Origin of the sequence: Gluconobacter vitians (genome assembly GCF_015244565.1) — a bacterium.
GTDB lineage: Bacteria > Pseudomonadota > Alphaproteobacteria > Acetobacterales > Acetobacteraceae > Gluconobacter > Gluconobacter vitians.
Genome location: NZ_JABCQG010000017.1, coordinates 1 through 56154 on the forward strand (window position 1 = coordinate 1; position 56154 = coordinate 56154).

Here is a 56154-nt window from a genome sequence, read left to right on the forward strand (position 1 = left end):
TCGGCGCCGGATGGCAGGGCAAAGCCCTCACCGACACCAGACTCCCCGTCGAAGTCAAACAGCAGAACGCTTTCGTCAGAGCCTTTACACGCTAAGGCGGAAGCGCTGGACACCTGAACAGGAGACGCAGAATGAAGCCGGCAGTGTTTCGTTTCCTCTTGTTCCTGTCGGGTCTCTACGGACTGCCGTCCCATGCGTTTGCGGCTCAAAGCTCGGCCATTGAAGCGCCCGGTCCTCTGGGGCCTCTGGCAGGGACCTTCGTGAATGCGGGAGCTGGTGCGCCCGTTGTCCTGATGATTCCGGGATCCGGGCCGACGGATCGGGACGGGAACTCGGCTCTGGGCCCGAAGCCTGCGACACTGCGGCAGATTGCGGACGGGCTGGCGAAACGCGGCATTTCTTCCGTCCGGATCGACAAGCGGGGCATGTTCGGCAGCAAACAGGCCGTAGCGGATGGTAATCACGTTACGATCGCAGACTATGCCACCGATGTGCGGAACTGGATTTCCGTTATTCGAGGCAAGGTCGGGGTGCGCTGTGTCTGGCTCGCAGGACATAGCGAGGGTGGACTTGTCGCCCTGGCGGCCGTGCAGGGACAGGCCGATATCTGCGGACTGATCCTTCTGTCCACTCCCGGTCGGCCTCTGGGCGAAGTTCTGCGGGGCCAGCTTCATGCCATGCCTTCCGCACAGACCGTGCTGCCGCAGATCGACAGTGCGATCGGTGCGCTCGAAGCCGGGCATCATGTGGATGTCCAGACGCTTCATCCCGGTCTGCGCCAGCTGTTTCATCCAGCCATTCAGGATTTCATGATCGATCTTTTTCATCATGATCCTGCGGCTCTGCTCAGGGCGTATCACGGTCCGGTCCTGATCATTCAGGGAGCGGCGGATCGTCAGGTCAGCGCAACTGAAGATCTGCCCCTGCTGAAGGCAGCTGATCCGAAGGCGCAGGTCGTTCTGCTGCCCAATGTGATCCATCCTCTTGCAGATCTGGGTGTGGCTCCGGCTGCGGATGGATCACTGCCGCTGGATGGTGCAGTAGTGTCTGATATTGCAGAGTTTGTCCTGAAACATTGACCCCAGCCCCGTGCGATCACACATCTGGGAATAACGGAGGATCAGAAATGGCAGACGACGGACATCCCGCAGAGGATTATCTTCGACCAAAACTGCAGGCTCTGATCTCAGACGGTGTGCGGGCCGGGTTCCCGCAGGATGAAGTCATTGCGGTCCTGATTTCCTTGCTGGATGAGGGGCCTGAAGAAGACGGGGAGATGAGATGAGCGACCCATATTCGGTACTGGGCGTTTCGAAAACGGCAACGGACAAGGAAATCCGCAGCGCGTATCGGAAACTGGCCAAGCAGTACCATCCGGACCACAATCCGGACGACAAGAAGGCCGAGGAACGGTTCAAGGCGGTCGGACAGGCCTATAACATCGTCGGCGACAAGGAAAAGCGCGCGCGTTTCGATCGTGGCGAGATCGATGCCGAAGGTCAGGAGCGTGGTCCGTTTGGCGGTGGCTTTGGCGGCGGCGGATATGGTCCGGGCGCGGGCGGTCCGCGTGGTGGCGCACAGGGCTTTCAGGGGGGCTTCAGTCAGGAAGACCTTGGGTCCTTCTTTTCAGACATGTTTGGTGGCGGCTTCAGCGGCGATTTCCAGCCCGGCGGTTCGGCCGGACGGCGTGCGTCCAAGGGATCTGATCGCCGTTATGCCGTGACAATCTCGTTCCAGCAGGCCGTTCTGGGAACGTCGCTTGATTTGGCGCTGGGTGAGGGTGGCCATACGGAGGTCCGTATTCCGCCTGGTGTGGAAGATGGCCAGACCCTGCGCGTGCGTGGCAAGGGCTCGCCCGGGCGTCCGGGAATGGATGGTCAGCCGGGTGTGCCCGGTGACGCGCTCCTGACAATCACGGTCACGCCTGACAGCCGGTATGTCCGTGAGGGACGGAACCTGCGGATGACGCAGGATGTGGATCTCAAGACGGCCATTCTGGGCGGCAAGATCGCGGTCCCGACGCCAAAAGGCGATGTCTCGGTCAAGATTCCGAAGCATTCTGACAGCGGCAAGGTCCTGCGTCTGTCCGGTCGTGGCATTGGTGCGGATAAAAAGCATCCGGCCGGTGATCTGCTGGTGACGTTGCAGGTTCATATCGGTACTGTCTCCCCCGAGCTGGAGGCCTTCTTCAGCCAGCAGGAGAGCTGAAGACATGGGGATGGTGCGTCGCGTCCGGTCGAGACTGCCGGAATGGCCGTGGAGTGACATCATCGGCGGCATCGTGGCGCTGATCTTCGTACTGGTTCTCTGCCTCATCAGTACGCACGCACTGATCCTCGCCGGGGAGTGGCATTTGCCGTAAGATGCGGCCCGTCTTCTGGTTTCTGACGGGTTCTGCATGACCGCTTCCTCCTTTTCTCCGGCCGGGGCTTCCGCTCCGGGGCTGCGCCGCAAGGCTTTTACGGTTGTTCTGGCCATCGAGCTGTGGGAGCGGTTCGGATATTACGGCATGCAGGCCGTCCTGACGCTGTTTATGGTCGAACAGCTCCGGATGACCGATGCCGCTGCCAATCTCATGATGGGCGCCTTCGGGGCGCTGACCTACATTACGCCCCTTATTGGTGGCTTTATCGGCGACCGTGTTCTGGGTGCGCGGCGGACGACGGTCATGGGGGCTCTGCTGCTGACCTGTGGCTATGCTTTTCTGGCCGCAGCCTTGCAGTCCCATACGCTGCTTCTGGTGGCGATGGCCCTGATTTCCACGGGAAACGGGCTGTTCAAACCCAATGCCGGCAATCTGGTCCGCCGGATCTACAAGGGCGATGATGCCGCGCTCGATGCGGCATTCACGCTTTACTACATGTCCGTTAATGTCGGTTCGGCTGTTTCCATGATGCTGACGCCCTGGCTTCAGATTCACTACGGCGCGCCGGTGGCTTTCGCGACCTGTGCGGTCGGTCTGGGGATCGGGCTGGTCTATTACATGCTGCGTTCCAGCTGGCTTGAATCGTCCACACCCGCGACCGAAAAACAGCCGGTGAAGCTGTCGCGCTTCGGATTGGTCGGGGCTGGTCTTGTCCTTCTGACAGTCTTCAATGCCTGGGTTCTGGGCAGTGATACACTGGCACGGCTCTGCGTGATTGCAGCCGGAGCGGGCTTGGCTGCACTCTGGGTCGCTCTTTATGTAAAGGCGCCACAGGCAGAGCGTCCCGGATTGCGGCTGACCTATCTGCTGGGCCTTCAGGGCACGATTTATCTCGTGTTCTACCAGCAGATGATGACGTCCCTGACGCTGTTTGCGCTCCGAGGCGTTTCCGGTGACTACCGGATCGGCGGCATCACGCTCTTTCACATGTCGGCGGGACAGTTCCAGGTTCTCAATTCTGTCTGGATCATGATTCTCAGCCCGGTTCTGGCCTTTCTGTACAAGCGCGCAGGGGGGCAGCAGAAACAGATGTCCCACGCCCGGAAGATGCTTGTTGGTTACGCCATGGTAGCGATCGCGTTTGGTGTGTGGTGGATGGCCGCTGCCCATTCGGATGGACTGGTGTCACCCTGGGTCATGGTCGTGGGATATGGCTGCCTGTCTCTGGGCGAGCTTCTGACAATCGGATTGGGACTGGCGGTTGTGGCCTGTTATTCGCCGGCGCGGCTAAGTGGTTTCATGATGGGTGCGCTGTACCTGATGTGGGGGATTGCCATGTATGGAGGCAGCCTCATTGCCAATCAGGCGGCGCTGCCACCGGAACTTGCGGCCGGAGGTGGAGGGGCCATTCTCTATGCCGGGCTTTTCCGGACGCTGTGTGAAGTCGCAGCCGGGGTCGTGGTCATTCTGGCATTTCTGGAGCCTCTGACTCGGCGCTGGGATCAGGAACACGTAAGTGTGATCGGAAAATAGGCCAGAAATACTGTAGCGTTAAACTTTTGTAATCCGGGAGAAATCTCCCGATTAAATCTGTCTCCGGTTTTCACAAACTGTGTTGCCGGAGACATATTATGAAAACAGACATCTTCGTCCCTCTATTCTGGACCGTTTTCGGTCTGTATGACATTGGCCCGCCGCCGGACTGAAGGTCGGCAGCTGCCATGGTGCCACGGGGAGACAGTTTCGAAGATGGGGAAGTTCGGACAGGATTGGACCAAAGGTTTACTGACCGCCTGTGCCATGACGGTGGCGCTTCCCAGCGTTGCATCTGTGGGCCATGCACAAACCACGCCCGCCGGTGTCGTGGACGGACACCAGAAAGCTGCGGCTGCCACCAGCACCGCAACCATGGGCACCCCACAGACCCAGACGAAATCCATCACGCCCGTGCCACTGCTCGTGAAGCCGGCCCCTACGAAAACAGGTGTGGAGACGGCTGCGAAGACGTCCGATTCAACGGAAAACCGCTTCTTTCCGGCATCATTTCATGACTGGCTGACCCAGAGCACCATGACGGGTGACTGGGGTGGCTGGCGCACCTGGCTGACCGACAAGGGCATCAATATCGGCGGGCACTATCTTGAGGACAGTGCGGGCAATCCGATGGGCGGCAGGACCAAGGCCGTGCGCTATGCGGATGAATTCGGCATCAATGTCGATTTCAACCTCAAGAAGCTGACCGGCCTGAATCTGGGTATGTTCCACACGCTGATCACGGCGCGTCAGGGTCTGGGCATCGGTGCCACGCTGCCGGCGATGGACAGCCCGCAGCAGATTTTCGGTTCGGGTGAGACGGTGCGTCTGACCCGTCTGTCCTGGGAAATGCCCTGGAACAAATACGTCACGACCGAGGTCGGTGAGATCAACACCGAAAACGATTTCGAGCAGTCCTCGGTTTACTGGGGCATGAGCCAGTACTGCCAGTTCGAATCGAATGCGATCTGCGGCATGCCGCAGTCCATTGCAATGAACTCGGGTTATGGCTGGTATCCGACGGCCCATCCGGGTGCCTGGGTGAAGTTCTATCCGGCCGGGAATGACCATTATCTGGTGCAGTTCGGTGCGTATTCGGTCGATCCGGTGATCTCGAATACGCATAACGGCTGGAAAATGAACCTCCACGATGCGACCGGCACCTATCTGCCGTTCCAGCTCGGCTGGCATCAGGGCGGCAAGGACGATTACAGCGGCCCGCTGCAGACCAACATCAAGATTGGTGGCTACTGGGATACGTCTGAAGTCAGCGACGTCTATTCCCATCTCGGAAGTTTTGGCGTGCCGGCGCAGTACCTGATTTCGGCTCCGAGCGAAAAGGTCCGCGGACGGTTCGGTGGCTGGTTCCAGTTCGACCGGATGCTCCAGCGCGACCAGGGCGATCCGAACCGCGGCACGACACTGTTCACGTCCTTTACTTGGGGTGATCCGCGCACGTCCGTTGCACCGTATTTCATCACCTGGGGTATCACCCGCAAGGGCACGTTCCGTGACCGTCCGAACGATACGATCAGCATCGGCATGAAGATGCTGTGGGTAAATCCGAAGCTGACGATCTGGGCCCGTCAGATGCAGGCGGCCGGCGCCGAAGGCATCAACAAGCCGTCCGGCGAGCATGCGCTTGAACTGAACTATGGCTGGCGCCCGACGCCGTGGCTCGTGATCCGTCCGGGTGCACAGTATATCTGGAGCACGGGCGGCACGAACCGCTACAAGAACCCGCTGCTTCTGGATTTCGAGACGGGTATTACCTTCTGATCTTTGCCGATCGGAAGAGAGGACATGAAAAACGCGCCGCTCCTGCAGGGGAGAGCGCGTTTTTCGTTTTCAGCAGTCTGAGGCGGATTACAGATCTGTCGTGAAGGAAAACTTGAAGGTGCGGGGCATGCCCTGCATCAGATAGCCGTTGAAAGCCGAGGACCAGTAGCGCGTGTTGGCAAGGTTATCGACGCCGAAGCGGAACGTGATGGGCTTGTGATGCGTCACGAAAGTATAGCGCCCTGCAAGATCAAATCGTGTCCAGACCGGGATGTGCAGCGTGTTGGCCGTGTTGACCCACTGCTTGCCCGTATTGACCACGCGGCCCACGACCGTGGCCCCCTTGAGGAACGGCAGATCGTATTCGAGATTTCCGTTGATCGTGTAGTTCGGCACGCCGATGGCTGTGTTGCCGTCCTGAAGGCCGCCTGCTGTATGGTGCAGATCCGCCTGAATGACCGTGCCGCCACCGTTGAAGCGCAGGCCGGGAAGGATCTCACCGTTCACGCTCAGTTCGATGCCGCGGTTGCGCTGTAATCCGTCTTCGCGGAAGGCATATTTCCCTGAATCGCCAACGGCTACTGAGTAGGCATTCGGCTGTGAAATTTCATAGACGGCGAGAGCGGCGCTGAAACGGCCCGTGTCGTATTTGGCACCGACTTCGTACTGGGTGGATTTGTAGGGCGGGAAAATCTCGCCAAGATTGACCACGTTGCCGGTTGCGGTTGGTCCCTGCGAGAGCCCTTCGATACGGTTGAAATACAGCGAAGTCCGGCGTGTCGGGTGGATGACCAGACCGACGACCGGCGTGATGGCGTCCTGATCGTAGTGACTGTACATCGCGCCCTGACCGGTCGTGCTGTAATTATAGCCGTTGATGCGCATGTTCTGGTAACGGAAGCCGCCCGTCAGGGCCACGCGGTCATGGAAGAAGGACATCGTGTCCGAAAAGAACAGGCTGTACAGGCGCGTGCGGTTGATCGTCTGCGGATCGTTGACGACACCGCCGGTGAAGGTCTCGGCCGGGGACGCGAATTGCGGCGTATTGTAGATGTTGGTCGCGCCGGGCGTAAGGGCCATCGCATAGGCGGCGGCGCTGTCTTCCCATAGGCCGGAGCCGCCGGCATTGATTTCGTGGCGGACGGGGCCGGTGCGGAAATGGGCGCGGACACCCGCGCGGGTGCTTTCGTTGGTCTGATCGTACGGCACATACATGGCACCGGCAGTTCCGGCGCCGGTTATGCCATTGGTCACGGTCGGGTTGGAGTAGTTACCCTTCTCGTTGCTGGTCAGGGCTCCGAAGGCGCCATAGAGCGTGATGTTTTTCGTCAGGTCATGCTCGACGTTCAGCATGCCGAAGACATAGTTCAGGTCATTATAGACCCAGCGCTGCCCGAAATTGTGCGAGGGCGCAGCAGGGCGCGGAACGGATGTGACGTCGCTGCCCAGAAAGATCGCGGGCCGGCCACCGTTCACGCCCTGGTTTTCATAATCGATATCCATGGTGACGCGGGTGCGGTTGTCGCGGTCATGCCAGTCGAAATCCGCGCCCAGCGTTGTGGAATGGCGGTATTCGTCCGTCACGGCATCTTCGCCGCTCTTGCCTGCGACGTTCAGGCGCACACCAAAGGCTTTGTCCTCGCCAAAACGACGGCCGACGTCGATGCTGCCACCGCCCATGGCGCTGCTAGTGTAGTCGCCCGTGATGCGGGTGAGGGGGGCGTTCGTCGCATGCTTGAACAGCAGGTTGATATTGCCGCCAATCGCCGAGCCACTCGGTGCTGCGCCGTTGAGGAATGCACTGGCGCCGTTGAGAACCTGCACCTGATCATACAGTTCGGGCGAGACAAGCTGGCGGGGCGTGATGCCGTACAGGCCGTTGATCGACACGTCGTCGCCGTCCACGGCGAATCCACGAATGACGAACATTTCCGAGAAATTGCCATAGCCGAAAGTCGTGCGGACGGATGGGTCGTTTTCCAGCACTTCACCCAGCGTCTGGGACTGCTGGTTGAGGATCAGGCTGGAATTATAGCTGCGGATGTTGAACGGAACGTCCAGACCTTTCTTGTTGCCCAGCGCCCCAAGTTGCCCACCGCTGCTGACTTCCATCTGATCCCGCCGCCGGGCCCGGACGATGATTTCCTCGTCCCTAGAGCTCTGCTGAGCCGTAGTGTCAGGCTTTTTGGCAGGCTCTGCCGCCTTGGCTTTTGATGGGGCAGGCGCCGAAGTTGCAGGCGCAGGGACAGGATCGGCGGCAAGGGCGGAAAAGGCTGTTCCTGCCAGAAGGAGGCAGGACAGGCGCGCAGCCCACAGGGGCTTTGAAACAGGTGCAGAAAACGATGCGCGCACGAAAACCTCGGAACAATGAACAGTCGGACCGGTTTTACGATAATGCGATTTATTCGCAATTAAATTGTGATGGCTGAGTGTAACCGGATACGAAAAAGCGGGACCCAGCCGGGCCCCGCTTCGAAAAAAGTCGGTCTGTTTCGCGTGCTTCAGAGGACGACGGTAAACTGAACGCCGAGCACGGCTGCGTCATGGAATGTCGTCGTTGCACTCGGGCGCTGGATGTACTGGAAGTCCGGCTGGAGTGCCATCGCGCGGGCGATATGGGCGGAATAGAACAGTTCGTACACGTTCTCATGGCTCTGCGGGCCATAGACCGCGCCCCACTGGTTATCCTGATAGGGCAGGCCGAGAGCCAGGGACGATTCCTGCTGCAGGGCCGCCGTATGGCTCATATCGAAATGCTGGTACATCGCACCGACCGTATCAAGCGGACGGCCCCATGCGGACCCGGTATCCACCACACCGGCCCATTCATGATCACGCATCGCAACGGTCTGGCCATCGCTGTACATCGCACCGGCCAGGGCAATCAGGCCATTCGTGTTGCCGGGGCCATTGCGCATCAGCATCTGGTCAATCATGAGCCAGGCGCTGTTACGGCCTGCTTCGTAGCGACGGGGCAGGCCCGTGGCCTGCCAGGAATTGCCATGGATGTCCTCATACAGATTCGCGTAACGCGAATTGTCGTAGGAATAGCCGATGACATAATGGCCCTGAAGCTGGTTGTGGCCAAAGCGCGGGGTCCAGCCGATTTCAACCGGGGTCGAGAACTTGCCAAGGCCCGACTGCGCCCAGGACCAGCCCGAGATACCGCCGTTATAGGAATGCGGGCTGACAGCGAAAAGACCCGCCATGATATAGGTGTCCATGGTCGGCATCACGCGGACTACCGCACCCAGATTGCCCGACGGCCAGTCACGGTTGCCTTCGGTGTATTTGTTCGGGGCGGGATTGCCGCACATGGCGACGTTCATGAAGTCGCAGAACAGCGGGGAGGCGGCAAAGAAGCTGCCGACCGGAATCCAGCCTGCGCTGACGTCGATACGGTTATGAACGAAGGACATCTCGCCATACATCGCGACCATATGGGCCACCACGTTGCCTCGGGCGCCGTAGATCTGCTGCACGCCTGCAATGGAATCGCCGAAATTGCGCGAAACGCTCTGACCGTGACCGTTCACGACCAGGGCATGGGTCCAGAAGTTCCGGATCCCTGCGAGCTTGTCCCAGTCAATATCCAGTTCAATGCCAGCCTGTCCGGCATCGGAATAGGCGAGCTGCTTGCCACCCGTGAAGTTGCCGGCAAATTCTTCGTTGATGGCGGCCATGAGATGGATGCCATGCTTGAGAAGCCAGGGCTGCACGCCGCCCCAGTCACCAAGGAAATGCTGCGAGCCCATGGGAGCAGAGAAGTAGGGGCCCGGATCACCCGCCGTCTGGTTGAAGCCGGAAACGGTGTTCTGCATGATTGGCGTGTTGCTGCCACCATTGGCAGGTGTCTCGCTGTTCTGGGGCGCGGGCGAGGACAGCGCAGCTTCGCGGGAAACGCGGTTGCGGGCGCTGTTGGGATCAGGCGCGGACTGGGCCTGAGCGCTCTCGACGGTGACGGCCAGAACGGAAACGGAAAAGAGCCCCATCAGGACAGACCGCAGGTGTTCGGAACGGATTCGGGAAGAAGTCCGGGCGAAAGAAGCGAGTACAGTCATGAAGCGGGCTTGGCCTTTCAGTGGAATTGAGGAAACGGAAAACTGGCGGTCGTCCAACTTTCCGGAACGCTGTGAGGCCCCGGAAAGACTGCTGGTATCGGTACGTGTCTCGTACGCGCAGACGAACCCGTGGCGCCAGGGTCGAACGAGGAGGCGCGCCAGAGTTTGGAAATACTGAACGCATGGAGCCGGAGATGTTTCTCCGACATGGCCTTGGCGTAATTTGCCAAAGCCGGGAAGTCCTGTAGCGTAAAAATCAGAGATTTTCTCTTTTTTTTCATTACAGGAGATTGCCAGATGTTCCTTCGCTCCCTGTTGGCCCCGGGTTTCCTTGGCGTTTCGCTCGCTGCGGCGACCCTTCCCGGAATGATTACCACCGAGCAGGCTTCTGCCGCCATCCCGGCTGCGACTGTTCCGCTAAAGTTGATGACTGTGGCTGTTCAGGGCAACCAGCAGGTCTCGACTGCGGATATTCTTCAGGCGTTCGGATATCATGCCGGTGATACTGTCACGCGCAATGATCTGGCCGCCGCGCAGAAGCGGGTGGGAACCCTGTATTCGTCGCGCAATGTCGGGGCGAGCCTGGGAGAGCAGATGAAGATTTCCGGCAAGGGTGTCTCCGTCAAGCTGATCCTTGAAGAACAGGCCGCCGGTGCTGCGGCACAGCCAACCGCTCTGGTGCTGGATAAGGTGGAGTTCCACGGAAACAAAAAGGTCTCGACCGCAGATCTGGAAGCGGCAACGAAGCTCCGCGTTGGTGGCTCTGTCTCGAATGAACAGCTTTTGTCCGACCAGCAGGCCATTCAGGCTCTGTACAAGAGCAAGAATGTCGGGGCGTCGTTCCAGCCGCAGGCGACCTATCCCAACCATGACCAGCATGTGGTGCTGATCTGGGAGATCCACGAGCAGGACGGCAAGTCCGCGAACTGACGGCACGGCCACCACTGCCCGCAGCTTCGCTCAGTCCAGCAAATTCGGATCGAGCGGCTGCGGTGTGAGGGCGGAGGGTAGATAGAGCGGATGCTCTGGGCGTCCGCTCTTGCTCAGGCGCAGCGCCGTGACCTTGATGCCGTGATGTGCCAGCATCCGGGCGACTTCGGTCCCGCGGGCGCGCAGACCCTTGGCCTGCGGGGACCCGTAAGCCAGGACAACCAGATCGGCCTGTCGGGCCATGTCCAGCAGATGGGCATCGTTTTCCGGACCGACGGGATCAGTGACCTCAAGCAGCCGTTTCTGGTCGGTGCACCGATAGGCAAAGCTGTTGCCGACGAATATGCCGCCATAGCCCCAGGCGCGTGCATAACGCTGGCATTTGGCAACCGTCCGGTCATCGCCGAACTCTGTCGCCACGGACGGATTCATCATCAGCCACATGATCATGGGGCGGCTGTCGTCCCAGACGCGGCGCAGGGTGTAACGGTAACAGTCCTGCGGACCGCCATAGATCGCGGTGCTGGTGACGTCGCCAGCCAGTTTCAGCGGATTTGAATCGCCGACATGATGCTGTCCGAACAGGTCCGGACTGGTGGACCGGGAACGTGTGCTCACGGAGTTTTCTTCAGGGCCTTCACTGCGGCCAGGGCGCGCGAGACGTGTTCGTCCGGAGACATCGAGGCATAGCTCATGGCGATATGGCCGTCCTGCGCAATGACATAGGACGTACGGCTGGCCATGTGCAGCAGGGGCATCTTGGCGGCATAGCTGCGGGTGATCTTGCCGGTGGGATCGGCTGCGACGGCAAAGGTGCTGCGGCATTCGCTGACTGAAAAGCGGTCCAGCTTGTCGATCGGATCCATGGACACGCCGATAACGGTGGCACCCTGCGCCTTGAACTCCGGGACTGCATCCGCAAATTCGTGGGCTTCAATCGTGCAGCCCTTCGTGAAGGCTGCCGGATAGAAATACAGCACGACCGGGCCGGTCTTGAGAGCATCGGCCAGATGATAGGTGAACTCGTGCCCTCCAAGGCTGGCAGGAGCCGAGAAATCCGGGGCATGTGTGCCGGTTTCAAGTGCAGCATGCGCCGGAGAGATCGTCAGGGCGCCGGAAAGGGCGACGGCGCAGAAAGCGGTCGTTGCAAGGAAGCGGCGCATCGGGGTTTGTATCCCTGTCTAAAAAAAGTGGGCCTGAAACAGGCCCGGAAATAAAGCAGTCAGTGTGCGCCGGGCGGAACCACGACACACGGAGAACCGTGCGACAGACGGCGGCATGCTGCAACTGCATTTTCATGCGTCAGCCCTGTCAGACGGGCACGATACAGATTCGAACGGCCATTCCGAACGCTTTCCACCTGTGATCGGGCAGAGGCGACCATAATGCCGCCCTTGCTGTGCGCTGCGGAGGTTGCGATGCCTGCCTGTCTTGCATTGGCGAAGGCGCCGACCTGAATGGCCCAGTTTCCCGTCGCTGCGGTGCTACGGGACGACGAGGACGTTGCCGGAAGGGACATGTGATATTGCGGCCGTGTTGCCGGCATGACCGCCATGATCGGCTGGGGCTGCAGGTGATGGCCGATCGGGATTTCCTGAGCTGTCACGCGGCTGTCCGCAACGTCATCCGCAGGCACGGAAGCCTCCTGAACCGCGGGGCGAGCGGGTGTCGGAGCATAGCCTCGTGCGGCCCAGGCTGCGCTGATGCTGGTTGGAGCTGCGGCGGCGCTTGCGGATGCGACCTGAACCGGCGCGGCCTGTGTTGAAGCCGTGCTCGTGCTTGCAGACGTATCAGGCTCGGCTGAGTCGTCGGAGGATGTTTCGGCAGCTTCCCGATGGCTCCAGGCTGCACTGACGGCCTGCCGCTCGGACGGTGCGGTGATCGGAGCTATGTCAGCAGACTGCGTGTTCTGGGCCAGCATGACCTGCGAATTGGGGTCGTGCTGCGCCACCAGAAGGTCAGCGGCAGAGCGGTTATGCGGTGTAATACCGGCAATATGCGGCCCGATGGCCGCAACATAGCGCCGCGTCTCACGGGGCAGGGCGCGCCCGCGACGGAGATAACGGTCCAGACTGCCCGGCCCATCGTTATAGGCTGCGAGGAACCCCGGAGAGCCGTAAATATCGTACATCTGGCGCAGATAGGCCGTGCCCGCGAGGATGTTGTCATGCGGATCGAAAGGATCTTCGCCCAGCCCGTATTGCTGGCGCATGTCATCATAAGTCGGCGGCATGAGCTGGAGCAGGCCCATGGCGCCGGGAACCGAAGTGATGAAATTGCCGTTATGATCGAAAAGATGGCCGCCGGATTCCTGCTGCATGACAGCCCGGATCCAGGCTTCAGGCACATCGAAGCGGCTGGACGCTTCTTGGATATACGGCCCCCAGGGATCCTCTGGCGGTCCGGGAGGGGCATAATAGGACTTCGCATGAGCGCGGTAATTGGCCGCTTCCTGCGAGACCGGAAGTTCCGAGGACGACCCCATATCGGCATTGGTGCTGGCGCAGGCCGCGAGCAGTCCGATCAGACCGAGGGCAGCACCCGCACGGATGAGAGACAGCGCGCGGGCGGTGGACTGGGTCGGAAAGACGGGTCTGGGCATCGGGTCTGGGCACCTGAGGAAAACTTGTCTCAATAGGTCAAGCATACACGGGGATTACGGCGAAACTAGGAAAAAGGGCTCTGGAGGGCAGATTTTCTGACGAAGAATTGTTCACGCCAAGCAGCGTAGCGAAGATTCATTTCCCGAATATGAACTTCACTGTCGCGCCTTCTTGCCGGAGCCGGGGGGATCGGGTAGGCGGACGATATGAGTGTACCTTCTCCAGCTTCAGATGTCGCACGGGATGACGCACCGCGCAGACATACCAGTCGTGACACTCCCCGCGGAAGTCCCGCTGCACGGGCCTGGGCTGACTGGAAGGAAACGCGGCGTCTGTGGCGGCTGGGCGTGCGGCTCGGATGGCTCGATATCCGCCTCCGCTACCGGGGATCTGCGCTCGGGCCATTCTGGCTGACGATCACATCGGCGCTGATGGTCGCCTCCATGGGCGTGCTCTACAGCCGGCTGTTCCATATGCAGCTTGTGACCTATCTGCCCTTCCTGTCACTGTCGCTCACCCTGTGGGCGGCGGGGCTTTCAAGCCTGATCCAGGAATCCTGCACCTGCTTTTTGGATGCCGAAGACATGGTGCGGTCCGTTCAGCTGCCGCTCCTGCTGTATGCGGTGCGGGTTGTGGTGCGGAACGCAATTGTCTTTGCACATAATATCGTCGTGCCGCTTGGCGTTTTCGTCATCTATCATCTCTGGCCGGGCGTGAATGCCCTGCTGGCCATCCCGGCGCTTTTGCTCTGGGCTCTGGACGGGTTTGCAGCCTGCATGCTGTTCGGATCCCTCTGCGCGCGTTTCAGGGATATTTCCCCGATCATCGGGGCACTTCTTCAGATCGTGTTCTATGTGACCCCGATCATCTGGATGCCGCAGCAGCTCGGAGCAAAAGCGTCCTATCTGCTGTACAACCCGTTCTATCCTCTTCTGGAAATCGTGCGTGCACCCCTGCTGGGGCATATTCCGGCCCTGTCTCTGTGGGGTATTGCGCTGGCAACGAGCGCCCTCTTCTGGGTCGTCGCCGTACGGTCCTTTATCCGGACGCGCGCACGCCTGGTTTTCTGGATCTGACGTCATGGCCCATATCCGTCTTGAAGATATTTCCCTGTCTTTCCCGGTCCTTCATGGCAGCTCACGCTCCCTGAAAAAGACGCTTCTGGCCCGCGCCAAAAGCACGGTGACGGCCAGGACAGGAGCTGTGGGCGGCCGGATGCGGGTGAGTGGCAATTCATCCGACGTCGTGGAAGTGCAGGCCCTGTCCAATGTGAGCTTCTCGATCTCGGAAGGAGAGAGGGTCGGTCTCGTCGGACATAACGGCGCAGGAAAATCGACGCTGCTGCGTGTTCTGGCCGGAATCTACGAAACGGGAGAGGGTACGCTGGACATTGAGGGCGACACTCATGCCCTCATTGATCCGAATGCAGGCATGAACGGCGAACTGACAGGGCGGGAGAACATCCAGCTTTTTGCCTGCCGCATGGGCATGGGGAAGGCTGCAACGCAGGAACTGGAAAAGGACGTGGAGACGTTCTCCGATCTGGGAGCGTTCTTTGATCTCCCGGTGCGGCTCTATTCCTCGGGCATGTCTGTCCGGCTGGGCTTCGCGCTGGCCACGGTGCCACGCCCCCGTATTCTGCTGATGGACGAATGGTTCATGGCGGGCGACCAGAAGTTCCAGGACAAGGCGAGGGCACGGCTGGAAGGCATGGTCGATGCCGCGGAAATCCTGATCGTCACCTCCCATGCACTGTCAGTCCTGCGGGAGTGGTGCACGCGCATCATCTGGATGGAGAGCGGAGAAGTGCGGATGGATGGGCCGACCGACGAGGTGCTGGATGCCTATGAGGCCGCGGTAGCCGTCATTCCGGCCTAGAGCAGAACCGGGTGCGGCGGAGTTGGTATCCCGGCAGGCGTAGGGTAGGCTTCCTCCCGGTTTTTACATTCAGGGAGACAGTTCATGTCTTATGCCGCCATTGACGCCGCGCGCGTTGCCAAAGCATCCGAGTCTGCTCTGCAGACGTTGTCGACCGTAAAGGAAACGTCCGAGGCGCATCAGCGCAAGACGATCATGATCGAACGCATTCATGCCCTCGCCAAGGCTGCTGCCGAGACGAAAGACTGCAACGCCATCACGCTGACTTCCGAAGAGTTCTGGCTGATTTCCAAGAACTGGTGACGGAACTGATGCGGCGGAGCCTCTGCCCCGCCGCTCTTCAGCCGTTATAGGATGCGAGTTCAATCAGGTTGCCGTCAGGATCCCGGCAATAGACCGATGTGATCGGCCCGAGCGCACCCAGACGGGCCACAGGCCCCTCGACAATGGCCACACCACATTTTTCCAGATGACGGACGATCTGTTCGCTGGCAATGGCTGTCGTGAAGCACAGATCGGACGTTCCGGGCGCTGCGTCGCCAGCCGTGTCCCAGCCTTCCGAGCCTTCAGGGCGCAGATTGATCTTCTGCCCGCCAAAGCTCAGCGCCACACGATTGTTGCGGCCATATTCCTCGATATCCATGCCCAGCACGCGCTGATACCAGGATGCAGACAGGGTTCTGTCCCGGACGGTCAGCACGATGTGGTCAAGGCGATCGACGGTAAAGCGCATGGGGATCCCTCATGAGAGCGACATTGCAGTCAGTATAGGCCGGAAAAATCCGGTCTGGCCAATCCGTTTTGCAAAATCCCCCGAGGACGGATCTCAGTTCTGGGGGCGTTTGCGGAACGCGGCCAGGCTGACGACTTCCGCGTCCTTCTTTCCATCCTCGCTGGCAGCCGCTTCAGGCTGGACATCCGGATGGTGGGCCGGGTCGATGTCATCGGGTTCCACGGCACCTTCAGGGATCTCGATGTCTTCCTCGTCCTCAAGCGGCGTGTGGCTGAAGCGCAGGGCCATGCGGATATGGGGGTCGGCAAAGGCCGTGATGGCATTCACGGGAATGCAGAGAATGCTGCCCACCCCGCCGAAAGACAGACCTACGGAGATCACGCCCTTGTCGCGGTCCAGTGCCAGATCCCAGAACTGGTGCTGCAGGACGATGGTCATCTCTTCCGGATACTGCGCGCGCAGACGGGCGGGGATGATGACATCCGGGCGGTTCGTGCGGAACGTCAGATAGAAATGGTGGGCACCGGGCAGACCTTCGGCGGCAACATGCTCGATCGCACGCAGCATGACTTCGCGATAGGCGTCTTCCACCCAGTCGTCATAGGGAAGAAGGCTCTCGGGAAGGTCGTGCTCGAAGCCGTCCTGGCCGTTGTGATCGTCGTCGCTCATGGTCGCAAGCCTGATGTTTCGGTCAACTTGCATCAGGGATGCGACAGACGGGCGCGGATGGCAAGCCGTCTTTGCTGTGAATGTCGGAGACATGATGAGGTGGGAGGGCTTCTGTTGCCCGGTGCCCTCCCGAACCGCGCTTATCGCTTATGCAGCGACAGCGAGCACCTCTGAGTTATCGTTGGCACTTGTAAGTTTAGCCCGATGACGGTGGTACAATGCCGGGCAAAAGGTAAGTCTTTACCATGCGTGTCGAGCCTGTTTCGTCCCCACAGACCCCTTTTGCGAGGGGTTTTTCATGGTGGAGACGCCGGGCACTGCCCCCGGGTCCACAACACTTATTTCACTTACCGTTTATCGCCATAGCTGGGGACGAACCCCTTGCATTGCTGAACATAGGAGTGCGCGTGCCCCGTCGCAAGGGAAAAGGCGGGGATGAAAAAAATTAAGCCTCCGGAATCGTGTCAATCCGATTCATTCGGATGACGCCGGGTAAAAGCCCATGCTAAAGCCGCCGCCATGGCACTGACATCCGAACAGCGCGCTGAAATCGAAGCGCAGCGCAGCGAACCCCAGCTGACCTCCCGTCCGACCGTGGCGGCGATGGAAAACCTGCTTTTCACACCTTTCGAGGTGCTGGATCATGGCTTCCTGCGCGTCGTCGACTATATGGGTGATGATGGTGCGGTCGTTCAGGCGGCCCGGGTGTCTTACGGCCGCGGGACGAAGAAGGTGTCCGAGGATGCGGGACTGATCCGCTATCTGATGCGTCACCGTCATTCGACACCGTTCGAGATGTGCGAGATCAAGTTCCATGTGAAGCTGCCCGTGTTCGTGGCGCGTCAATGGATCCGTCATCGTATGGCGAGTGTGAACGAATATTCCGCGCGTTATTCCATTCTGGACCGGGAATTTTATCTGCCGGCGCTGGATCAGGTTGCCGCACAGAGCAGCTCGAACCGGCAGGGGCGGAGTGAGGCGCTTGATCCTGAAACGGCGCATCAGGTTCTGGAGATCCTGCGCCGCGATGCCAGCCAGTGCTATGACGATTACGAAAGCCTCCTGAACCCGGAAGGAACAGGTATGGCCCGCGAACTGGCTCGGATGAACCTGACTCTGAACACCTATACCCAGTGGTACTGGAAGATCGATCTGCACAATCTGATGCACTTCCTTGCCCTGCGGGCCGATCCGCACGCGCAGTATGAAATCCGCGTCTATGCAGAAAAGATGATCGAGATCCTCAAGGCCTGGGTTCCGGCCACGGCAACTGCTTTTGAAGAATATCGTCTCGGCGCCTTTACGCTGTCCGCCGGGATGCTGAAGGTGGTGCGTCGGCGTCTGGCCGGAGAGACCGTAACGCAGGAAAATTCCGGACTGACCAAACGTGAGTGGTTCGAGATGACGGCGGTTCTGGATGGCGCATCCTGAATCCGACCCCGGATCAGCCGGAAGTGACCTTGAGCGTCTGATGCTCAAGGCGCGGGAAGCACAGGCCGCCAATCCCATTGAAGATGAACCTGTAAAGTCACCGAGTTTATTGGTGTTGGGTGTCGTGGCGATTGTTCTTGTTCTGACGTCTCTTACAATTCATTTTTTCTGGCCGGTCTCGTAAAATATTCAGTTCTGTAAACGATAGGTAAAGGCAGGATTTCCTGTCTTTATTTATTTATCCAGTCGTTGTAAGAGATTCAGAGCGATTCCGTGTGAATTTCGTCACATCTGCCTCAGAACTTTTTACGAACAGAGTTATCCACAGGGTTGCATTGCCCGCGCGGCATCGCCCGATTCGCACGAGCGATGGCTTCTGGTGATCTAACTAGATGATTTAATTGGGAAAAATAAGCAGAGCATGTTGGCGCCCTTGCTGATTGCGCTGCAGGGCTGTCAAGAAAATTCTTGGAATACCCACATTCCACCGTCTCCGGATGCAATACTTGTGCATTACTGATCCCGGAGAGCCTTTTCCCCCGCAGGGGGCGGAGATTTTTGGAAGATTTTGCGTGCAAGCCCCGGTTTGGGCAGCATTTTCCCATCGTCCATCAGCAGCGCTGACCGATGATGAAGAAAATCTGCGCCTGATAGTCAGGGCCGTGGTGTTTTCTGGAAAAAGCTGGTGCCGGGTGAGGGATTTGAACCCCCGGCCTTCGGTTTACAAAACCGCTGCACTACCACTGTGCTAACCCGGCATCAGCAGTGCGGCTTTTTCCATGCCGGGGCCTGTCAGGTCAAGACGCGGAGAACGATTCTCTGTCTTGAGCAGGATTTTAGTGCGGTATGGGAGTGGTCAGGTCTGCTGGCGGCGGAAGATGCTGCGAATCCTGCGTAAAGCCGTAACCGTCCTCGGAAAGGCCGCGATGCGTGACGGTGTGGGAGCAGCCTGCCAATATCAGGCAGGCACCAATCAAAAGAATGCGGATCATGACGGCTCTTTCGGGCTGTGTTCGGAAGACAGAGCGCGCGCAACGGCCTGTGCAAACCTCGTATAGGCATGGGCGGCTTCACTGTCCGGGGCAGAGAGGATGATTGGGGTGCCTTCGTCCCCGCTGGCGCGGATATCGGCCAGCAAGGGGATTTCAGCGAGGAAGGGCACCCCCATCTTTTCCGCTTCGGCTTTGGCACCACCATGCCCGAACAGTTCCGTGCGGTGGTTGCAGTTGGGGCAGCAGAAATAGGACATGTTCTCGACGACGCCGAGGATGGGCGTTTCCATCCGTTCGAACATGGCCACGCCGCGACGTGCATCCAGCAGCGCGATATCCTGAGGTGTGGAGACGATGACCGCGCCACCGGCCGCCAGCTTGGGGCCGAGCTTCTGGGCCAGCGTCAACTGGGCATCTCCGGTGCCGGGCGGCATGTCGATCACGAGCACGTCGAGCTCACCCCACTCAACTTCACCCAGAAACTGCGTCAGCGCGCCCATGACCATGGGGCCACGCCAGATCATCGCCTGGTTTTCATCCACCAGATAGCCGATGGACATGCTTTTCAGGCCCCAGGCTTCGATCGGCAGGATCGTGCCGTCCACAACCTCAGGGCGTGTATTGCGTCCCAGCATCCGGGGCAGGGACGGGCCATAGATGTCAGCATCCAGAAGTCCGGTTTTTAGACCTTCTTTTGCGAGACCAACCGCCAGATTGACGGCCGTGGTGGACTTGCCGACACCGCCCTTGCCCGATGCAACGGCAATGACAGCCTTAACGCCGGGAAGTAGCGTCTCAGGCGCATGTCTGCTGGCAGCATTGCGGCGTTTGTCCCCCAGATTGAAAGGACGGTGACCCCCGCCCTGAGGCGGTGCATTGGCTGCGGCGGGCGGGGCGGGGCGGTGAGACGTGAAGGATAAAGTAGCGCCCGTGATGCCCGGCAGGCTCGCAATGGCGGCTTCGACGCGTGGACGCAAGGGCTCCACGCGGGAGGCGTTGTCGCGTGACGTGGCCAGAGAGACATGCGCATGACCGTTGCGCACCGACACACTTTCGAGTGCTGCAAAAAACAGGACGTTCGAGCCTTGCCCGTCCTGTTCGGATTTCAGGATGTCGGTAATGCGGGTTTCGGCGCTGGAGGCGGTCTCTGCAGAGCCAGGCGGCATGTCATTCGGGGGCGTGGTGTCAGTCATGCCGGGTTCTCATCAGGGAAAATGTCATGTCGGAAAGGACTCTGATCCTAGCATGGCCGGCCCGAAAGCGCATCCTGAACGGCAGGATGGTGACGAAGGGCCACGTTCTGCGTTAGCGTGCGGGTATGAAAAACCTGTTCGTCCGTTCCAGTGCCCGTCGCACGGCCTGTCTTGCTGTTTCCGGTCTGGCTGTCACCCTGGCAGCGGGATGGGGTGTGAGTGCCGTCCCGGCCTTTGCACAGACTGTACCGCCTGTTTCGAGCCAGCCGTCTTCTGTGCCCACGCCTACGCCACGCTCGGTGCCGTCGAGCTTTGCGGATCTGGCGAACAGGCTGCTGCCGTCCGTGGTCAATGTCTCCACCTCGGCCGTGCTCAAACCTGCGAAGAATGACGACAAGGGGCCCGATTCCAGTAATCCGGACGGCCCGCAGGTGCCTCCCTTTCAGCCGGGCTCTCCGCTGGAAAAGTTCTTCCATGATTACCTAAAGCACAAACCCGCGCCGAACCAGCCGCCGCGCCGTCAGCAGGCTCTGGGCTCGGGCTTCATTATTGATGCGTCTGGCATCATCGTGACGAACAACCACGTGATCGAAGACGCGGATCAGGTCAGCGTCACGCTGCAGGACGGAACGGAGATGCCGGCGCGGATCGTAGGCCGGGACAGCCAGGTCGATCTGGCCGTGCTGGAGGTCAAGCCGAAACACCCGCTCCCGACGGTCCCGCTTGGCCGGAGCGACAAGGCACGGATCGGGGACTGGGTTCTGGCGATCGGTAATCCGTTCGGCCTGAACGGGACCGTGACGGCAGGCATCATTTCCTCGCGCGGACGCAATGTCGAACACGGCCTGTATGACGACTACATCCAGACGGATGCCGCCATCAATCGCGGCAATTCGGGTGGGCCGCTCTTCAATCTGTCCGGCGAAGTCATTGGCATCAATACACTGATCTATGGTGGCGCGGGCGGCGATTCCATCGGCATCGGTTTCGCCATTCCGGCCGATGATGCGCGCGGGATCATCGACCAGCTTCGGCGCACGGGACATGTCTCCCGCGGCTGGATGGGGTTAAAATTCCAGGACGTAACGAACGACATTGCCGAGACGCTCGATTTCCACAAGGCGGATGGTTCCAACGGCAAGGGCACGCTGATTTCGGAAATCGATCCGAAAGGCCCTGCCGCGAAGGCGGGACTTGAGGTCGGCGACATCATTACCCGTGTCGGCGATCAGGACGTGACCGGCCAGACCATGCCGCGCATCATCGCGTCCATCCTGCCGGGGACGCAGGCCCAGCTGACGGTATGGCACAAGGGCGCGCTCAAGACTCTGCCCATCACGCTGGGGCAGTCGCCCACGGCGCCGGACATGCCTCCTTCGGACACGCATCAGCCGGAGCACCGCCACGCGGCACTGGGTGAGCTTGGGGTGACGGTCAGTTCAATCGATGCCGATGCCCGCACGCAATATGCCCTGACCGACGATCAGCGCGGCGTTCTCGTCTCGCGTGTCGAGGCGGGAAGCCCCGCTGCGTCCCGCGGGATCGCGGAAGGGAACGTGATCACGCAGGTCGGACAGGACCAGATCAATACGCCGGATGATTTCGCCAAGGCCGTGCAGCGGCTGCATGACCACAAGAAGACGGAAGTCCTGCTGCTGGTTCAGGATGATGACGGGTTGCGCTGGGTGCCGGTGCCCTTCCTTGGGAACTGACGTTGCGTCTTTGCGCTGAAACCTGCCATGAACTTTCTGACACGTCTGAGCCGGAAATGGCTGTCCGTGCCGCCCCGAAACAGCAGATGGCGCGAAGTGATGCGCCCTGCCACACGCCAGACCATCCGCGTTCTGGTGTCGGTGGTGGTGGCGTGGATCGTCGGCTCCCTCATGCATCTGCAGGAAACGATCTGGGCCTTGGTGACAGCCCTGATCGTCACGCAGTCCAGCATCAGCCAGACCATGACAACGGCACGGGACCAGATCAGCGGTACGCTGATCGGTGCGCTGGCGGGGGTCTGCGCCGTGGTGCTGGAAATCACGACGGGCCTGCGCTGGGTTCCGTTCTGGCTCATGCTGGCGCCGCTGGTTTTCCTCACAGCCATCCAGCCGACGCTGCGTTTTGCATGCATTACGCTGATGATCGTGTATCTGTTTCCCAGCCAGGGAAGCCCGTTCCTGCCCATGATCACGCGGCTTCTGGCCATAGTGGTCGGTGTGACGGTGTCGATCGTGGTGTCGTTCTTCATCCTGCATAGCAGTGCGCGCAAACAGGCTTTCCATACCGCTGCGCGACTGTTGCGGCGCATGGATCAGCTTCTCAAAAGTGCGCTTGACCAGGACACCGGATGGGCGGCGATCGAACGTCAGAACGATGACTGCGTAGCCCTGCTGACCGAGCTTGAAGATGCCGTGACCGAAGCCCGGCGTGAGCGTCTGAAGGAACTGGAAAAGCGCGATCCGGTCCTGGCCGCCCTGCCACGCCTCATGCGGCGCCTGCTGAATGATACGATGCTGGTGGCGCGCGCCATCGCAACAGGACGCGCGGCTGGAAATACGGGCCTGCTCCCGCTCTACAAGGGACTGAGCCACGCCCTTCGTGCGCTGGCACATAGTTGTGAAGAGCAACTGCGCATGAAGCAGAACCAGCACGAACAGAAGTCGGAAGACGAGGAAATCCTGGAGCTCCTGCCACGTCTGGAAGAACAGACCCGGCCGGAAATGCGCTTTGTAATGTCCCTGTTCCGCGAGGATCTGCAGCGTGCCGTTGGCGTCATCATGCGTGAGGATGCCAGCGCCGTAAAAGGGCTCTGAGACATCCGTTCAGGAGCGGCCACGAAGGACGCAGACAGGCCGCTACTGAAACCGTCATTCGGTTTTTACGTTGTTCCGGGGCTATGATGGCACATGCCCGGCCTTGTCGGTCCCCGTCAGAGACCGGCCCGAAACCACGGAGAATTCCATGATTACGCGCGAAACCCTCAAGTCTCTTCCTTCCAATGTCCAGGCTCCCCCCTATGACATCGACGGGATCAAGCCGGGGATCGTGCATTTCGGTGTGGGCAACTTTTTCCGGGCGCATGAAGCGTTCTATGTCGAGCACATCCTCAAGCACGCGCCAGACTGGGCGATCGTGGGTGTCGGCCTGACCAACAGCGACCACTCGAAGAAGAAAGCTGAAGAGTTCAAAAAGCAGGACTGCCTGTATTCCCTGACCGAGACGGCGCCGTCCGGTAAGAGCACGGTGCGCGTCATGGGCGCTCTGCGTGATTACCTGCTGGCCCCGGCTGATCCGGAAGCCGTACTGAAGCATCTGGCCGATCCGGCTATTCGCATCGTTTCCATGACGATCACGGAGGGCGGCTACAACATCAACGAAACGACCGGCGCATTCGATCTGGAAAACGCGGCTGTAAAGGCTGACCTTCAGAATCCGGAAAAGCCGTCGACCGTGTTCGGTTATGTCGTCGAGGGTCTGCGCCGTCGCCGGGACGCGGGCGGCAAGGCCTTTACGGTCATGTCCTGCGATAACCTGCGCCATAATGGCAATGTCGCGCGCAAGGCTTTCCTGGGCTACGCGAAGGCCCGCGATCCGGAACTGGCCAAGTGGATCGAGGAAAACGCGACCTTCCCGAATGGGATGGTCGATCGCATCACGCCGACTGTCTCTCCTGAAATCGCGAAGAAGCTGAACGCAGCCAGCGGGCTGGACGATGATCTGCCGCTGGTGGCGGAGGATTTCCATCAGTGGGTGTTGGAAGACCGGTTCGCCAACGGACGCCCGCCGCTGGAAAAGGCTGGCGTGCAACTTGTGGACGACGTGACGGACTGGGAGCATGTGAAGATCCGGATGCTTAATGCCGGCCACATCACGCTCTGTTTCCCGGGGATCCTGCTTGGATACGAGAACGTGGACGATGCCATTGAAGACAGCGACCTGCTTGGCAATCTGAAGAACTATCTCAACAAGGACGTTATCCCGACGCTGAAGGCGCCGCCGGGCATGACGCTTGAGGGGTATCGGGATAGCGTCATCAGCCGCTTTTCCAACAAGGCGATGTCTGACCAGACGCTGCGGATCGCGAGTGATGGCTGCTCCAAGATCCAGGTGTTCTGGACGGAAACCGTGCGCCGGGCGATCGAGGGCAAGCGCGATCTGTCGCGTATTGCGTTTGGGATTGCGTCCTATCTCGAAATGCTTCGTGGTCGCGACGAAAAGGGCGGGACGTATGAGTCGTCCGAGCCGACCTATGGCGAGGCCGAAAAAAAGCTGGCCAAGGTCGATGATTTTGAAAGTGCCCTCAAGCTCCCGGCATTCGATGGCTGGCGCGATCTGGATACGTCAGAGCTGGATCAGAAGGTCATCGCACTGCGCAAGGTGATCCGTGAGAAGGGTGTGAAGGCCGCCATTCCGGCCTGATCACGTCTTACCGGCACATGAAAAAAACACCGCGTCCTGTGAGGGGCGCGGTGTTTTTTTATGAAAACATCTTTGGGTAGTGGCTCAGATCTGTCCCATCAGGACAAGGATCACGACGATGACCACAATCAGGCCAAGGCCGCCGGATGGGTAGTAACCCCAGTTTGAACTGTACGGCCAGGACGGCAGCGCACCGATCAGCAGGAGGATCAGGATCACAAGAAGAATCAGTCCCATGGCATATCTCTCTTGCCGGTTGAGACTGTTCTACGCTTCCGGATGTCAGAAAGTTTCCGCAGGAGTGTATGAGGTCAAAGCTGCCGGTCGCGCTTGATCCGGTCCCAGGCGGCATTGATGCGGGCCACCCGGTCCTGCGCGCGGCGGCGCTCGGCTTCCGACATGGGTTTCTGTGCCAGCACGTCCGGATGATGTTCCCGGATCAGCGTCCGCCAGCGGATACGGATCTCCGTGTCAGTCGCGCTGCGGGTGATACCCAGAATGCGATAGGCATCGGGCTCACCCGTACTGGCGGCGCGGCTGTTCCCGCTTTCCGCCCGGTCCCAGGCACCCGGTGGCAGGCCGAAGGCCCGGTGCACGCGCTTGAGGAAATCAGTTTCCTTCGGATGCAGTTCGCGGCTTGGTCCGGCATCGGCGCGGGCAATGCGGAACAGCGCCGTCATGAGATTTTCGAGCGGCGCCGTATTATCGGCATAGGCCTTGCCCATTTCGCGGGCATACATCTCGAAATCGTCCGTCCGGTCGCGTGCGCGATCAAACAGCATGCCGACTTCCTTGACGTTGTCGGGAGGAAACTGGAAGCAGGTCTTGAAAGCGTTGATTTCCTGCCGGTTCACCGGCCCGTCGATCTTCGCCATTTTCGCGCACAGGGCGACGAGTCCGATGGCATAAAGCTGGTCACGCTTGCCAAGGGCCGCCGCGATCTTCGCCGCGCCGAAAAAGGCCGCGCTGTTGGGATCGGGTCTGCCACGCGCGGGAAAGCGCTCGCTCCATCCACCTGTGGACGGATTGAGAAGTGATCCGTTATCGGCAGCATGCCCCAGCGCTGCGCCCATCAGTGCTCCGAAAGGACCACCAACCGCGAAGCCCGCGACACCACCGAACATCTTGCCCCAGATAGCCATATCCTCAATCTAGCACGCCCGCCAACAGCGGCAAATGACAGATCGGACAGACAGGCCTCCTGATACGCAAATCATGCAGCACTGCATGTGATAAAGTATGGGAATTGCAAACTGATGACTGTTTCATGCTTTTGTATCGCAGGTTCATCAGACAGTTTTCATGACGGATATTTTCATGCCTTCGCAAATCACGCCTTCTGCTTCCACACCCCGTACCGATGATGAACTGATGGATCTTCTCATCAAGCGTCTGCCCGAGCGTCTGCAGAAAGTGCTGAACTGGTTGCGGGAGCCGGACCGGAAATGGGTGCGGATTCCGGCCGGCGTCCTGTTCATGCTGGGGGGCGTTCTGTCGATCCTGCCGGTTCTGGGGCTGTGGATGCTGCCAATCGGCGTGATGCTGCTCTCGCAGGACATCCCGTTCTTCCGTCGCATTCAGGGACGTGTCCTGCGCTGGATCGAGCACAAACACCCGGACTGGCTGGGTCTGCCGGCCAATGGCGCCGCAGGTTAATCCGAAGCTTTGACGGTTTTCTGAAGATGCACCAGGGCCGCGACCCGCAGGGCCGACGCCAGGGGGCGCTCAGGGTTCCGCGTGGCATCCAGAGACGCGACCAGCGAAGCAAAGCTCTGCTGGCGTGTTGCGGCCATCGCATCCAGAACCGCCCAGAACTCGGGTTCCAGTGCAACCGAGGTACGATGGCCTGACAGGGACAGGCTGCGCTTGATCAAATCGCTCATGCGGACAATTCCTCAAGCCGGTTTATGGCCCATTGTGCTGTTTCGGAAACATCCGGATCGGGATCATTCAGCAGGTTCCGCGCCGCGGTAACAAGCGATGGATCAGCTGAATTGCCGATCGCGATCAGGACATTGCGCACAAACCGGTTGCGTCCGATCCGCTTGACCGGAGAGCCGGAAAAGAACGTCCGGAACGTCGCATCATCCAGCCGGGCCAGTTCGTCAAGCTTTGGGGCGATGAGCTCCGACCGGGCCTGAAGCTTGATGTGGCGCGCGCTTTCCGCAAAGCGGTTCCATGGACAGACGGCCAGACAGTCATCACAGCCATAGATGTGATTGCCGATTTTTGGCCGTAGTTCATGCGGGATCGGGCCTTTATGCTCAATCGTCAGATACGAGATGCAGCGCCGCGCATCCATCTTTCCGGGGCCGGTGAAGGCCTCTGTCGGGCAGGCGGTCAGACAGCGCGTGCAGGAGCCGCAGCTTCCGCCAGTGGGCTCGGACGGTATCAGCTTCAGCGTGGTATAGATTTCGCCCAGAAGCAGCCATGACCCGTGCTCACGCGAGACGAGGCAGGTGTGCTTCCCCTTCCAGCCAAGATGCGCTTTCTCCGCCAGTGCGCGTTCCGAGACGGGAGCTGTATCGACGAAAACCTTCACCTGCGTTTCCGGACCACCCAGCTTCACGACGAACTGCGCCAGATGCTTGAGCATGCCCTTGATGACGTCGTGATAGTCCCGGTTGCGGGCATAGACGGAAATATTGCCGCATTCGGGATCGGTCGTCGGTCCTTCGGCGGGAGCATAGGACAGGCCGAGTGAAATCACGCTCCGGACTTCGGGCCACAGGGCTTGTGGATGGGCGCGTTCGTCGAGACGCGTTTCCATCCACTCCATCGTGCCGTGATGGCCCTGCGCGACAAACTCCCGCAGGCCCTTCGCCACCTTCGGCCCAAGCTCGGCCCTGCAGAACCCGACCGCATCGAAACCCAGATGGCGGGCATGGTCCGCAATCCGGGTTTCGATCGCTATGTCGGATCTGGCAGAAGCGGACATGAAAAGGAACAGCCCTCTCTGGTGAATGGGTGGTGACAGGGGCGGGTTATGCCATCAGGGTCCGGAACGGGCCAGCTTTTCCGGTGGTTTCAGACGGTCAGGCAGACAGGATTTGTCACGATATGAAAATGGCTTGCCACGCCCGGGGCAGGGCGGCATCGTCTGGCCATGCGACATTCCTTCCTTCGCAGTTTGCCCTGTCTTGTTCTGGGTGCTGCAACTCTTCTGTTAGTTTCCGGTACCCATGCCGCCACATCGTCCGTTTCTGAAGTCTACGGCAACGTTCGGAATGATCCCGTCCGGCTGAACATGTTTCTGCGCGCCTTTCCGAAAGGCGCGGATCTGCACAACCATATGGTCGGGGCGGTCTACGCCGAAAACATGCTGGACTGGGCGGCCAGAGACAATCTGTGCGTGTCGCTGAAGGAAAAACGCATCCTCGATCATGCCTGCACGCATCCGGGAGATGAGGAAGTTCCGGCCGCCGAACTGTCGCATCATGCGGATGCGGAGAATGTCCTGATCGATGCGCTGTCCATGCGCGACTTCGTGCCTGCGCCCGGGGATGATTCAGGGCATGACCATTTCTTTGCCACCTTCGCCCGTTTCGGTGCCATTGAAGATGCGCATGCCGGAGACATGTTAGCTGAAGCGCGCGACCGTGCGGCCCGAGACCATGTGACCTATCTGGAATTGATGATCTCACCCGGCATTGGCCCGATGATCGGGGCCGGATTCCATCATTCTCTGAAGGGCGATGACCTGCCTGCCGTGCATCAGGCGCTCATGCCGGAAATTCCAGCGTTGGTGCAGAAAGCCCGTGCCGAGACGGACCAAATGGAAGCGCAGGCAAAGGATGTCCTGAAATGCGGAACCCCACAGGCCCATCCGGGATGCGCCGTGACGGTGCGCTATCTTTTCCAGACCCTGCGCACACTACCAGCGCAGGCGGTCTATGCGCAGCTTGATGCCGGTTATGCGACCGTGAAAGCCGATCCGCGCTTTGTCGGGCTCAACATCGTGGCGCCCGAGGATGATCCAACCGCCATGCGCGATTATGATCTGCACATGCGGATGTTCCATTTCCTGAACGGCGTTTATCCGGGTGTAAAACTAAGCCTGCATGCTGGCGAACTGACGACCGGTCTTGTTCCCACGGACGGTCTGCGTCACCACATCCGCGCAGCCATTGACGTGGCAGGAGCCAGCCGGATCGGGCATGGCGTGGACGTGGCGCTTGAGGACGATCCGGCATCGCTTCTGGCTGAGATGGCGCGGCGTCACGTAATGGTGGAAATCAACCTGACCAGCAATGACGAGATCCTTGGCATCAAAGGCGCGGCCCATCCGTTCGGGCTTTATCGGCGGGCAGGCGTACCCATGGCGCTGTCCACAGACGATGAGGGCGTCTCGCGCGGCGACCTGACGCAGGAATATGTCCGCGCGGCCCAGACCTATGATCTGTCTTATGCCGATCTGAAAACCCTGTCCCGCACCGGACTGGAATATGCGTTCGTGCCGGGGGAAAGTCTGTGGTCGGATCATCAGCCGGGACAATTCGTGCCCGCCTGCCGGACGTTGCCTGTCGTATCCGGCACCTGCACGACTTTCCTGAAATCCAGCGAGAAAGCCCGTCTGCAATGGGCGCTCGAACAGCGGTTCGGCACGTTTGAAGCCACTGTCACACATGAGGGCCTCTACCAGTGAAATCTGTCTCAACCGTTTTCGGGGCCGCGCTCCTGTCCCTCTGTGCACTTGGTTCGGCCTCGGCTCATGCGCCGATCCCGGTGCGCGTGGTTGTCGTCACAACCTTCGAAATTGGCAAGGACACGGGAGACACGGCGGGTGAATACCAGAACTGGATCGAAAAACTGCCACTGCAGAAGACGATCCCGGCACCCGGCACCGATCATGACGTGATGCATTACAATCCGGACCTGCATGTTCTGGGGATCGCAAGCGGTGAGGGACCGGAGCACATGGCATCCGCCATTACGGCCCTTGTGCTCGACCCGCGTTTTGATCTGCGGCAGGCCTATTTCGTGCTGGCGGGGATCGGTGGGATCGATCCGAATTTCGGCACGATCGGCTCGGCCGTCTGGGCGCCGCGCGTCATTAATGGTGGCTTGTCCCATCTGATCGATCCGCGCGAAATCCCTGCATCCTGGCCGGATGGCTTCACGCCCGTGCAGGGCAGCACGCCGGATGAAAAGCCCCGTCCTTCGCTCCATTCCGGCATGGGGGACATGGAATACACGCTCGATCCGGCTCTGGTGCAGTGGGCCTATGGTCTGACGAAGGGTATTGCCTTGCCGGACAATGACGGTCTGAAGGCCTCGCGGCTGCGCTACACCGGCTTTGCCGCGGCCCAGAAGCCGCCCTCTGTGCAGCTTGGCGACACGATCTCGGGCGAGACCTTCTGGGTGGGGGCGAAAATGAACCAGTGGGCCGAGCGCTGGGTGAAATACTGGACGGACGGGCAGGGCGTCATGGCAACGACCGCCGAAGAAGACGTCGCGTTCTGTCAGGCTCTGGCGCTTCAGGGGAAGGCGGGGCGCGTTGATCCGAAGCGCGCGCTGATCCTGCGGACGGCCAGCAATTTCGACATGCAGCCACCAGGGCAGAGCGCCGCGCAGCTTCTGTCGGACGAAGCGCATGAGACCGGTTTCTCGGGTTTCCAGGCCTCGGTCGATGCCGCCTATACGGTGGGGAGTGTGGTTGTGAAAGAACTGGCGACGCACTGGGACCGGTATGAAAAGGCATTGCCGGCGGCCCGGTAAACACGATGGTGTTCAGTCATGGTCAGGGTCGATCTTCCTGACTTCATGAACACCATCAATTGCGCCCAGTCCCGTAATGAGATGGGAGACGGGCCGATTGCCATGCACCAGCATGGTCAGCGTCACGAGGCGTGGACGCGGAGCCGCTGGGGCCGTTCCTTCGCGATCCGCCGCATCCAAAAGCTGTTCGGTGCTCCGGTTTTCCTCTTCGAGGCGCACGCCATCAATGGCAAAGCGCAGTTGCGTGCAGCTCACCAGAATGGTCCGCAGCAGACCGCGGCTGTCTTCATAGGAAATTGTCAGCTCGGTTGACTGTTTTCCCGAGCGGGGAAGCTGTTTCAGCAGTTTCGGAAACAGCACCATGACGATGAAATGGGCGGCTGTCGTAGCAATGGCGAGAATGGGCAGCCCTGCACCACGGGCCATGCCCAGAGCCGCCGTGAACCAGATGGCCGCGGCCGTTGTCAGGCCCCGCACGGCATCGCGGCGCATGAAAATCACACCACCCCCGATGAAGCCGATTCCCGAGACGATCTGCGCGGCCACGCGGGACGGATCCAGCACGATCCGCCCGGCATCAATGACGTCCATGAAGCCGTATTTGGAAATCAGCATGAACAGGGCGGCGGAAACACCGACAAGCGTATGCGTCCGCAGACCAGCACTTTTCTACCGGATCTCACGTTCCAGCCCCACCAAGGAGGACAGAACGAATGCGAGCGCCAGCTCTTCAAGCTGAAGCCGTCCTTCGCCCACCAGTCCCTGAGCCGTCAGTGTGATGAGATTGTGCATGCCGTGTCTACTCCTTCTGCGAGGTTAACGCAGGGCGGCACGGGAATGTTGTGACAGTTTGTCGGGATCAGGCCGTAGTGCGGAGCGTGATGTGTCGTATTGCAGGGCTCTGCCCTGCACCCGGAAGGGGTCTTGACCCCTTCACTCCAATTCATGAATCGGGATTACAGGGCCAGATCCGGCATCGGCCATTCGTCTTCGGTCCAGTCGCCCTTGGCCCAGTCTTCGCGCAGTTTCACGGCCAAGGCGTCGAGCGTGCCGTCCACGATGGCGGCACGGATCTGGCGCATCAGGCGCTGGTAATAGGCCAGGTTGTGCCAGGTCAGCAGCATCGGGCCGAGCATTTCGTTGGCGCGGAAAAGATGGTGCAGATAGGCGCGGCTGTAGCGCCCGGCGACGGGTGTGTCGTCATGGGGCGTCAGTGGGCGGGTGTCGTCGGCGAAACGGGCGTTGCGCAGGTTGATCGTGCCGCGCTCGGTATAGGCGCGGGCCGTGCGGCCGGCACGTGAGGGCATCACGCAGTCGAACATGTCCACGCCGCGCATGACGGCACCCAGAAGATCGTCCGGCGTGCCGACGCCCATAAGATACCGCGCCTTGTCCTGCGGCAACATTGGCGTGGTGAAGTCCAGCGTCGAGAACATCAGTTCCTGACCTTCACCCACGGCCAGACCGCCGATCGCATAGCCTTCAAAGCCGATATCGGTCAGGGCCTTGATGGAATATTCGCGTAAGTCCCGCTCGGTTCCGCCCTGTACGATGCCGAACTGCCCGTATCCTTCGCGCGCCACGAAAGCCTCGCGGGAACGGGCCGCCCAGCGCATCGACATTTCCATGGATTTCCGCAGGACTTCCGGCGTGGCAGGGAGTGCGGGGCATTCGTCGAACGCCATGGTAATGGTTGCGTCGAGCTTGAACTGGATGTCGGTCGAGATCTCCGGCGTCAGGCGATGCTTGCTGCCGTCGATATGCGAACGGAACGTCACGCCATCTTCGTCGAGCTTGCGCAGCGCACCAAGGGACATGACCTGAAACCCGCCGGAATCGGTCAGGATCGGGCCGGGCCAATCCATCATTCTGTGCAGGCCGCCCAGCTTCTGCACGCGGTCCGCCGTGGGGCGCAGCATGAGATGATAGGTGTTGCCCAGAACGATGCCAGCACCCGTGGAGCGCACGGCATCCATCGTCATGCCTTTGACCGTGCCGACAGTGCCAACCGGCATGAATGTCGGGGTCGGGACTGTGCCGTGGCGGGTGTGCAGATGGCCGGCGCGCGCCATGCCGCAGGTTGCTTCTGGCACCCAGGTCATTTTGGTGGCGTGATCGGTCTTGTGATCGCTCATGGCGCGCGCTCCAGCAGGCAGGCATCGCCATACGAATAGAACCGCAATCCGTTGGCGATGGCGTAGGCATAGGCCTCACGCATGGTCTCGGTGCCGCTGAACGCGCAGACGAGCATGAACAGCGTCGAACGCGGCAGGTGGAAGTTGGTCATCAGCACGTCCACCGCCTTGAAGCGGTATCCGGGCTTGATGAAAATGGAAGTCTCGCCGCGCCATGGTGCCACGGTGCCGTCATCACGGGCCGCACTTTCCAGCAGGCGTAGGGACGTGGTGCCGACGGCCACGATCCGGCCACCACGCGCACGGGTCTCGTTGATGGCAGCGGCGGTTTCCGCGTCGATCTCACCCCATTCCGCGTGCATCTTGTGCTCGGCGATGGTGGAGCGGACAGGCAGGAACGTGCCCGCACCGACGTGGAGCGTCAGTGTCCGGCGCTGGATGCCCTTTGCGTCCAAAGCCGCGAGCAGTTCAGGCGTGAAATGCAGGCCGGCCGTCGGAGCGGCCACGGCGCCGCGATACTGCGAGAAGATGGTACGGTAATCCGCATCGTCCTGCTTTGTCGGACCGAAAGGGCGCTCGATATAAGGCGGCAAGGCCAGCGCGCCCACCCGTTCGAGAAACGCGTCGAACTCGTCTCCCTCGACCGAGAAGCGGATGCTGACTGCGCCGTCGCCTTCGTTCTCGATCACGGTGGCCGTGACCGGATCATCACCGAAATGCAGGATATCCTGCGGCTTCAGCTTGCGGGAATTGCGCGCCAGGGCATGCCAGCTTCCATCCGCCAGAATACGGTCAAGCGTCAGGCCGATCTTTGCCTCGCCACGTGTGGCAGCAAGCTGGGCACGGATGACGGCCGTGTTGTTGGCAATCAGCAGATCCCCTTCACGCAGGAAATCCGGCAGATCGCGGATTACATGCGGATCAGGCGGCAGACCGGGCCGGACATGCAGCAGCGTTGCACTGTCACGCGGGCGGGCAGGCTCTGTCGCGATGTGGTCGCGTGGGAGTTCGAAGTCGAATGGGGCGAGATCATCCGTCATGGGGATGCTCTCTAGCAGGTTCAGCTCACATGAAAACGCCGGACCCACAGGCCCGGCGCATCTTTTTGGATGAAAAACGCCTTTTCGGGCTTATTTCGGCAACGCGAAGGCCACGACCTCATCGCTGTTCCGTGTTTTCAGCCCGCCATGTCCGCCCACGGCCAGCACGACATACTGCCTGCCGTCCTCTCCCATATAGGTCATGGGCGTGGCGTTGCCGCCGGCATCAAGCTCGGTTCTGAACAGGGTATGCCCGTCATGACCATCCAGCACATGGAAGCTCTGGTCCGCCAGTGCGCCCATGAAAACGAGTCCGTTGGGCGTCGTCACACTGCCGCCCATGGAGAAGATGCTGGTGGGAAGGCCAACCGGCATCCGGAGCATGTTCGTCGGCCCGACATTTTTCGTGGTGCCCAGTGCGCGCTCCCAGATAACCCGGCGATGAACAAGGTCGATGGCCTGCATTTTGCCCCAGGGCGGCGCAAGGCACGGGGCACCGAACAGTCCGAGCCAGGGCTTGATGACAGCGGCATAGGGCAGGCCATGCTGTGGGTTGTTGGTGAAGACCGGCTCCGGATAGGGCTGGTTCCAGCCATGCCAGGGTTTGAACAGCCCTTCCTGCACGGCCCTGTCATGCGGCACGAGCGTCATGAGGAACGGGATGAACGTCGTGTTGATATACATGACGCCATGGACCGGATCGATCGTCCCGCCATACCAGTCCGCCACACCATCGAAGGCGGGAAAGCCGATCGTCCCCTGCTCGCTGGGCGGTGTGTAGAGGCCCTTGAAGCGCATGGAATGGAAAGCAATCCGGCAGGCAAGCTGATCGAACGGTGTAGCGCCCCACAGATCGTCTTCCGTCAGATCGGGGCGACGCAGGTTCGGCATGTCCACTGAATAGGGCTGGGTCGGGGAATAGCGTTCATTGGGAATATCCCCGCCCGGGACGGGTTTTTCCTGCACACGATAGAACGGCTGCCCCGTCCGCCGATCCAGAACGAAGAGTTCACCCTGCTTCGTGGTCTGGACGAGGGCCGGGGTGAGCGTGCCGCTGGCATCCGGCAGATCGACCAGAGACGGGCCGACGGGAAGATCGAAATCCCACAGATCATGACGCACCGCCTGAAAATGCCAGCGTTCTTCGCCAGTCGTCAGGTCCAGTGCGACGAGTGATGTGTCATATTTCTCGTCAAACGAACGCCGCTTGACCCCATAATAGTCCGGCGTCGCAATGCCGAGCGGCACATAGACCATGTTCAGCCCGGCATCGGCCGTATAGACGCCCCAGCCATTCGGAGTTCCGCGTGTGAAGCTTTCGTTGGGGCCAAGCGGACTGTTTGCCGGAACGTGGCCCATGTCCCACGCCCAGGCGAGTTGCCCGGTTGTGGCATTGAAAGCGCGGATGACGCCGGAAGGCTCATCAACGGACTGGTCATCATAGACCCAGCCGCTCGTGACGATCCGGTTGTGCAGGACCATGGGCGGGGACGTGATGAAATGGAAGCCCGGCGGAATGGTGCCCATGCCGTCGCGGAGGTCGATCTTCCCGTCATGCCCGAAGCTGTGACAGAGCTGCCCAGTCTCGGCATCAAGCGCGAAAAGCGTCGGCGGGGAGCCGGAATCCGTTGAGATGATGCGGTGGGTACAGTCCGTGGCCCCCGGAATGTCGGCGTAAGAAACACCACGGCAGGCCTGATAGATATTCGCGCCAAACTCGCCGCCGGGCCGGTAGTGCCAGACCTCCTTGCCGGTCGTGGCATCCAGCGCCACCACATCCCGGTGCGGCGTGCAGAAGAACAGACGATTGTCGATCTTGATGGGGGTGGCTTCGAAACTGAACTCGCGGCCGCGGGAGTTCTCGCCGGGTCGGGGAAGATCGCCACTGTGATAGACCCAGGCGACCTTCAGGTTATGGGCGTTCTGTGCGTTGATCTGCGTCGGGGCTGCAAAACGGTCTCCGGCCGGTGTGCCGCCATGGAACTGCCAGTCATTGGCGGCCATCTGGTCACTTCCGGACAGGCTCGCTCCCGTTGAGCCTGGGAAAGGGTTGAACTGCTGGTAGCGCTGGCCCGTGATGTACCAGCCACAGGCAAACATGAAGACGAACAGCGCCAGACAGCCTCCCATGCCTCCTAGGACAGTGCTGTTGATCCGGACATGGCTCCGGCTGTCCATCATCCGCCCGCCGACCCAAGGACCGAACACCCACAGACCGATGCCGGCAGGAAGAGCCAGCGGCGGAATGAGACGCCAGCCATCCAGCCCGACACGCCACAGTGCCCAGATCAGGGTATAGGCCAGAAGAGCGGCATAGAGTGCCAGACCGGAACGCCGCCCCATGGTCAGCATGATGCCGGACAGGATCATGAGCAGACCGGCCACGGCATAATAGAATGAACCACCCAGTGCGATGAGCCGCAGCCCCGGCAGGAAGAGGGCCAGTCCCAGTATGGCGAGAGCAATACCGGTCAGGGTCTGCAATAACGGCCGGGCGGAAGACGGCGCCATGGATGTTTTTCCTTCGGAATGGATCTGAAGGATCTAAAGCGCAGCGTCAGAATGCAGTTTCTTTAAAATATAGAGAGCAGGAAAGCAGTTGGGCAGCGTTGAACGTCACCGGCTGCCCGCGGTCGGGAATTAAGCGGAGACGCTGAGCAGGTGGCTCGTGTCGCTGCTGGAACCGGAGTTCGAGGAACCGCCGGACGTCGTTTCCGAAATGATGTTGCCCTGGGCGTCTTCGACGATGGTCGTCGTGGAGCCATCGGCGTTCAGCTTGGTCGTGGTGGTTTCCTGCGTGGAGGACGTGCCGCTCGATGACGAAGACGAACTGGAAGACGACGCACTGCCCGAGCTGTAAAGGCTGCTCATGGCGGACGAGCCGATGGAGGAAATGCTTGTCATGGGGAAAAGACTCCGTGGGATAGGAACGAAGTCATTTTCGGATCAGAAGGTTAATAAAGGATAAGGGGCCATGTAACCGAGTGATACGGATTGTATAAGGCCATGAACCGTGTTGCTGTTACATTGGGGATTGAGCGCCTGTTACATTCAGAATAGACGCCCGCACCGAAAATCCGGGGCCTCATTTCATGCCGGGAAGCTTCTTCGCGGCCTGCCAGAGGGCTTCCATCGTGGGCAGGTCCTGTTCGGCCATGGTCTGTCCCTTCTCGGCCAGCATGGCTTCCATGGCTTCAAAGCGACGGGTGAACTTGTCATTGCTGCGACGCAGGGCGGCTTCAGGGTCGATATCCAGTTTGCGGGCCAAGCTTGCGACCGTGAAGAGAATATCGCCCAGTTCATCCTCGATCCGGTCACGGTCCCCGCCAATTTCGGCTTTCAGTTCGTCGATTTCTTCATGGACCTTGTCGAGGATACCGGTGGCATCGTCCCAGTCGAAACCCACGCGGGCCGCGCGGCGTGTCAGCTTGGCGGCGCGCATGAGGGCGGGAAGGGGCAGGGCGACACCCGCCAGCGTGCCATATTCCGCCCTGCGCTGGCGCTCGGCTTCCTTTTCCCGCTCCCATGTGTCGTCATTCATCGCTGCATCACCAAAAACATGCGGATGGCGGCGCACAAGTTTGTCGGCAATGGTGCCTGCGACGGTCTCAAAGTCGAAATGCCCGGCTTCCGAGGCCATCTGGGCCTGAAAGACGACTTGGAGCAGCAAATCGCCCAGTTCATCGGGAATGGAATCGCGGTCGTCACGCGCAATGGCGTCCATGACCTCGTAGGCTTCCTCGATCGCGAACGGCGCAATCGTGGCCGGGGTCTGTTCCACGTCCCACGGACAACCGCTCTCGGGGTCACGCAGGCGCTTCATGACATCCAGCAGGCGGTCGATTTGCCGGGGGGAGGACTGGGTCATGGAAACATCCTGCTGTTATGGGGCTGCAAGGTTCATACCCGCGAGGCTTCATGGATGAAAGCGCCAGGTCCAGCAGCAGCGGGTGACAGCATGACATTCCCGACGTAAAACGACTGCCGGACGTTTCAGGCATCTGCCGGGGCGGAACGGATTTGCAGACAGGGTGGATGGCGCATGGCACGCATTTTCATTGATGGGGAAGCAGGCACGACAGGTCTGGGCATCCGCCAGCGGATCGAGGCGCTTCCGGCCTCTTATGGTCTGGAAATCCTGTCCATCGACCCTACACTGCGAAAGGATATTGCGGCCCGCCGCTCCATGCTCGAACAGGCCGATATCGCCATCCTGTGCCTGCCGGATGATGCGGCCCGGGAGACGGTAGCACTGGCGGAAGGGCTGGATGTCCGGATTCTGGATGCCAGCACGGCGCACCGGATTGCCGATGGCTGGGTCTATGGTTTCCCCGAAATGGATGCGGAACAGGCTGCCGCCATCAAGGGCGCGCGGTTTGTCGCCAATCCCGGCTGTTACCCGACGGGTGCCATTGCTCTGATGCGTCCGCTGGTCCGGGCGGGGCTGCTCCCGGCCGACCATCCCGTCTCGATCAACGCCGTCTCCGGCTATAGCGGGGCAGGGCGCGTGGCGATCGAGGAGCACGAGAAGAACGGCGGTCCGGCTTTCTTCCTGTATGGGCTGAACCTCAAGCACAAGCATCTGCCGGAGATCCGGCACTATTCGGGCCTGACGCGCCAGCCGCTGTTCGTACCGTCGGTCGGGCATTTCCCGCAGGGTATGATCGTCTCGATCCCGCTGCATCTGAAAGACCTGCCGGGGCAGCCTTCAGGCGCGGAACTCGAGGCCGTGCTTCAGGACGCTTACGCGGGATGTGCCCATGTGCGCGTCGTCCCCGCCGAAACCCGGCTTGAGGCTGACACCCTCGCCAATACCGACGATATGGAACTGCGCGTTCATCATAATGGCGAGCAGGTCGTCCTGACGGCACGGCTGGACAATCTGGGGAAAGGGGCCTCGGGTGCAGCCATCCAGAACCTGCTTCTGATGCTGGGGCTTTAAAGCCTGCATTTTAAGGCCCGGATTTTGCGCTCTGGCACTTTTTCCGGGAATGCATTAGGGTTCGGGCCGCCCGCGCGAGAGTGGCGGAACGGTAGACGCAGTCGGCTCAAAATCGACCGCCGAAAGGCATAGGGGTTCGAGTCCCCTCTCTCGCACCATGAGCGGTCATTTCCTGCCGGAATGGCCTCAGGACCGATCAGCCCGGAACGAGCATGTCCAAGCCGACTGTCAAACCCTCCCGCCCGTTCTTTTCCTCAGGTCCCTGCGCCAAGCGTCCCGGATGGTCGTTATCCGGCCTGGATCAGGCGCTGCTGGGCCGTTCGCACCGTGCGCCGGAAGGCCGCGCGCGCCTCAGGGAAGTCATTACCCGCTCGAAAGACGTGCTCGGCATTCCGTCGGACTGGCGCGTCGGCATCGTTCCGGCCTCCGATACGGGGGCCGTGGAAATGATCCTGTGGGCACTCGCGGGTGAGCGCGGGATTGATGTCCTGTCTTTCGAAAGCTTTTCCGGAACCTGGGCGCAGGACCTGCGCGACATCCTGAAAATCGAAGATCTGCGTGTTCTGGATGCGCCTTATGGCAAGCTGCCGGACCTGACGAAAGTGGACTGGACCCGCGATGTCGTCCTGACATGGAACGGCACGACGTCGGGCGTCTGCATCCCGGATGCCAGCGCCATTCCGGCCGAACACGAAGGGCTGGTCATCTGCGATGCCACGTCTGCGGCCTTTGCGATGGATCTGCCCTGGGACCGGCTCGATATCGTGACCTGGTCCTGGCAGAAGGCTCTTGGTGGCGAGGCTGCGCATGGCATGGTGGCGCTGAGCCCGCGTGCTGCCGCCCGTCTGGCCCAACCATCGCCGCGTCCGCTGCCCAAGATTTTCCGTCTGGCCAACAAGAAGGGCCTGATCGAAGCCATCTTCGAAGGCGATACGATCAACACGCCGTCCATGCTCTGCGTCGAGGACGCGCTGGACGGTCTGCGCTGGGCTGAACAGATTGGCGGTCTTCCGGCTCTGAAGGCCCGTTCGCAGCAGAATCTGGCTGCCGTGACGAAGTGGATTGCGACAGCGGGCTGGGTGTCTTTCCTGTCCGCAGAGGAAGAAACGCGCTCCAGCACGTCGATCTGCCTGAAAATCACGGCCCCTTGGTTTGAAAACCTGTCCGCCGAAGCAAAAGGCAAGGCCGTCAAGCATCTGACGGGTCTCGTGGCGAAGGAGGGCGCGGGTTACGATCTTGCGTCCTATCGTGATGCTCCGGCCGGCCTGCGGATCTGGGGTGGGGCCACGGTCGAGACGGCCGATATCGAAGCGTTGCTGCCTTGGCTGGACTGGGCGTATGAGCACACCCGTGCGGAGTTTTCGGCATGAGCCTGTATTCCGAGACCCCGAGCGCCGCACTTCTGCCATCTGGTTTTGCCGATCTTCTTCCCGGTGAGGCCGAAGCGGAAGCCCGCGGCATCGCCAGTGTGATGGAAGCATTTTCCCGTCACGGCTATCAGCGTGTTCGCCCGCCCCTGCTGGAGTTTGAAAGCTCTCTGCTGGGTGGCTCCGGCGAATCCCTTGCGCCCCAGACCTTCCGTCTGATGGACCCGAATTCGCATCGCATGATGGCGCTACGTCCGGACATGACGACACAGATCGCGCGCATTGCGAGCATCCGTCTTCAGGACGCGCCGCGCCCGCTGCGCCTGTCCTATTCGGGAAGCTGTATCGTTGTCGGGACGCCGGGCCGCGAAGCTGATCGTCAGGTCTCGCAGGCCGGGATCGAACTGATTGGTCCTGACAGCGCGCAGGCGGATGCGGAAGTCATTGCCCTCGGCGCGAAGGCGCTTGCGGAACTGGGGATCGAAGGCGTGTCCTTCGATCTGTCCATGCCCGCACTGGCTCTGGGCCTGATCGAAGGCGTCATTCCCGAAGTCGATCGTGAACCCCTGCTACACGCACTGGACCGCAAGGATGCCAGCGCCGTGGCCGAGCTTGGTGGCCTGATTGCCGGAATGCTGGCGGTCATGCTGCGCGCCGCCGGACCTGCCGACCGTGCGCTGGATCTGCTGGCTTCGCTGGATTACCCCAAGGAGGTTGTTGGCCATTTCGAGCGTCTGGCGGCATCCGTGGCGGCGATCCGCGAGCGTAGCCCGGATCTGCGTTTGACGATTGATCCCGTCGATTTCCGTGGGTGGCGCTATCATACCGGACTGTGTGTGACGGTGTTCTCGACCAGTTCGCGTGAGGAACTGGGACGGGGTGGTCGCTATTTGGCCGGGCAGGAGCCTGCCTGTGGTCTGACGCTTCGTCCGCAGGCCCTTTTACGTGCGGCTCCGGTGTCTGCGTCGCGTCCGCGCTGTTACGTTCCGGTTGATCTCGATGCGGCCAGCCTTTCCGGTCTGCACAAGGCCGGTTACGCCACGGTCTCTGCTTTGTCGCACGATGAAGACGCGGCTGCTCAGGCACGCCATCTGCGCTGCACCCATGTCTGGAAGGATGGTGCGGCCCAGCCGCTCTGATCCGTCGTTCCCTTTCGTTTTTCCACAGTCTCGTCAGTTCTAGGAAGTCAGCTCATGTCCAACGTCACCGTGATCGGAACCCAGTGGGGGGACGAGGGTAAAGGCAAGATCGTCGACTGGCTCGCCAGCCGCGCCGATATCGTTGTCCGCTTTCAGGGTGGTCACAACGCCGGTCACACGCTGGTCGTGGGCGATCAGGTCTACAAGCTCTCCCTGCTGCCCTCCGGTCTGGTTCGCGGCAAGATCGGTGTGATCGGCAATGGTGTCGTCGTGGACCCGAAGGCCCTGATGACCGAGATCGACCGCGTGACGGCACAGGGTCTGGTTGTTACGCCCGAGACGCTGTGGATCGCCGAGAACGCGCCGCTGATCCTGCCGGTCCACGGTGCGCTCGACCGGGCCCGTGAAGCCGCCCGTGGCGACCACAAGATTGGCACGACGGGCCGCGGTATCGGTCCGGCCTATGAAGACAAGGTGGCCCGTCGCGCCATCCGCATCTGCGATCTGGCCGAGCCCGAGACGCTGGACTGGAAGCTGGACGAACTGCTCCTGCACCACAACACGCTGCTTGCCGGTCTGGGTGCCGAGACCTTCACCAAGGAGCAGCTCAAGGACTTCCTGGCCGAGATCACGCCGCGTCTGCTGCCGTTCTCCTGTCAGGTCTGGGATCGTCTGGACGAAGCCCGCCGTGCCGGTCGCCGCATCCTGTTCGAAGGTGCGCAGGCCGTCATGCTGGATGTCGATCACGGTACCTATCCGTTCGTCACCAGCTCCAACACGGTTGCGGCCGTGGCAGCGTCGGGCAGCGGTGTCAGCCCGTCTTCCGTTGGCTTCGTGCTCGGGATCGCCAAGGCTTACACGACCCGCGTGGGTGAGGGGCCGTTCCCGACCGAACTGCACGATCAGACCGGCCGCACCCTCGGCGAGCGTGGCCATGAGTTCGGCACCGTCACCGGTCGTCCGCGTCGCTGCGGCTGGTTCGATGCGGTTCTGATCCGTCGTGCTGTCCGCGTCGGTGGCGTCAGCGGCATTGCCCTGACGAAGCTGGACGTGTTGGATGGTCTGGACGAAATCTCCATCTGCGTCGGTTATGAGCTGGATGGTCAGAAGATCGAGACCTTCCCATCCGCTCCGGGTGCACAGGCCCGCGTCAAGCCGGTCTACGAGACGATGCCGGGCTGGAAAGAAACGACCGCAGGCGCCCGTTCCTGGGCTGAACTCCCGGCACAGGCCATCAAGTATGTCCGTCGCATCGAGGAACTGATCGAAGCCCCGGTAACGTTGCTCTCCACCAGCCCGGAACGTGACGACACCATCCTGATGCGCGATCCGTTCGAGGATTGATTTTTCAGCTCTGGAATCGGTTCCTGCATTAACGAAGTCTCAATCCCTGTCCGGCACAAAAGACCGGACAGGGGAACAACGGGATTTCGATGGCCGACACGCAGGCAGATAACAGCCAGGAACTGCTCATTGCCGAGCGGTATCTGATCAGCCTGGACCGCAAACAGCCCGATCTGGGCGGCTGCGCGACTTATGGCGCGCAGGATACGACGGCAACCGGAACGTCCTATCTTGGCCTTGCGCCTTTCGCGCCGTCTGCCCGTCTTTCGGAGATCATGTTCTTTCGCCATGAAAGCGTGATCCCGATTCATACCCATGAATATGCCCAGGGCGCTCTCTGGCTGCTCTGCCCACATCCTCCCGGTCCTTCGCTTGCGGAATTTCTCGGCCTCTGGACAGAAAGCCAGCTGATCGACGGTGTCATCCGTCCGCTCGCTTCACTTCTTCAGCATCTGGAAGCGGCAAAACTGACCTGCCGCAGTATTCGGCCTGACAACCTGTTTGTCGGACAGGGACTGCACAAGGTCGTTCTCGGACCACTGGGAGTCAGTGCGCCGGCTGAAAAACAGCCTGTTCTTTTCGAACCTCTGTCTTCAGCCGTCTGCCGTCCGTCTGCGCGGGGCGAGGGTACGATTGACGATGACATCTTTTCGCTGGGTGTCATCATCCTTGCTCTAGCTATCGGAAAGCTCCCCCTTGAAGGCCTGTCCGACGCAGACATTCTCAAGCGGCGCTTCGAAGTCGGTACTCCTGCGGCCTATATGGAGGGCCACAGCGTACCTGTTGGCCTGCGTTCTGTTCTGACGGCGATGCTGTCCGATGATCCGGTCAGCCGTCCTTCCCCACGTGATCTGGTCACGATTGCACCCAGTAAAGTTTTTACGGTTCGTCCGGTTGTGCCAGCGCGCGTTCCGCTCGTGATCGGTGGGAATACCGTTTATACGCCGCAGGCCCTGGCCTGGTATGCCGGGCGACATCCCGCAGAGTTTTCAGGATTGCTGCAGAGGAAGGTCATCAGCAACTGGTTGCATCGCGAACTCGAACTCTCTGTCATGGCGAGCCTGATCGAACAGGCCAGCGCCTCGTTTCTTCCGGCCGCCGGAAACAAGGCAGTCGATCCGGCCACGATGGTCATCACGCATGCGATCTCCGTTCTTGATCCCGGCGCGCCGATGTTCTGGGGCGGCTTGTGGTTCTGGCCCGAGGCACTGCCCCAGATGCTGGCTCAGGCAACGGTGCAACCCGTCATCCCGGATGATGAGCGGATGGTGCGCAATATCCTGAGCTTCATGTCGGGAAATCCGGATGCGTTCATGTGGGCGCACCTGCCCCAGCGTCAGGGCCAGCAGATCACGACACTATCCGTGGCAGCACGACGCATGGGTGGAAAGGGGGGCGAACTGGTCAGACGCTTCCCCTATGACATGAACAGCTTTTTGCCATGTCTTTCGAAAAGATGTCTGGATGAGCGGATTTCCCTGCCCGAAGGGCTGCTGCAGTGGCTGAACCGGCATGTCGGCGTTGAAGATCTGCCTGATGACATACTGGGGCGGAGCGGTTTTCTGGATGACCAGATGCGTTCCTTTCTTGAAGCAAACTGTGCACGGCAGGGAATCATTCCCCTCTCGCAGTCGCAGAAAGCCGGACTGCCACCCTGGCTTGCGGATCTGACTCTGCTTGCGGCCGTACAGAGGAAGTTCGACAGGACGCCGCTCAGCTTTCTGGCGCAGCGGGCTTTGCCCCTGCTGGAAATGGAACTCCGCCAGTGGCGCAGCAAGACCTCGCGCGCCCGCCGACGCGTGAGGCTTGGCAAGGCGGCAGAAGATGGAAATCTGGGAACGTTTCTGGCGACCGTCAACGACCCGACCGGTCTTCGGCTGGACCAGCGGCAGGCTCAGGACGCAGAGGCTGAAATCAGCAATCTGATGCGCGTTCTTGACGAAGCTCCCGAAAGAAAAGCCGCCGCCGATCGTGAAGCGCGCAATTCGGGAGAATTTTTCTCACTTCTGACGGGGATCGCTGTTGCGATGGCAAGTATCTGGCTGGAGTTCTGTCGGTGAGGAAAACCCATGGCATCTGTTAGGCAGGCAGAACAGGGATCGCTTCGTGCTCCGGGCTTTCGCTGGTGGCACGGGATCATAATCGGCCTGTTGCTCTCCTATGTTCCGGGGAGCCTGCTGGTTGCGGGCGTGCTGTTATTGCCGCTGGTAGCTCTGCGGCTTGTCGATCCCAATGCAGATGGCCAGCGCATCATGATCGTCCTGTTCTATGTGGGGGCTGCCATGGTTCATCCCCTGCATGAAGCCTGGGCCGCAAACGGGGACTGGGAGACCTGCATCACGCAGATCACACAGCCCGTTACCCTGGCGCTTGACTGGCTTGCGGCAGGGGCGGCCTGGCTTGTTGCGGAAGCCTCGGCCATTGGCGGCAGGCTCTGGAATACGGAAGTTGCGAGGCGCGAGCGTAAATCCATTGAAAAACGCATCGCCTACCTTCAGGGCGAGTGGATGACTGCGGACGAAGATCCTCCTGCCAGCTGAAAACTCCGCCGACCGGCAGGAGGGCGCGCCTTACTCGGAAGCCGTATCTTCCGCTGAGCTTTCCATCAGTCTGGAGGCAAGGTCGTTGGAACCTCCCACGAGACCTTTCGCGTATTCCTGAGCCGAGAACGGGCGCAGGTCTTCGGCCTGTTCGCCGACACCAACCATGTGGACGGGCAGTTTGAACTGTTCCGCCAGCGCCACGACGATGCCGCCACGGGCCGAGCCGTCCAGTTTGGTCACGATCAGACCTGTCACATTCACTAGTTCACGGAAGACCCGAACCTGTTCGATGGCGTTCTGACCGGTCGTTGCGTCCAGAACCAGGAGCACGGAATGGGGGGCCGTCTCATCGAACTTCCGCATGACGCGGATGATCTTGGCCAGCTCCTCCATCAGCGCGCCCTTGTTGTGCAGGCGCCCGGCAGTGTCGATCAGGAGCAGGTCGGTTCCGGCTTCGGTTGCGCGCTTGAGGCCGTCATAGGCCAGACCCGCAGCATCGGCACCATGTTTGCCGGCGATGACAGGCACGTTGGCGCGTTTACCCCAGACTTCGAGCTGTTCGACGGCAGCGGCACGAAACGTGTCGCCAGCCACCAGCATCACGGACTTGCCTTCTTCCGTGTAATGACGGGCCATCTTGCCGATCGTGGTGGTTTTGCCGACGCCGTTGACGCCGACAACCAGAACGACATGGGGTTTCTTCTTCGGGTCGGGCTGGAAGGGGATGGCTACGGGTTCGAGGACGCGGGCGATTTCGGTCGCGAGGGTCTCGCGGATTTCGTCGCTGGTGACGTCCTTGCCAAAGCGCGTGCTGCGGAAGTTCTCGATGACGCGCTCGGCCACGGCCGGCCCGAGGTCAGCTGCAATCAGCTCGTCCTCGAGCTCTTCAAGAGCTGTTTCATCCAGCTTGCGATGCGTGAAGACGGCGCCGAGACGCGAGCTCGACCGCGAAAGACCCTGTTTGAGTCGTGAGAAAAATCCAGCCATGCATGGGAGTTCGGACAGGTCGGGCCGAACGTCAAGGGCATAGAAAGATCTGAGCGCGTTTCAGCTGCGGATTTCGGCCAGAAGTGTCCCGTTTTCCAGTCCCGTGGCGCGAACTGGTACGAAACTGCCCCGGACTGGTGCAGGCGAGGTTCCGGTCAGGCGCACGGCGGCAAATTCCGGTGAGTGGCCGCGATCCGGCGTTTCGGCCAGAATATCGAACTCGCTGCCGATGAGGCGCTGCAGGAAACGGTCACGGTTTGCCTCACCGATGTCGCGCAGACAGGCCGCGCGTTTCTGGCGTTCGGCATTGGGGACGGCCGGCATGCGGGCAGCGGGCGTTCCGGGGCGTTCGCTGTAAGGAAAGACATGCAGGAAGGGGATCTGCTGCTCTTCGATAAAAGCGCGGGTCTCTTCGAACAGGGCATCCGTTTCCGTAGGAAAGCCCGCGATCAGATCAGCGCCGACGCCTGTCTCCGGGCGTATGGACCGGACGCGGCGCAGTGTTGCGGCGACCCCGGCCGTATCGTGACGGCGCTTCATGCGCTTGAGAATGAGATCTGATCCAGCCTGCAGGGACAGGTGCAGATGCGGCATTAGGCGGGGCTCGTTTTCCAGCAGCCACCACAGATCCGCGTCCCCGGTTTGCGCATCAAGAAGGACAGGGTCGATGGACGACAGGCGCAGTCGCCGCACGCCGTCCACGCGGCGCAGCAGTTCGCGACACAACGCGCCCAGTCCCTTGCCTCCGGCCCCTTGCCATGAGGCGATGTCCACGCCGGTCAGGACGATTTCCTGATGCCCGGCTTCGACAAGCGCTTCGGCGCGCGCGATGGCGTCTTCAGCGGGCGTGGAGCGGGAGTCTCCGCGGCCATACGGGATGATGCAGAAGGTGCAGCGGTGATCGCAGCCCTGCTGGACCTGAAGGAGGGCGCGGGCATGACGGGATGGCGGCAGGCCCGCGCTGGTGTCACCCCAGATGACGGGCTTGAGCTTGTCTTCGTTGGGCACAACGCGAACAACGCCGGGCAGCTCGGCCCAGCGATCCGGTGCGATGTCGGAGGCGCAGCCCGTCACGACGATCTTTGCATCCGGATTCTCACGATGCGCACGACGAATGGCCTGCCGGGCCTGTCGCTCGGCGGTGGTCGTCACGGCGCAGGTATTGACGATGATCGTGTCGTCCTGCCCGCGCGCGTGATGGGCCATGCCGTCGCTCTCATGGGCGTTGAGGCGGCAGCCGAATGTCAGAACGGAGGCGCTCACGCGGTTGTCCCGTGGAAGACCGTGACAGCGGGGCCTGTCATGAGAACATGCCCGTCCTCACGCCATGTAATGCGCAGGTCTCCGCCATCCATCGTAACCGTGCAGGTCCGTTCTGTCAGGCCGCGGCGGACGGCATTTACGACGGCGGCACAGGCACCCGACCCACAGGCGAGCGTCAGTCCCGCGCCGCGCTCCCAGACGCGCAGACGCATGTGTGTCGGGGAGAGGATCTGCGCGAAACCGATATTGGCCCGTTCCGGGAAGAGGGGATCGCGTTCGAGGGCCGGTCCCAGCGTCTCCGCCCGGGAGGCGTCTCCGAATAGCGTGGCGTGCGGATTTCCCATCGAGCAGGCTGCCGCATCATGCAGGGGCAGATGCAGCGTGTCACAGGCCTTGGACAATGGCACGTCCTGCCAGTCCAGGCGGGGTTTGCCCATATCGACCGTGAAGAGATCGCCATCCTGTGCCGTGGGGAGAAGGCCGGCGGCTGTCTGGAGCGTCGGGGCGCCGCCGACGAACTTCGCCATGCAGCGCGATGCATTGCCGCAGGCCCCGGCTTCCGAACCGTCCGGGTTGAAGAAACGGACATGCACGTCTGCCCCTGCCAGCGTCGGCGCTGTCAGCAGGACAAGCTGGTCGCAGCCGATTCCAAAGCGTCGGTCGCACAGATGGCGGATCGTCGCGGTATCAAGGGCGGGATCGTTCTGGCGGCCGTCGATCACGACGAAATCGTTGCCCAGACCGTGCATTTTCGTGAAGGAGAGGGTCATGATGGCGCCTCTCATAAAGCATCGCGCGGGTTGACGCACGGGGAACATGCCCTCATTTCGGCTGCTGGATCAGAAGGAGTGGACATGAGCGGCCCGGAACAGCTTGAAGGAATGCACGCAGCGGCGTTCACGCGCGCCAACAGCGAGCCCGACACGATTTTCTATGCCCAGCGCGTGCCGGATTCGCTGATGGATATGGGCGCGCGGACTGCCGTGACGGCCCTGTATCAGACGGCCTTGCCGGTCGGTGGAGCGGTGCTGGATCTGATGGCAGGCGCGCTCAGCCATTATCCCGAGGAAGCGACATTCCAGCGCGTGGTCGGGCTCGGGATCTCCAAGGGCGCCCTGGATTCCAATCCCGTGCTGGGCGAGCGGGTCGTGCAGGATCTCAACGAAGTCACGACGCTGCCTTTCGAGGATGACAGCTTCGATGCCGTAACACTCTGCGACGGGCTGGCCTATCTGACGCAGCCGCTGGCCGTGCTGACGGAAGTCGTGCGTGTCCTCAAGCCCGGCGCTCCGCTGATCCTGACGTTTTCCGACCAGTTCCATGCGGTGAAAGCCGTGGCGATCTGGCAGGCGCTTGAGCCGGCGGATCGCGTGCGTCTGGCCAGCGTGCTGGTGTCCCGCGCCGGGCTGGCCGAGCTGGATACGGGCGAGGTCGTGCCGCCCGAGGACCTCACGGCATGGCGCGATACGGTGCATGCGGTGATCGGGCGCAAGCCGAGGAGCTGAACAGGGCAGGGACTGCATTACGGGTGCCGGAGGGAGCGGGAAGAACAAGAAAAAGCCTTCCATACGTTCTTTCTGGCATTTTGGAGTGGAAGTCTTTATGCAGCGGCATTCCAGCCGCCGCATCCTGTCGTCGGCGTGACGTTTGCCGAGTGTTCATAAAATATGCCTTTTCCCGATACCCATCCTGCCCTTAAGCGCGCCCTTGAGGCACGTGGCTACGAACAGCTGACTCCTGTTCAGGAAGCAGTTCTGCAGCCGGGGCTGGACGAGCGCGACCTGCTGGTTTCCGCGCAGACGGGGTCGGGCAAGACCGTCGCCTTCGGCCTGGCCATCGCTCCGACCCTGCTCGGAGACGCCGATCGCCTTCCGCCGTCCCCTCAGCCCATGGCGCTTGTGATTGCGCCGACGCGTGAGCTGGCGCTTCAGGTCCAGTCCGAACTCAAATGGCTCTATGCCGAAACCGGCGCCCGCATCGCGAGCTGCATTGGCGGCACCGATGCCCGCAGTGAAGCCCGTGAGCTGAACCGCGGCGCCCATATCGTGGTCGGAACCCCCGGCCGTCTGTGCGATCACCTGTCGCGTGGCTCGCTTGACCTGTCCGCCCTGCGCTGCGTCGTGCTCGATGAAGCCGACGAAATGCTGGACATGGGCTTCCGCGAGGAGCTGGAGCAGCTTCTCGATGCCGCCCCGGCCGAGCGCCGCACGCTGCTGTTCTCCGCAACGATCGCCCGTGAGATTGCCTCGCTGGCACGCCGTTACCAGAAGAATGCCGAACGGATCGACACGGTGTCGGGCGCCAAGCAGCATTCCGACATCACCTATCGCTGCGTCATCACGCAGCCGCAGGAAATCGAGCGTTCGCTCGTCAACGTGCTCCGGTTCTACGAGAGCCCGACGGCCATGGTGTTCTGCAACACCCGCATGATGGTCAACCAGGTCCAGGCTGCTCTTCTGGAGCGCGGTTTCGCCTCCGTCGCTATTTCCGGCGAGATGGGCCAGAACGAGCGCAGCCGTGCGATCGAGAGCCTGCGCTCCGGTCAGGCCCGTGTCTGCGTTGCAACTGACGTGGCAGCACGCGGCATTGACGTGCCGGCGCTGAGCCTCGTGATCCATGCGAGCATCCCGACGGCTGCCGAGACCCTGTTGCACCGTTCGGGCCGTACAGGTCGTGCGGGCCGCAAGGGCACCAGCGTGCTGATGGTTCCGCTGAACCAGCGCCGGCGTGCCGAGCGCCTGCTTCAGGTGGCGAAGATCCAGGCCGAGTGGGAAGCCGTCCCCACGGCTGACGCCATTGCCGAGCAGGACAAGACGCGCCTGATGCACGATCCGATCCTGACGAACGCCGTGGACGACATGTCCGACGAGCTGGTCAACCAGCTGGTCGAGAAGTACGATGCCACCAAGCTCGCAGCGGCTCTGGTCGGTCTGTATCGTGCGCGTCTGCCGAAGGTCGAGCAGATCCGTCCGATGTCCGTTGAGGCTCCGCGCCGCACGGAGCGTGGCGAGCGTGCACCGCGCGAAGAGCACACCATGTCCGGTGAGTGGTTCAAAATGGGCGTTGGTCGCACCGAGCGTGCCGATCCGAAATGGCTGATCCCGCTGATCTGCCGTCTGGGTGGCGTGCAGAAGCGCGAGATCGGCAGTATCCGCATCGATCAGGAACAGACCTATTTCCAGATCGCGGATGAGAGCGTGGCCCGCTTCAAGTCCTGCCTCGCCGGAGCGGAAGCCGACGAAGTGACGATCGAGCCGTCCGAGGCCCCTGCCGGTGGCATGGGTCCCCGTGGTCGCAACCCGGGTGAAGGCAAGCGCTTTGGCGGCGGTGGCCGTTCGGGCGGTGGCTTCAAGGGCGGTCCGCGCGGTGGTGCCGGTGGCGGTTACAAGGGCCGCGGCGGTTCGGGCTATGGTCGTCCGAAGCCCGCAGCCGGTGACGGACCGCGCGGTGACGGTTCGAGCCGCAAGCGCCGTTCCTGATCCGTCTTTCCGGATCTGAGAAACAGAACCCCGCCGGAGCAGGTCTCCGGCGGGGTTTGTTTTTTCAGGCGTCGGGCAGGAGGGCTACCAGTTCGCGGACCCGGTCGAGAATGTCTGCGACCGGGAGCGGGATGGCGGCATCGTCCGTATGGTTTTCCCGTGCCGCACCTGTCTCGAACACATCCGCCCAGTATTTCAGGCCGCCCTGAGTCGCCATGGTGGCGAAGCAGGGGTTGATATGATGGGACGGTACGAGTTCGTAAACGAGCGTTCCCGGCTGACACCAGGCGATATTGGCCATGCCGGCTCCCAGCATTCCCATAACCATCCCGGCGTCGCTGAACAGGCGGATCTGTTCGGAGAGCGACAGCGTTTCGGGATGCACGCGCTCGAAGCCGAGTTGCTCCAGCCCCTCCGCAAATTCGGCTTCGTTGGGAACGTGCCGGTTGGCCGAACTGCCACGCTCGATATAGAGGTGCCGTCCGGCAGGTTTCGGTGTGGCACCTGCGGCCTGACGCAGCCGTGCATAGGCGTCGCGGGACAGGTCCGAGACGGCGAAATCGGCGCTGCCATTGACGAAGGTGATGTAGTCGAGGGTTTTGAAGGCGTACTGCCGCCCTTGTTGCAGACGGATATGAGTGTCATCGCTCAGGCCAAAAAGCTCCAGCGTCTCGAACTGCCACGGATGCATATGTTCGGGCAGGACAAGGCGCACCGGCCTGCCTGCCTGGGACAGGACATGCAAAGTGGGGATCGTATGGGCGACCCAGTGATAGAAGTTCGAAGCCCAGTGATCGACACAGCTTGCGATCACGCCCTTGAAAGGTGCGCAACGGACGATATCCGCAGGCCGCAGCTTCAGGTTACGCACGGCCTCCGGATCCTGGACATAGGCGGTTTCAGTGACTGGATGGCCTGCATGCAGCAGTGTCATCAGCGGCTGGTCCAGCACAACGTCACGCAGGGCGTACTGACTGACCGTGACCGGCATGCTCTCCCAGTCCCGGAACGGATTACGTTCCGGATGGCTCAGGGCAGAGGTGCAGGGCGCGGAAACCGGTCGGACGGGACAGGTTTCGAGAACAGTCGTGCTGCGTGCGATCTCCGCCAGACCGGAGGGCCCGGTCGGTAGAGAGAAGAGGCGCCTGAGACGGGAGAGAAGCGGCATGGTCAGGATCAGACGGTCTTGGCCGCGCCTTTGAGCAGGGCCTGCTGGGCGTCCTTGAGCGCATCAGACATTTTCTGTTCCGGCTCCTTGAGATGCAGGCTTTCAAGCGTGTCCAGCAGGGCTTCGGCCACGAGCACGCGGGCGAGCCATTTATGGTCCGCCGGAATGACGATCCAGGGGGCGTCCGGCGTTGCGGTCGCACGAATGGCCTCTTCATAGGCTGCGGTGTAATGCGGCCAGAATTCGCGTTCCTTCAGATCCGACGGGCTGAATTTCCAGCGTTTTTCCGGATGGTCCAGCCGTTTGAGGAGACGTTGCCGCTGTTCCTCGGGTGAAATATGCAGGAACAGCTTGAGGACGATGATGTTCTGCCGCCGCAGATAGCTCTCGAAATGCCGCAGATCGCCGAGACGATGATCCCAGAAATCCGGCAGATCGGGATTGAGACCACGGGCGCGCACCATGTCCGGATGCACGCGCTCCACGAGGACATCTTCGTAATGACTGCGGTTGAAAATGCCGATCTCACCGCGCGATGGCACGGCAAGATGGATGCGCCACAGATCATCATGCCGTGTTGAAATCCCGACAGGCGCCTTAAAGGACGTGACATGCACGCCCTGCGGATTCAGGCCGGAAAAAGCGTGGCGGATTGCGCCGTCCTTGCCAGCGGTGTCCATGCCCTGAAGCACGACCAGAATGCCGTGGGTGGCATAGGCCGCCAGTCGCTGCTGCAGGACGGACATCCGGTCCACGCAGTCGCGGATGCGGGTGCGGGACGTGTCCTTCTGGCGGCCGAGCTTGTCGTTCGTGGCGATGGAGGACAGACGGAAGTTTTTCCCGTCCGTGATGCGAAGTTGGGAAGGAAGCCCGGTTTCAGCCGACATGACGGTTCACCGCAAGTCCACCCGAGGCCTGACAGACCGGCATCATTTCCAGATAATTGACGTTCACATGCCAGGGCAGGCCAATGAGCCAGGAGACGGTCCCCGCAATATCCTCGGGCGTCAGCGGCGTCGTGTCCTTATAGACGGCAGCCGCCTTGGCATCGTCACCCAGACGCACGTTGCTGAACTCGCTGCCACCACACAGGCCGGGCTCAATATTCGTCACACGGATGCGGGTGCCGAGCAGGTCCGTGCGCAGGTTCTGGGTGAACTGGTGCACGAAGGCCTTGGTCGCGCCATAGACGTTGCCGCCCGTATAGGGATAGGTCCCGGCCGTGCTGCCCAATGCGATGATGTAGCCCGTATTGCGCTGGACCATGCCCGGCAGAAGAGCGCGCGTCAGTTCCACAACGCCCGAAACATTGGTTGCGATCATCGATTCCCAGTTATCGGGCTCGGCGTCCTGTGCAGGTTCCATGCCGAGTGCCAGACCGGCATTGTTCACCAGCACGTCGATGTCCTGCCATTCCTCGGGCAGCGCGGCCGGCAGGGCGCGCAGAGCCTCACGGTCCGTCATGTCGAGCGTATAGGGCAGGACGCTCTCGCCCAGTTCATCCTTGAGGGCTTCCAGACGTTCCTTGCGGCGTCCGGTTGCGATGACGCGGTGACCTTCGCGCACGAGGCGCGTTGCTATGGCGTGACCGAAGCCTGCGGTAGCGCCGGTGACGAGGACGGTGAGAGGCATGACAATCTCCAGACGGACAGTCCGCACCCGGCAGGGGCGGCTCGGGATACCCAGTTCAATGACATTGGATGTCATTAACACTCCTGAAGGCAAACGCTTGCAATACAGGAAGGGATGCACCCATGTTGGCAGGCATGAAGAAAACACTCGACGGACAGAATGACAACCTGACAGATCCCGCCTTTCCGGAACGCGGCCTTACGGGAAAACTGCTCGTGGCCGCGCCTGCACTGGCGGAGACGTTCTTTGAACGGACGGTAATCTATCTCTGCGCCCATTCGGAGCAGGACGGGGCGATGGGGCTGATCGTCAATAAGCGCCTGGCCCAGCCGGGCTTGGATGATCTGTTCGCTCAGCTTGGAATCGAGCCCAGCCCTCCCGAGCGGCGGATCGGCGTGTGCATGGGTGGTCCGGTCGAACATTCCCGGGGCTTTGTGCTTCACTCGGCCGATTGGGCCGGTGAGGGGAGCTTGGACGTCGATGGGCACACCACCCTGACCGCCAGTCTCGATATTCTGCGCGAACTTGCCGCCGGACATGGACCAAAGCAGGCCATGATGGCGCTCGGACATGCCGCCTGGGCGCCCGGGCAGCTTGAACAGGAAATCCTGCGTGACAGTTCCTGGTTCGTGGCCCCTGCCACTGACGAGATCGTGTTCGGAACCGATCACGCCAAAAAATGGCGTCAGGCGTTGGTGGCCATAGATATCGATCCACTTCTTCTCTCAGCGTCCGTCGGGGAAGCCTGAACAGGCTTTCCCTCCAGAGCAGTCTTCAGGCCGATACTCCCATCACATACAGGAAGGCAGCATGAGCGCACCCTATATCCTCTACATCTACGAACACTGCCCGTTCTGCACCAAAGCGCGGATGATCTTTGGCCTGAAGGACATCCCCTATGAGCGGCAGATCCTGCTCAATGATGATGTCGAAGGCCCGGTCCGCATGGTGGGACGCAAGGTCGTTCCGATCCTTGAGGAAGACGGACAATTCATGGCCGAGAGCATGGACATCGTCGCCCATATCGACGCGATTGGAAAACCTATCCTGACGGGTAAGGCACGTCCCGAAATCACGGACTGGCTGCATAAGGCGGGCAAGCCGCTCTATCACCTGTTCCTGCCCCGCGCTGCTGCGGCCCCGCTGCCGGAGTTCGAGACGACCTCTGCGCGTGCCGGGTTCATCCGTCGCAAGGAACCGTCCGTCGGGTCATTCAGCGCATTGCTGGAAGAGAAGACCGACGAACTGACGCAGTTGAACGCGCTGCTGAAGGAACTGGCTCCACTGATTCAGACGCCTGAAGCCGTGAACGGCGAACTGTCCACGGACGACATCCACCTGTTTGCGCATCTGCACAGCATGTCGCTGATCGGTGGCGTCGTTTATCCGCCAGAAGTCGAGGTCTATCGCCAGACCATGGCAGAGCTCTCGCGGGTGGGTCTGTTTGACGGCATTGCTGTCTGATCACTAACCTAATCTGCAAAGAAAAGGGGCCGGATCACAGGATCCGGCCCCTTTTTCACGTCCGTAGGGCGGGGGATCATTTCCCCGGCTGAAGGACCGTGCTCAGGAACTGCGCGCGCCGCTCGGCGACCCGGGCACGGATGATCGGATCGGGCAGCATGTGCGTGCCGGGAAGCAGCAGAAGGTCGTAGGGCTTTCCGGCGTGCAGAAGGGCCTGCGTCAGCTTCATGGTGTTCTCGAAATAGACGTTGTCATCCGTAATGCCATGCATGAGCAGCAGAGGCTGTTTCAGCGTGTCGGCATAGGTCAGGACATTGCTCTTGCGATAGCCTTCCGGATCTTCCTGCGGCGTGCCGAGATAACGCTCGGTATAGGCCGTATCGTAATCCGCGAAATCGACGGGGGGCGCACCTGCGACACCAACCTTGAATACATCCGGACGACGGATGGTCGCCATGGCGGTGAAATAGCCGCCGAAGGACCAGCCGTGTACGCCGACGCGGGAGAGATCCATTTCATGGTGGCGCTTGCCGAGGGCCTGAAGTCCGTCGATCTGGTCCTGCAGCGGCAGGTCGATCAGGTTGCCCTTGATAGCACGCTCAAAATCATGATCGCGCCCCGGTGTCCCGCGTCCGTCGAGGGTGACGACGATATAGCCCTGATTGGCCAGGCACTGGTCATCAAGATAGGAGGTCGGCGTGTCATGGACCATCTTGGAGCCCGGACCAGCATAGACCGACAGCACAACCGGATAGCGCTTTGAGGCGCTGAAGTTTTCGGGGCGGATGATGGCCGCATCGAACTCACGCGGACCGGCCGTCGTGAACTCGACATGAACCGGAAGTTTCGGCGGCTGTGCTACGCTGGGCAGTGTCGCGATGACATGGCCGCTCTCATTCCGGACCAGCGTCTGGCGCGTGCCATTCGCGCTGGCGAATGTGTCCACCATGGCCGTATGCGTGCCATTCGTGACATGCACATTATGAATGCCGCGCTCCGTCACGAATGGCGTTACGGCACCGGTTGCAAGGTCGATATGCACGACCTCGTTGTCCAGCCGGTTGGTTCGGACCGTTACGGTGACCGTGTTGTGTTCGGCATCGTAATTGTCAAAAGCGACATAGGACAGGCCAGGGGGCGTCAGGACGCGCTGGAGTTTTCCATCAGGCGCGTGCAGTTCAAGCTGCCAGTCCTTGCCCCGGTCCGCGGCCCACAGGAAGCCTGCATTATTGGCGAGAAAGACAGGCAGGTTGTGGCCACCGGAAGCGGCGCGCGGGTCCAGCTCGATCCAGGCCGGGTCGGACTGGGCGAGCAGGAGATGGGTGGCGCCAGTCGCAGGGTCGATCGTGAGAA

Annotated in this window: 53 protein-coding genes, 2 tRNA genes, 1 other RNA gene and 1 pseudogene (1 of these 57 only partly in view); 29 read left to right on the top strand and 28 right to left on the bottom strand. The window is 61.0% G+C overall.

Annotation, left to right across the window (positions count from 1 at the left end; translation table 11 throughout):
• Positions 1–131 precede the first annotated feature (131 nt).
• From HKD24_RS11935 to HKD24_RS11960, 6 genes are all read left to right on the top strand, one after another.
• Positions 132–1079, top strand: coding sequence for an alpha/beta hydrolase (locus tag HKD24_RS11935; RefSeq protein ID WP_194260485.1), 948 nt, complete (start codon positions 132–134; stop codon positions 1077–1079).
• A 47-nt stretch (positions 1080–1126) separates the two neighbouring features.
• Entirely contained in the window at positions 1127–1285 is a 159-nt protein-coding gene (locus tag HKD24_RS11940) for a hypothetical protein (protein WP_167494596.1), read from the top strand.
• Positions 1282–2208, top strand: coding sequence for a DnaJ C-terminal domain-containing protein (locus HKD24_RS11945; RefSeq protein WP_194260486.1), 927 nt, complete (start codon positions 1282–1284; stop codon positions 2206–2208). The genes HKD24_RS11940 and HKD24_RS11945 overlap by 4 nt, the downstream gene beginning before the upstream one ends.
• 4 nt (positions 2209–2212) lie before the next feature.
• Positions 2213–2362: a hypothetical protein gene (locus HKD24_RS11950; RefSeq protein ID WP_194260487.1), complete on the top strand. Its 150-nt coding sequence runs from the start codon at positions 2213–2215 to the stop codon at positions 2360–2362.
• A 36-nt stretch (positions 2363–2398) separates the two neighbouring features.
• On the top strand, positions 2399–3898 hold the full coding sequence (locus HKD24_RS11955) for a peptide MFS transporter (RefSeq protein WP_194260488.1): 1500 nt from the start codon (positions 2399–2401) through the stop codon (positions 3896–3898).
• A gap of 216 nt (positions 3899–4114) precedes the next feature.
• Positions 4115–5677, top strand: coding sequence for a carbohydrate porin (locus HKD24_RS11960; RefSeq protein WP_194260489.1), 1563 nt, complete (start codon positions 4115–4117; stop codon positions 5675–5677).
• An 87-nt stretch (positions 5678–5764) separates the two neighbouring features.
• Here HKD24_RS11960 and HKD24_RS11965 read toward each other — a convergent pair whose 3' ends face one another.
• Both HKD24_RS11965 and HKD24_RS11970 read right to left on the bottom strand, forming a co-directional pair.
• A complete protein-coding gene (locus tag HKD24_RS11965; RefSeq protein WP_194260490.1) occupies positions 5765–8029 on the bottom strand; it encodes a TonB-dependent receptor in 2265 nt (754 codons plus the stop codon).
• Between the two features lie 149 nt (positions 8030–8178).
• Positions 8179–9738, bottom strand: a complete 1560-nt coding sequence (locus tag HKD24_RS11970; protein ID WP_194260491.1) for a carbohydrate porin — start codon at positions 9736–9738, stop codon at positions 8179–8181.
• A gap of 297 nt (positions 9739–10035) precedes the next feature.
• Here HKD24_RS11970 and HKD24_RS11975 point away from each other — a divergent pair, with 297 nt between their 5' ends.
• Positions 10036–10668, top strand: a complete 633-nt coding sequence (locus tag HKD24_RS11975; RefSeq protein ID WP_194260492.1) for an FtsQ-type POTRA domain-containing protein — start codon at positions 10036–10038, stop codon at positions 10666–10668.
• A gap of 30 nt (positions 10669–10698) precedes the next feature.
• On the opposite strand, the gene HKD24_RS11980 is transcribed toward HKD24_RS11975, so the two are convergent.
• The 3 genes from HKD24_RS11980 to HKD24_RS11990 are packed head-to-tail and all read right to left on the bottom strand — an operon-like array spanning position 10699 to position 13270.
• Entirely contained in the window at positions 10699–11286 is a 588-nt protein-coding gene (locus HKD24_RS11980; RefSeq protein ID WP_194260493.1) for a DUF1643 domain-containing protein, read from the bottom strand.
• Entirely contained in the window at positions 11283–11831 is a 549-nt protein-coding gene (locus HKD24_RS11985) for a peroxiredoxin (protein WP_194260494.1), read from the bottom strand. The genes HKD24_RS11980 and HKD24_RS11985 overlap by 4 nt, the downstream gene beginning before the upstream one ends.
• A 59-nt stretch (positions 11832–11890) precedes the next feature.
• Positions 11891–13270 (bottom strand): lytic transglycosylase domain-containing protein, encoded by a 1380-nt coding sequence (locus HKD24_RS11990; protein WP_194260495.1) that lies wholly within the window; start codon positions 13268–13270, stop codon positions 11891–11893.
• 207 nt (positions 13271–13477) lie between these two features.
• Here HKD24_RS11990 and HKD24_RS11995 point away from each other — a divergent pair, with 207 nt between their 5' ends.
• The 3 genes from HKD24_RS11995 (at position 13478) to HKD24_RS12005 (ending at position 15452) form a co-directional block, all read left to right on the top strand.
• Positions 13478–14347: an ABC transporter permease gene (locus tag HKD24_RS11995; RefSeq protein WP_194260496.1), complete on the top strand. Its 870-nt coding sequence runs from the start codon at positions 13478–13480 to the stop codon at positions 14345–14347.
• 4 nt (positions 14348–14351) lie between these two features.
• On the top strand, positions 14352–15149 hold the full coding sequence (locus HKD24_RS12000) for an ABC transporter ATP-binding protein (protein WP_194260497.1): 798 nt from the start codon (positions 14352–14354) through the stop codon (positions 15147–15149).
• Between the two features lie 84 nt (positions 15150–15233).
• Positions 15234–15452 carry a hypothetical protein gene (locus tag HKD24_RS12005; RefSeq protein ID WP_011252962.1) on the top strand — a complete coding sequence of 73 codons (219 nt, stop codon included), beginning with the start codon at positions 15234–15236 and terminating at the stop codon, positions 15450–15452.
• Between the two features lie 37 nt (positions 15453–15489).
• On the opposite strand, the gene HKD24_RS12010 is transcribed toward HKD24_RS12005, so the two are convergent.
• From HKD24_RS12010 to ssrA, 3 genes are all read right to left on the bottom strand, one after another.
• Positions 15490–15882 (bottom strand): VOC family protein, encoded by a 393-nt coding sequence (locus HKD24_RS12010; RefSeq protein WP_194260498.1) that lies wholly within the window; start codon positions 15880–15882, stop codon positions 15490–15492.
• 93 nt (positions 15883–15975) lie between these two features.
• Entirely contained in the window at positions 15976–16551 is a 576-nt protein-coding gene (locus tag HKD24_RS12015) for an SspB family protein (protein ID WP_194260499.1), read from the bottom strand.
• A gap of 100 nt (positions 16552–16651) precedes the next feature.
• Positions 16652–16976, bottom strand: a transfer-messenger RNA (tmRNA) gene (gene ssrA, locus HKD24_RS12020).
• A 94-nt stretch (positions 16977–17070) separates the two neighbouring features.
• Here ssrA and thyX point away from each other — a divergent pair.
• Together thyX and HKD24_RS12030 are read left to right on the top strand one after the other, a co-directional pair.
• Positions 17071–17982, top strand: a complete 912-nt coding sequence (gene thyX, locus HKD24_RS12025; RefSeq protein WP_194260500.1) for an FAD-dependent thymidylate synthase — start codon at positions 17071–17073, stop codon at positions 17980–17982.
• Positions 17969–18166: a hypothetical protein gene (locus HKD24_RS12030; RefSeq protein ID WP_194260501.1), complete on the top strand. Its 198-nt coding sequence runs from the start codon at positions 17969–17971 to the stop codon at positions 18164–18166. The genes thyX and HKD24_RS12030 overlap by 14 nt, the downstream gene beginning before the upstream one ends.
• Before the next feature lie 499 nt (positions 18167–18665).
• On the opposite strand, the gene HKD24_RS12035 is transcribed toward HKD24_RS12030, so the two are convergent.
• The 3 genes from HKD24_RS12035 to HKD24_RS12045 all read right to left on the bottom strand — a co-directional run bounded on the left by HKD24_RS12035 (position 18666) and on the right by HKD24_RS12045 (position 20167).
• Positions 18666–18740, bottom strand: a tRNA-Thr gene (locus tag HKD24_RS12035).
• Positions 18741–18818: 78 nt separating this feature from the next.
• On the bottom strand, positions 18819–18974 hold the full coding sequence (locus tag HKD24_RS12040) for a hypothetical protein (RefSeq protein ID WP_194260502.1): 156 nt from the start codon (positions 18972–18974) through the stop codon (positions 18819–18821).
• Positions 18971–20167 (bottom strand): Mrp/NBP35 family ATP-binding protein, encoded by a 1197-nt coding sequence (locus HKD24_RS12045; RefSeq protein WP_194260503.1) that lies wholly within the window; start codon positions 20165–20167, stop codon positions 18971–18973. The genes HKD24_RS12040 and HKD24_RS12045 overlap by 4 nt, the downstream gene beginning before the upstream one ends.
• 125 nt (positions 20168–20292) lie before the next feature.
• On the opposite strand from HKD24_RS12045, the gene HKD24_RS12050 reads away from it, so the two are divergent.
• The 3 genes from HKD24_RS12050 (at position 20293) to HKD24_RS12060 (ending at position 24580) form a co-directional block, all read left to right on the top strand.
• Positions 20293–21879 carry a Do family serine endopeptidase gene (locus HKD24_RS12050; RefSeq protein ID WP_194260504.1) on the top strand — a complete coding sequence of 529 codons (1587 nt, stop codon included), beginning with the start codon at positions 20293–20295 and terminating at the stop codon, positions 21877–21879.
• Between the two features lie 27 nt (positions 21880–21906).
• On the top strand, positions 21907–22974 hold the full coding sequence (locus HKD24_RS12055) for an FUSC family protein (protein ID WP_194260505.1): 1068 nt from the start codon (positions 21907–21909) through the stop codon (positions 22972–22974).
• 148 nt (positions 22975–23122) lie between these two features.
• Entirely contained in the window at positions 23123–24580 is a 1458-nt protein-coding gene (locus HKD24_RS12060) for a mannitol dehydrogenase family protein (RefSeq protein ID WP_194260506.1), read from the top strand.
• Positions 24581–24664: 84 nt separating this feature from the next.
• On the opposite strand, the gene HKD24_RS12065 is transcribed toward HKD24_RS12060, so the two are convergent.
• Positions 24665–24817 carry a DUF3309 family protein gene (locus HKD24_RS12065; protein ID WP_083541187.1) on the bottom strand — a complete coding sequence of 51 codons (153 nt, stop codon included), beginning with the start codon at positions 24815–24817 and terminating at the stop codon, positions 24665–24667.
• 74 nt (positions 24818–24891) lie between these two features.
• On the bottom strand, positions 24892–25722 hold the full coding sequence (locus HKD24_RS12070) for a TerB family tellurite resistance protein (protein WP_194260507.1): 831 nt from the start codon (positions 25720–25722) through the stop codon (positions 24892–24894).
• A 175-nt stretch (positions 25723–25897) separates the two neighbouring features.
• On the opposite strand from HKD24_RS12070, the gene HKD24_RS12075 reads away from it, so the two are divergent.
• Entirely contained in the window at positions 25898–26236 is a 339-nt protein-coding gene (locus tag HKD24_RS12075) for a hypothetical protein (protein WP_228124372.1), read from the top strand.
• Here HKD24_RS12075 and HKD24_RS12080 read toward each other — a convergent pair.
• Both HKD24_RS12080 and queG read right to left on the bottom strand, forming a co-directional pair.
• Positions 26233–26463, bottom strand: coding sequence for a ribbon-helix-helix domain-containing protein (locus HKD24_RS12080; RefSeq protein ID WP_194260509.1), 231 nt, complete (start codon positions 26461–26463; stop codon positions 26233–26235). The genes HKD24_RS12075 and HKD24_RS12080 overlap by 4 nt on opposite strands.
• Positions 26460–27518, bottom strand: coding sequence for a tRNA epoxyqueuosine(34) reductase QueG (queG, locus tag HKD24_RS12085; protein WP_194260510.1), 1059 nt, complete (start codon positions 27516–27518; stop codon positions 26460–26462). Before queG ends, HKD24_RS12080 begins: the two co-directional genes overlap by 4 nt.
• Before the next feature lie 168 nt (positions 27519–27686).
• Between queG and HKD24_RS12090 the strand changes: the two genes are divergently transcribed.
• Positions 27687–29225 carry an adenosine deaminase family protein gene (locus HKD24_RS12090; RefSeq protein ID WP_407646372.1) on the top strand — a complete coding sequence of 513 codons (1539 nt, stop codon included), beginning with the start codon at positions 27687–27689 and terminating at the stop codon, positions 29223–29225.
• On the top strand, positions 29222–30298 hold the full coding sequence (locus HKD24_RS12095; protein ID WP_194260511.1) for a purine nucleoside permease: 1077 nt from the start codon (positions 29222–29224) through the stop codon (positions 30296–30298). Before HKD24_RS12090 ends, HKD24_RS12095 begins: the two co-directional genes overlap by 4 nt.
• 12 nt (positions 30299–30310) lie before the next feature.
• Here HKD24_RS12095 and HKD24_RS12100 read toward each other — a convergent pair.
• The 6 genes and pseudogenes from HKD24_RS12100 to mazG all read right to left on the bottom strand — a co-directional run bounded on the left by HKD24_RS12100 (position 30311) and on the right by mazG (position 37341).
• Positions 30311–31090 (bottom strand): annotated as a pseudogene (locus HKD24_RS12100) (MgtC/SapB family protein).
• Between the two features lie 164 nt (positions 31091–31254).
• Complete coding sequence (tgt, locus tag HKD24_RS12105; RefSeq protein WP_155720882.1) at positions 31255–32400, bottom strand: tRNA guanosine(34) transglycosylase Tgt; 1146 nt, start codon at positions 32398–32400, stop codon at positions 31255–31257.
• A 29-nt stretch (positions 32401–32429) separates the two neighbouring features.
• Positions 32430–33473 (bottom strand): tRNA preQ1(34) S-adenosylmethionine ribosyltransferase-isomerase QueA, encoded by a 1044-nt coding sequence (queA, locus tag HKD24_RS12110; RefSeq protein ID WP_194260512.1) that lies wholly within the window; start codon positions 33471–33473, stop codon positions 32430–32432.
• Positions 33474–33563: 90 nt separating this feature from the next.
• Positions 33564–35984: a glucose/quinate/shikimate family membrane-bound PQQ-dependent dehydrogenase gene (locus tag HKD24_RS12115; protein ID WP_194260513.1), complete on the bottom strand. Its 2421-nt coding sequence runs from the start codon at positions 35982–35984 to the stop codon at positions 33564–33566.
• Positions 35985–36113: 129 nt separating this feature from the next.
• On the bottom strand, positions 36114–36377 hold the full coding sequence (locus HKD24_RS12120) for a hypothetical protein (RefSeq protein ID WP_194260514.1): 264 nt from the start codon (positions 36375–36377) through the stop codon (positions 36114–36116).
• Between the two features lie 181 nt (positions 36378–36558).
• A complete protein-coding gene (gene mazG / locus HKD24_RS12125; RefSeq protein WP_194260515.1) occupies positions 36559–37341 on the bottom strand; it encodes a nucleoside triphosphate pyrophosphohydrolase in 783 nt (260 codons plus the stop codon).
• Positions 37342–37515: 174 nt separating this feature from the next.
• On the opposite strand from mazG, the gene argC reads away from it, so the two are divergent.
• The 7 genes from argC (at position 37516) to HKD24_RS12160 (ending at position 44805) form a co-directional block, all read left to right on the top strand.
• Complete coding sequence (argC, locus tag HKD24_RS12130; protein WP_194260516.1) at positions 37516–38415, top strand: N-acetyl-gamma-glutamyl-phosphate reductase; 900 nt, start codon at positions 37516–37518, stop codon at positions 38413–38415.
• Between the two features lie 74 nt (positions 38416–38489).
• Positions 38490–38573 (top strand) — tRNA-Leu (locus HKD24_RS12135).
• Positions 38574–38627: 54 nt separating this feature from the next.
• Positions 38628–39785 (top strand): phosphoserine transaminase, encoded by a 1158-nt coding sequence (locus HKD24_RS12140; protein WP_194260517.1) that lies wholly within the window; start codon positions 38628–38630, stop codon positions 39783–39785.
• Complete coding sequence (locus HKD24_RS12145) at positions 39782–40921, top strand: ATP phosphoribosyltransferase regulatory subunit (RefSeq protein ID WP_194260518.1); 1140 nt, start codon at positions 39782–39784, stop codon at positions 40919–40921. The genes HKD24_RS12140 and HKD24_RS12145 overlap by 4 nt, the downstream gene beginning before the upstream one ends.
• 54 nt (positions 40922–40975) lie before the next feature.
• Positions 40976–42265 carry an adenylosuccinate synthase gene (locus HKD24_RS12150; RefSeq protein WP_062454983.1) on the top strand — a complete coding sequence of 430 codons (1290 nt, stop codon included), beginning with the start codon at positions 40976–40978 and terminating at the stop codon, positions 42263–42265.
• Between the two features lie 89 nt (positions 42266–42354).
• Positions 42355–44325, top strand: a complete 1971-nt coding sequence (locus HKD24_RS12155; protein ID WP_194260519.1) for a serine/threonine-protein kinase — start codon at positions 42355–42357, stop codon at positions 44323–44325.
• Between the two features lie 9 nt (positions 44326–44334).
• Positions 44335–44805 (top strand): hypothetical protein, encoded by a 471-nt coding sequence (locus HKD24_RS12160; protein ID WP_194260520.1) that lies wholly within the window; start codon positions 44335–44337, stop codon positions 44803–44805.
• Between the two features lie 30 nt (positions 44806–44835).
• Here the strand turns inward: HKD24_RS12160 and ftsY are convergent, their stop codons facing one another.
• From ftsY to dapF, 3 genes are read right to left on the bottom strand one after another with little or no spacing between them, the layout of a single operon-like run.
• The gene (gene ftsY, locus HKD24_RS12165; RefSeq protein WP_194260521.1) at positions 44836–45795 is read right to left on the bottom strand and encodes a signal recognition particle-docking protein FtsY; all 960 of its coding nucleotides are present in this window, start codon (positions 45793–45795) and stop codon (positions 44836–44838) included.
• Between the two features lie 60 nt (positions 45796–45855).
• Entirely contained in the window at positions 45856–47058 is a 1203-nt protein-coding gene (locus HKD24_RS12170; RefSeq protein ID WP_194260522.1) for a MiaB/RimO family radical SAM methylthiotransferase, read from the bottom strand.
• Positions 47055–47828: a diaminopimelate epimerase gene (gene dapF / locus HKD24_RS12175; protein ID WP_194260523.1), complete on the bottom strand. Its 774-nt coding sequence runs from the start codon at positions 47826–47828 to the stop codon at positions 47055–47057. The genes HKD24_RS12170 and dapF overlap by 4 nt, the downstream gene beginning before the upstream one ends.
• 84 nt (positions 47829–47912) lie before the next feature.
• On the opposite strand from dapF, the gene HKD24_RS12180 reads away from it, so the two are divergent.
• Positions 47913–48563 (top strand): class I SAM-dependent methyltransferase, encoded by a 651-nt coding sequence (locus tag HKD24_RS12180; RefSeq protein WP_194260524.1) that lies wholly within the window; start codon positions 47913–47915, stop codon positions 48561–48563.
• Between the two features lie 162 nt (positions 48564–48725).
• The gene (locus tag HKD24_RS12185; protein WP_194260525.1) at positions 48726–50537 is read left to right on the top strand and encodes a DEAD/DEAH box helicase; all 1812 of its coding nucleotides are present in this window, start codon (positions 48726–48728) and stop codon (positions 50535–50537) included.
• 64 nt (positions 50538–50601) lie between these two features.
• Here HKD24_RS12185 and HKD24_RS12190 read toward each other — a convergent pair whose 3' ends face one another.
• Genes HKD24_RS12190 through HKD24_RS12200 form a run of 3 tightly spaced genes read right to left on the bottom strand, consistent with a single transcriptional unit; the run spans position 50602 to position 53337 of the window.
• Positions 50602–51705 carry a glycosyltransferase family 61 protein gene (locus HKD24_RS12190; protein ID WP_194260526.1) on the bottom strand — a complete coding sequence of 368 codons (1104 nt, stop codon included), beginning with the start codon at positions 51703–51705 and terminating at the stop codon, positions 50602–50604.
• An 8-nt stretch (positions 51706–51713) separates the two neighbouring features.
• Positions 51714–52592, bottom strand: coding sequence for a polyphosphate kinase 2 family protein (locus HKD24_RS12195; protein WP_194260527.1), 879 nt, complete (start codon positions 52590–52592; stop codon positions 51714–51716).
• Positions 52582–53337 carry an SDR family NAD(P)-dependent oxidoreductase gene (locus HKD24_RS12200; RefSeq protein ID WP_011252994.1) on the bottom strand — a complete coding sequence of 252 codons (756 nt, stop codon included), beginning with the start codon at positions 53335–53337 and terminating at the stop codon, positions 52582–52584. Before HKD24_RS12200 ends, HKD24_RS12195 begins: the two co-directional genes overlap by 11 nt.
• Positions 53338–53471: 134 nt before the next feature.
• Here HKD24_RS12200 and HKD24_RS12205 point away from each other — a divergent pair, with 134 nt between their 5' ends.
• Entirely contained in the window at positions 53472–54086 is a 615-nt protein-coding gene (locus HKD24_RS12205; RefSeq protein WP_194260528.1) for a YqgE/AlgH family protein, read from the top strand.
• A 61-nt stretch (positions 54087–54147) separates the two neighbouring features.
• Positions 54148–54801 carry a glutaredoxin 2 gene (gene grxB, locus HKD24_RS12210; protein WP_194260529.1) on the top strand — a complete coding sequence of 218 codons (654 nt, stop codon included), beginning with the start codon at positions 54148–54150 and terminating at the stop codon, positions 54799–54801.
• 76 nt (positions 54802–54877) lie between these two features.
• Here the strand turns inward: grxB and HKD24_RS12215 are convergent, their stop codons facing one another.
• Positions 54878–56154, bottom strand: the 3' portion of a protein-coding gene (locus HKD24_RS12215; RefSeq protein WP_194260530.1) for a S9 family peptidase. The gene runs 931 nt beyond the window's last position; only the last 1277 of its 2208 coding nucleotides appear in the window; the start codon falls outside the window, past its right edge; it ends in the stop codon at positions 54878–54880.

Bases quoted from the DNA above. Each gene is read 5' to 3' on its own strand.
- HKD24_RS12050 (WP_194260504.1), top strand. From the start codon at position 20,293: ATGAAAAACCTGTTCGTCCGTTCCAGTGCCCGTCGCACGGCCTGTCTT.
- HKD24_RS11955 (WP_194260488.1), top strand. From the start codon at position 2,399: ATGACCGCTTCCTCCTTTTCTCCGGCCGGGGCTTCCGCTCCGGGGCTG.
- mazG (WP_194260515.1), bottom strand. From the start codon at position 37,341: ATGACCCAGTCCTCCCCCCGGCAAATCGACCGCCTGCTGGATGTCATG.
- HKD24_RS12055 (WP_194260505.1), top strand. From the start codon at position 21,907: ATGAACTTTCTGACACGTCTGAGCCGGAAATGGCTGTCCGTGCCGCCC.
- ftsY (WP_194260521.1), bottom strand. From the start codon at position 45,795: ATGGCTGGATTTTTCTCACGACTCAAACAGGGTCTTTCGCGGTCGAGC.
- grxB (WP_194260529.1), top strand. From the start codon at position 54,148: ATGAGCGCACCCTATATCCTCTACATCTACGAACACTGCCCGTTCTGC.
- HKD24_RS12015 (WP_194260499.1), bottom strand. From the start codon at position 16,551: ATGAGCGACGACGATCACAACGGCCAGGACGGCTTCGAGCACGACCTT.
- queA (WP_194260512.1), bottom strand. From the start codon at position 33,473: ATGACGGATGATCTCGCCCCATTCGACTTCGAACTCCCACGCGACCAC.
- HKD24_RS12145 (WP_194260518.1), top strand. From the start codon at position 39,782: ATGAGCCTGTATTCCGAGACCCCGAGCGCCGCACTTCTGCCATCTGGT.
- HKD24_RS12030 (WP_194260501.1), top strand. From the start codon at position 17,969: ATGGCGCATCCTGAATCCGACCCCGGATCAGCCGGAAGTGACCTTGAG.
- HKD24_RS11950 (WP_194260487.1), top strand. From the start codon at position 2,213: ATGGGGATGGTGCGTCGCGTCCGGTCGAGACTGCCGGAATGGCCGTGG.
- HKD24_RS12065 (WP_083541187.1), bottom strand. From the start codon at position 24,817: ATGGGACTGATTCTTCTTGTGATCCTGATCCTCCTGCTGATCGGTGCG.
- HKD24_RS12075 (WP_228124372.1), top strand. From the start codon at position 25,898: ATGCCTTCGCAAATCACGCCTTCTGCTTCCACACCCCGTACCGATGAT.
- HKD24_RS11940 (WP_167494596.1), top strand. From the start codon at position 1,127: ATGGCAGACGACGGACATCCCGCAGAGGATTATCTTCGACCAAAACTG.
- HKD24_RS12090 (WP_407646372.1), top strand. From the start codon at position 27,687: ATGCGACATTCCTTCCTTCGCAGTTTGCCCTGTCTTGTTCTGGGTGCT.
- HKD24_RS12150 (WP_062454983.1), top strand. From the start codon at position 40,976: ATGTCCAACGTCACCGTGATCGGAACCCAGTGGGGGGACGAGGGTAAA.
- HKD24_RS12140 (WP_194260517.1), top strand. From the start codon at position 38,628: ATGTCCAAGCCGACTGTCAAACCCTCCCGCCCGTTCTTTTCCTCAGGT.
- HKD24_RS12160 (WP_194260520.1), top strand. From the start codon at position 44,335: ATGGCATCTGTTAGGCAGGCAGAACAGGGATCGCTTCGTGCTCCGGGC.
- HKD24_RS11935 (WP_194260485.1), top strand. From the start codon at position 132: ATGAAGCCGGCAGTGTTTCGTTTCCTCTTGTTCCTGTCGGGTCTCTAC.
- HKD24_RS12070 (WP_194260507.1), bottom strand. From the start codon at position 25,722: ATGGCTATCTGGGGCAAGATGTTCGGTGGTGTCGCGGGCTTCGCGGTT.
- HKD24_RS12120 (WP_194260514.1), bottom strand. From the start codon at position 36,377: ATGACAAGCATTTCCTCCATCGGCTCGTCCGCCATGAGCAGCCTTTAC.
- HKD24_RS12115 (WP_194260513.1), bottom strand. From the start codon at position 35,984: ATGGCGCCGTCTTCCGCCCGGCCGTTATTGCAGACCCTGACCGGTATT.
- HKD24_RS11945 (WP_194260486.1), top strand. From the start codon at position 1,282: ATGAGCGACCCATATTCGGTACTGGGCGTTTCGAAAACGGCAACGGAC.
- HKD24_RS12080 (WP_194260509.1), bottom strand. From the start codon at position 26,463: ATGAGCGATTTGATCAAGCGCAGCCTGTCCCTGTCAGGCCATCGTACC.
- HKD24_RS12185 (WP_194260525.1), top strand. From the start codon at position 48,726: ATGCCTTTTCCCGATACCCATCCTGCCCTTAAGCGCGCCCTTGAGGCA.
- thyX (WP_194260500.1), top strand. From the start codon at position 17,071: ATGGCACTGACATCCGAACAGCGCGCTGAAATCGAAGCGCAGCGCAGC.
- queG (WP_194260510.1), bottom strand. From the start codon at position 27,518: ATGTCCGCTTCTGCCAGATCCGACATAGCGATCGAAACCCGGATTGCG.
- HKD24_RS12000 (WP_194260497.1), top strand. From the start codon at position 14,352: ATGGCCCATATCCGTCTTGAAGATATTTCCCTGTCTTTCCCGGTCCTT.
- HKD24_RS11990 (WP_194260495.1), bottom strand. From the start codon at position 13,270: ATGCCCAGACCCGTCTTTCCGACCCAGTCCACCGCCCGCGCGCTGTCT.
- HKD24_RS11985 (WP_194260494.1), bottom strand. From the start codon at position 11,831: ATGCGCCGCTTCCTTGCAACGACCGCTTTCTGCGCCGTCGCCCTTTCC.
- HKD24_RS11975 (WP_194260492.1), top strand. From the start codon at position 10,036: ATGTTCCTTCGCTCCCTGTTGGCCCCGGGTTTCCTTGGCGTTTCGCTC.
- HKD24_RS12205 (WP_194260528.1), top strand. From the start codon at position 53,472: ATGAAGAAAACACTCGACGGACAGAATGACAACCTGACAGATCCCGCC.
- HKD24_RS12200 (WP_011252994.1), bottom strand. From the start codon at position 53,337: ATGCCTCTCACCGTCCTCGTCACCGGCGCTACCGCAGGCTTCGGTCAC.
- dapF (WP_194260523.1), bottom strand. From the start codon at position 47,828: ATGACCCTCTCCTTCACGAAAATGCACGGTCTGGGCAACGATTTCGTC.
- argC (WP_194260516.1), top strand. From the start codon at position 37,516: ATGGCACGCATTTTCATTGATGGGGAAGCAGGCACGACAGGTCTGGGC.
- HKD24_RS12060 (WP_194260506.1), top strand. From the start codon at position 23,123: ATGATTACGCGCGAAACCCTCAAGTCTCTTCCTTCCAATGTCCAGGCT.
- HKD24_RS12155 (WP_194260519.1), top strand. From the start codon at position 42,355: ATGGCCGACACGCAGGCAGATAACAGCCAGGAACTGCTCATTGCCGAG.
- HKD24_RS12045 (WP_194260503.1), bottom strand. From the start codon at position 20,167: ATGACTGACACCACGCCCCCGAATGACATGCCGCCTGGCTCTGCAGAG.
- HKD24_RS12190 (WP_194260526.1), bottom strand. From the start codon at position 51,705: ATGCCGCTTCTCTCCCGTCTCAGGCGCCTCTTCTCTCTACCGACCGGG.
- HKD24_RS12010 (WP_194260498.1), bottom strand. From the start codon at position 15,882: ATGCGCTTTACCGTCGATCGCCTTGACCACATCGTGCTGACCGTCCGG.
- tgt (WP_155720882.1), bottom strand. From the start codon at position 32,400: ATGACCTGGGTGCCAGAAGCAACCTGCGGCATGGCGCGCGCCGGCCAT.
- HKD24_RS12195 (WP_194260527.1), bottom strand. From the start codon at position 52,592: ATGTCGGCTGAAACCGGGCTTCCTTCCCAACTTCGCATCACGGACGGG.
- HKD24_RS12180 (WP_194260524.1), top strand. From the start codon at position 47,913: ATGAGCGGCCCGGAACAGCTTGAAGGAATGCACGCAGCGGCGTTCACG.
- HKD24_RS11970 (WP_194260491.1), bottom strand. From the start codon at position 9,738: ATGACTGTACTCGCTTCTTTCGCCCGGACTTCTTCCCGAATCCGTTCC.
- HKD24_RS11995 (WP_194260496.1), top strand. From the start codon at position 13,478: ATGAGTGTACCTTCTCCAGCTTCAGATGTCGCACGGGATGACGCACCG.
- HKD24_RS12040 (WP_194260502.1), bottom strand. From the start codon at position 18,974: ATGATCCGCATTCTTTTGATTGGTGCCTGCCTGATATTGGCAGGCTGC.
- HKD24_RS12005 (WP_011252962.1), top strand. From the start codon at position 15,234: ATGTCTTATGCCGCCATTGACGCCGCGCGCGTTGCCAAAGCATCCGAG.
- HKD24_RS11960 (WP_194260489.1), top strand. From the start codon at position 4,115: ATGGGGAAGTTCGGACAGGATTGGACCAAAGGTTTACTGACCGCCTGT.